This window comes from Allolucifera butyrica, assembly GCF_900476375.1.
Classification (GTDB): Bacteria; Bacillota; Negativicutes; order Sporomusales; family UPPP01; genus Lucifera; species Lucifera butyrica.
Map to the genome: position 1 here is coordinate 1 of NZ_UPPP01000057.1, position 55,914 is coordinate 55,914.

Here is a 55,914-nt window from a genome sequence, read left to right on the forward strand (position 1 = left end):
TCTCTAACAGTTGTATAGCCGCCTTTATAGCCTCGTGCTTTGAGTTCTTGGAATAGGGTCGTGGCATTGTAAAAGACTTCCGGCGCACGGCCTTGTAGAAACGGGAAATATTCGTCCAGAATACCCGGTTTATTCCTGGTACGCTGGTATCCGCTCCTTTGCTGGGTACGTAGCACCTTGCGAATGGTATTTCTACTCACCCCTAGGTCGCGGCTAATTTGTTTAATTCTCTTACCTGCCTTTGCCATTGCACGAACTTCGGACCACTGGTCTTGCGAAAGCATTTGTTCTTCACTCCCATGACCTTGCTCATGGGGAAATGTTTTCTGGTTGTCCATATTTTTCCCTCCTTTTTTGGGAGGGGTCAATTTTCAATTGCCATATAGGGTCATTTTATCAGCGCCAATAACACTATGTCGTAGCCAATAGTCAATGGTCCCCATTTCTTTATCATTCTTAGTTCTCCGCTTTCTATTAAATCTTTAAATGCCTTATAAATAGAATTAGGATACTTAGGAAAAAAACTACCCGTTATGTCGCCTAAAAAGCCCCCAGTTGGATTACTGGGTAAACCTCCGGTAGGATTACTAGGAAAGCCACCAGTTGGGTCGCTTGGAGTACCACCCGTTGGATCACCAGGCAGATCCATCGCCGCAGCCAATACCATATTTTGATTACTTGCACCCTGTGCTTGAGTGCTGTTTGTTACCATCGAAGCATTATTAAGAATGCTTTGCATGGTATAGGTTGCACTAGACGCATTTGTTTCTCCTAAAGAAACTACGTATGCTGGGCTAAATGTAGAAGTGGTAGAATTAGTTTCATTTGCCAAGGATGAGTTTGTTGTTGATGTTTTTACCGTTACTGATTGACTAGATAAAGGTGTACCCAATTCCCCCATACTGGAGCTTGTTAAACTGTTAATCATGAAATAACCTCCTTGTTTTTTGCCAATAGACTCCTTTCTATTGGGCTCGCTCGAATCACATCAAAAGCAAATTCTTTTTAACTTCCAAGATATGTTTTCTCTGTTAAACATTATATATCATAAATAAAAATTAGCAATATAAAAAAACAACATTTTCAATGTATTGTTTTACATTTTTATACATACAAGCAAAAAAGCCAGTCATTTCTGACCAGCTATAAAACAATTAAGTTTTATTTCTTTTCCACAAACCAACGTCCCTCGTCGCAAAACAGGAAAAATTCCCGCCGACCTATCCGGCAAGTGTAACGCATACCACAGCCCCCGCCCTTTAAAGATGCCGCCTGCCGGGCATCCAGGACCCGGTCAATCTCGAATACCCGCCCGTCTTCCCATTTCAGGGATAATGGCCGGATTTTTCCCTCGATGTCATGGACTGCAATAACTTCTACGAATACCTTGCCCATTTTTTCACGCCCTCGCAGAACATATGTTTGTATCTCAATTATAAGAGCTGCACGGGTAGGAGATCAAGGAGTGTGTTATAGGTAAATGTTGGAAAAAAGCCTGGATAGTGAATAAACGTAATCCGGGCAAAATTATTTACTTTGTAAGTTCCATAACCTCAAAACTGATGATTTTTTCAAACATCAGATATTCTTTCCGGTTTTTAAATTCTCCGACATTGTAAGTCTTATCGAAGCTGTAGTATGCGTTACCGGTACCAACGGTACGATTGCACCACTCGATGAATTTATTAATTTCATTGTCAGACAGCTCGTACTCTCGCTCGCTTGAGTCTAACATGGTAATTCGCAAAAGACCGTGCCCACTTGGCGCTATCGGAGTTGCAGAAGCTTCATTCGAATTGGCACTTTCATTACCATTACTGTCTACTACAGTTACAACATAGTAATAGGTAGTACCATTAGTTACCGTGTTATCAACATAGCTTGTAGTGGTAACATTGCTTGCTACAGTAGTATATGGGCCACCGGAGGTTGCTGCACGTTTTACGTTATAGCTGGTTGCTCCATCAACAGCGTCCCATGAAAGCGTTACTTGGGCATCACCGGCAATAGCAGTTAAGTTGGTTGGTGCTGTAGCCGCAAAGTTTGATGTCCATCGAGCAACATTTGAAACACGGAATTCATCAATATAACCTTGAAACGTATTTTGGTTTTTATCAAAATATTTTCCAATAGCAGGATTACCATTACTGGGGGCTAATGATGCTGAAGAAGTCAAAGTACCTTTGAGGGTACCGTTTTGAAAACCATAGAAAGTACTTCCTTTTCTTACTACAGCATAATGAGTCCATGAATTTAAAATTGCAGTTCCCAAAAGAAGTGTACCCACATCCCATGATGTATTATCACCGGAAAAAACGCACGAAATTCCAGTCCCGTGAACATCAACATTACCTATCAGAAATGATGTATATGCTGTGGTATCTGCTCCATCTCTAACAAATACACTCCGATTATTTCCATCTCCAGTTTCTCTATATTCCCACCAATCTACAGTAAAATCTCCATTACCAAAATCAAAATCCGTACTATTCGATGTTGTTAAATATTGATTAGTTCCATTTAAAAATAACGATGCACCACCAAATTTTGACTGTGCAGTACTAGTAGCAGCACCATTCTGGGCTGTCCACACTTTCCCGCTCTCGTCAGTAATACCACCGTCAAAATGCAATAATGATACTGTGTATTGGTCCATTTGATACATAAAATTATACCTCCATTTTTTTATTAGCCGACAATAGCCAAGGAACTCTTTATTTAGTGTGTTTTTTCCTGTCTATCAGCTTTCACTTATATAAATTCATTCCAGCTTCTTATTTAAACGGGTAAACCTTTTTTACAAAAAATAAAAAAAGAGCCGGCCATCGCTGACCGGCTAAACCTAGGGGGAGAACTGCTATTTCATTATCGGAAACTGTATCCCGCCAACAATTGTTTTTTTGTCTCCATAGGCCCACCAGCTTATAGACCCTGTCAATGGACCATTTATCTCTAATGCCGGCCCGTTCCTTGACCATCCAACACCGGCATTCATGACCGGCTTCGGCGTTGTCACATTAATATGTATTTCGGACTGATCTGTAATAACCAGCTTCCCGTTTTCAAATTTCGTATTTTCCTGGACATTATCCGGAACTTCATAGTCCTTTCCGTTCACTTTCACATAAATTTTTCCTTGCCTATTATCGAACTGCACATCTGTCTTTTCCTGGACCTGTTTTATGGTTCCATCCGGCTGCTGAACGGTCGTGGTTTCCTTCGGTACATAAACAATTTCATGAGTAACGGTGTTTTGCCCCTGAATATACACGGTTTTCAGATCATCCGCTTTCGCCGACGCGCCGGTAGTAGTGACGTTGATCGTGGGAACCGTACTTTTTTGTGCCTGCTCTAAGATGTGCTGCTTCCACTGCTGGTATTCCCGATAGCCAAAAACAAGCAGGGCCAGCACTAATGCCAGCCCCACAAGATATTTCCAATGCTCTCTTATGAAAGCGATGAATTTTTCTTTCATTATATTACTCCAAACACTTTTAACAGAATAGCCGCTCCGGCAACATACTTCACAACCGGCAAGATATAAGTATTCACAACAGTAACCGCTTCTTTAATTTTGGCTTTTACTTTCGCCTGTGCTTCCGCTTTTTTCGCGGCAATAGCGGCCTTTACTACACTATAAAACTCGTTCCATTCTTCTTCCGAGAGTGAAATGAGTTGGTCCGCTGTAAGCTTGGACAAATCCACTCCATCAACCGTTTTGTTTCCATCAGACATTTTGCATTCCTCCAGTTTTATTTCCATATTAAAACCACCGCCAAATTCAGCGGTGGCCCTAAAACTTACCCGTAATATTCGTCTCCGTCAAAATCTTGGCCATTAATGCTAAAAGAGTCCGTGTACTGCCACATCCTGGCCTGCGAGAAATCGTTACTGCTTCCCCACTGAGCATTCCAATACGGTACATAATTGGCCAATTGGGAAGTGTCAATTACACCCGTCAGCCATGAGTAGGAAGCGTAAATCCCAACATGCTGATATCCGGCTTCATTCAGCGCACAGATAAAGGCAGAACACATATCCGTGATAGTTTGATTGTCTGGCATCCCATTCCGTTCCTTATAGCCGTCCGCATCCTCCATGTCATACCAAATACCTAATTCCGGATTGACCCCATAATCCTGCATAATCCCCTGAACATACTGTGCTTCGTCCTTGGCTTCATCGACAGTCAGAGCGTAACTGTAAAAATACACGCCAATTTTCAGGCCGGCCTCCAAGGCCCCATTCACGTTGTTGGCAAAGTTTCCGTCAAGATGACGAAGACCATAACCCAGCCGGATTATAGCAAATTCGCAGCCAGCATCCACTACAGATTGCCAATCAACAGTACCATTATTTTCGCTTATATCAATACCCTTCATATTTTAACCCCCTTCTCTTCTCTAAGTTGAATTAACTTATCCCTGATAAACTGCGGGATATACTCGCCATACCCCGCCCTATCAATGTTTTCGCAAATGCTCATGCCTTCCATGCCGGCATATCCGAAAATGGCCATACTCCGAAATATATGCTGCAGTCCCATGGAAACGTCCAGCATATTAGCAAACGCCACCACTGCCAAAATCGTTATCTTTCGGCCAAGACCATTAAAACCGCGCTGACTACTTAGCGTTCCCGTCTTCCAGGCAGCTACCATCCCCGTTCCGTAATCAACGCAGATGAGCACCAACAGTGCTTTAATTGGCGCATCCATTCCTCCGACAAGAAAAGAAAAAACTGCGCCTATGGCTGAAAATATACCCATAATACGGAGCTCCGTTTGTGTATATTCAATCACGTCCACCCCTCCTCTCAATAAGATACATTCAAAAAATACTAAAATTTAAACTATCTAAGACCTAAAAATAACCGCCATACCGCGGCAAGGTTCTCTTGGCACGTACCACCTCAATAATTTACCTTAACCCGATATCCACCCGTCAACCACTTAATTTTTAACGCGGTATTGCTAAACCGTGCCTCATAGTCAGCCCCATTAACTGCTACCTTCCATTCCCCTTGCCCATCATACTGATATTTCAAATTATCGCAGAAAGCAGTATCTGTACTTGATGCCAGGCTTAGGACATACCCAAACCGGACCTTGGTATAACCCATATCGATCAGCCAGGACTGCCACGGCGCCGAATCAAATTGCTCCTGGGTCATTCCTTGCGTGACTAGCCGAGTCACCCCTTCAGCGGAAGGGATAAACCGGCCATCGGCAATCATACCATCTGCGGAATTCACAGTATCAACGACTTGAACCCACTCTGAACCATTAAATGCCCACCAGGTTTTCCCTTGAATCCGGCTGGCTACATACCGGATCTTTCCTTCGCCGGCTTCCATGGTTACGCCGTCATTAACGTGAATCCAATCTATGACGCTGCAATTGGCTAGATCCAGATCTTCCGCCGCATAAATCAATTGGTCCGGCGGCACACAAGTCAACTGCAGCGTACCGGGCGCCGCTGCAGCATCCTCCTTGTAACAAAGAATCTTGTACTTGCCCAGTTGACCGAAAGCCGACTGCAGCGGCAGCGTATCCATTCCGTCACTAAGAAAAAAGGACTTTTTTTGCGCCTCTGAAAGAGCGAACCAACCTGACGAAACGGACTCCCAAGCAGTTATATATTTTTTGGCGCTATCATCCGTTGTCAGGAACAGAAACTTCGTTGAAGCCGCGACAACTACTAAGATTCCCGGAATTGCCGCAACTTCAGTCAAGCCAGAAATTAGCACTGAAGTAGAACGATTCGTTGTAGTTCCGTCCCCCATCTGGCCTTTAGCGTTATACCCACAAGCTTTTACTGTTCCATCCTCCATAAGAAAGATAGTATGATAACCGCCGGCAGCAACCTGTTTTACTTGACTTACGCCCGAAACTACTATCGGAGTGGAACGATTTGTTGTAGTTCCATCCCCTAGTTGGCCATAGTAATTATATCCACAAGCTTTTACCTTTCCTTCCTCCATTAAAAAGACCGTATGAATGACTCCGGCCGCAATCTGCTTTACTCCAGTCAGTCCCAGAATCGTCACGGGAGTAGACTGATTCGTCGTGGTTCCATCTCCAAACTGGCCAAAACCGTTGTTTCCGCAGGCTTTTACTGTTCCGTCTTTCATAAGAAAAACAGAATAATTAGCGCCGATAGCAATTTGCTTTACCCCTGTTACTCCGGAAACAATCACTGGGATATACCGATCTGATATGCTCCCATCGCCAAGTTGTCCATTACTATTCAAACCACAAGCTTTTACTGTTCCGTCTTCCATTAAAAACATAGTATGCGTTTCTCCCGCAACAATCTGCTTTACGCCAACTAATCCGGAAATTATCACCCGAGTAGAACGGTTCGTTGTGGTTCCGTCCCCCAGTTGCCCATTACTGTTATACCCGCAGCTTTGTACGGTTCCATCCTCCATTAGAAACACGGTGTGATAGGTTCCAGCCGCGATCTGCTTTACGCCAGTCAAACCCGGAATAATTGCCGGAGTAATATGACTTGTCGTGGTTCCATCTCCAAGCTGGCCAAAACCATTGTTTCCGCAGGCTTTTACTGTTCCGTCTTTCATTAAAAAGACCGTATGAATAACTCCGGCCGCAATCTGTTTTACTCCGGTTACCTCTAAAATAGCAACTGGTCTAGAACGGTCTGTTGTTGTTCCATCTCCTAACTGCCCCCCATTATTCAAACCACAAGCTTTTGCCGTTCCGTCGTTTAAAATAAAAAAAGAGGAATTAACATTTGCCCCCACTAAATCACCTCCGTTTTCTCAACCGTTTTCCACTTCGTCGGGTCAACCCAATCGGATTCGCTATACTGCCCGGTTCCGTCCAAGGTACCTTTTATACTCAATGCTTCTTGATAGATTGTTTTCAGCCGCATCTGACTGCTGACACCCGTCCCGCTGCCGACAAACTCAACATACCGCGAATCATAAACAAAGGAAGCAGCTGCCTCACTATCAAACTCGCAAACCGTCTGAACCTGGTCTACTATCCCTGCCTCTAATTTCAAAACGGTGGGCGCCAACCGGTTAAACTGGGGGTTGGGTGGAATAGATAAACTTTTTTCCGTATTCGCAACAACGTCCGCAGCACTATTCCACTGATAGCTGTAGACGTTGCTATTGGAACCGGTTGCCATCCCGTCGGCAAAAGACCCCATGTACTGCCAAACCTTCCCCGGCTGATAGCTATAGTAACTCCTGCGCCCGCCCTGGCTTTCGTCCGCAGTAACAATATAGTTGTAGCCAATTTGAAGATCCGTAGCGGCCAATAAATCCGCCTTTGTGGCAAACTCTCCCCCAAACGTCCCCTGGACGCCGGCGGAGTCCTGCCATTGCACATCTCCGTCAGCAGTGGACTTTTTCACCAGGACCTGTCCGGTTGTACCGCCGGCCGGCACAGGAATTCGCTGGTTCAATTCCCCGATTCCAGACTGCAGTTCCTGAATCTTCTGGTTTGCCGCAGATAACCCGGCCTCCATATCCGTTAGATCCACGGCCGATCCGAGCCGGCGCAAGATCCAGGTGACGGACCCGTCGTTGACGGAAGTTCCTTCGGCGACAGGCGCCACCAAGGCTACGGTATCCGATGTGCCAGCAGTGGTGCATTCCAAAAAACCCCAAGACGGCAGCTGATCCGTACGAACCAGGTCTCCTTTGCTGTAAGCGGCGCCAGGCTGCCAAAGCGCCCAATGGGCCTTGCTCTCGGTATGATTCGGCCCCAATGCCTTTTGATCGACAGCTTCAAAGGCTTCATTAATTTTGGTGCGGGAAACTAAATCCGTTCCTGCCAATAAAGGAATGGCCAAATTTTGTGTTTGCATATCTACTCTCCAATCTCGGTTTCTTCCATCGCTGTCCCGTTCCAGCGGTAATAGGCCTTACCGCCGGATGCGGTCGCCACAAACCAGGAGACGATGGTGTACCCTTCTTCCATGGTAATGACCTGGCAGGCCTTTTCACCGGTTACGACCAGCAGCCGGCCGTCCGGAATTAGCCAATTGCCGTCCTGGCAGGCCACGGTGCCTTGCTCTTGGTTTGTTGTCTTTGTCCCCAGAAGCAACACGGGCATTTCCGTATACAAGATTTGCTTTTCCTCCGTCAGCGGCCCAGCCGGAATCAAGATTCGGTCGGCTGTTCCCCATTCGGCCAACCGCTCCAACGCTTCCGCTTCGCTTTCGCAGCCATCGGCCAGCGTCGGAATGTTCCAGGTAAAGGTGCGTTGTTGGGGCTGGTAGGACTCCAACCCGTTCACCCGGGTATAAAGCTCCAGCCGCGTTGTATCCAGTAAATTGCGGCTGTCCCGGCAGCGCTGCGCCCAGGAATATACCCAGCCGGCGTCGAGGATGCTGTGTTCCGCCGCCAGCGTACCGCCCACATAAACCCGGATGAGATAGTCCGCTTTATCCGGTGTCGTAAATGCCGCCCCGGTCCAGTATTCCTGGGCGTCGTTTTGGGACACGCAGCCAAAAGAAAAGAGCTTGTTCCTGGGTGCCCAGGCCAGCTCTACATCACCGATTAATGTGTCGGTATGAATTACATTTTCCACTAGATGAGCACTCAGCCGGAGGCGTCCCGGTGGATTGGGCCGTTCCGGCCGGCGCCGGGTACTGAGTGACTTTACCTTGGTATAGTCGAAGGTCTCTTCTGCGTCTACCGTGGACGTCGTAATATTGTACGCTTCTTGCGTGGTCTCACCGGCGGCGATGACCGGCCCGCCGGTGGTTACGTTGGCGTAGCTGCCGGAGTCCAGGAAAAAGACGTTGTCGCCGGCCCCATGCGCCGCCGGTACCGTGTCATGGACGCCGCGCAAGATGCCCTGCACCCGCCAATTCCCGTTGGGCAGTTGCACCAAGCTGCTCCAGGCCATTATTTCTTCGCCAATAACCAACACCTTGCCACCCCGCCGGGCCGACACTAGATCCGGCGCCCCGCCGGCGAGCACACCTGATTTCAACTGGTCAAGTCCACCCAAATCGGCAATCTCAAATCCGGCCATGTCCTCGGCGTCAGTGAATTCTTCATAGTCATAAACCAAACGGCCAGCCGCCGTCCAGCGGGTCATGCTGCTGGTGCTTTCCCAGCTGGCGCCGCTCCGCTGCCGCCATACCGTCCAGCGCTGCGTCTTGGGGTCGGGCCGGGCCGCCATGGCGAACACATAGCTATCAGGAGATGGCATCAGTTCCCAGGGCAGCTCTAAATACCGGAAGTCCTGTACCCTCGTGGGATAGACCGGTTCTTTCGTCCAGCCCGGAGAGCCGGGAAATCCGAATTCCGTCTTTTCCAGGCCAAACACATCTTCCAGCGCCTCCAGCTTGACCGTTCCCCCAGTGAAATCACCAATGTCCACGTCCGTGATTCGAAGCAGCATATTCTTGATGCCGTAAGGCGCCCAGTTCAAACAGACTACCTCTCCCGTCCGGAGGCTGGATAGCTGCCGGTTGCCCTCGATACTGACCGACGCCAGCGGATAACCCTGCTGCTTGCTCTCCCGCTTGGCCGCCCACAGCGCATTTTCCGCCGTTGTAAAATAGGGATAGTCGTAGGTCTTGGTCGTCTTAGCGCCAGCGTTGATTTCCACGTTGGCTGGATCGTTCTCGGTGATATTACTCTGCTCATACTGGGCCGACCGGTCCGTATAGGTCACGCAAATTTCCCCCACCGTTTCCCGCCAATCCAGGCGGGTCAAGGTGATGGAGGAACAATTTTTCTCGTTCAAGACGGGCACCGTGGCCGCATCATAGTCGTCCCGGATTAATTTAAAGGTTAACTTACCTGTTCGCGGATCCACGTACCGCACCATATTCACATGGTCGCAAAGGGAATCCACGACCGAACGGGCTTCGCTCTTGTCACTGAGCGTTACGGTTACACCCAGCTTTTCGTCCTGCAATTTTTGCCCGATCGCCAGCAGGGAATCCAAATCCAATAAATCCGGGCTTTCGCATAAGCCCCACTCCCTGTTGACGTGCAATTCGTAAAGGATTTCGGCCGGGTTGGCGTCGTCGCCGATGGGCCCCAGGCCCAGCCGGTCCGGACAAAACTGAATATCCAGCCATGTCTCCGGTATGGTGGCCTGCTTGCCCACATAAGCCGTCGGCACGACCAATGACACAAAGGGCCGGTACGCCGGCGTCAGTCCTCGCAGTTCCTCGTCAATGTTGTCAGCCTGCATTTGCTGCTGCATCCATGAATCGGCAGGCTGGTTGTCGCCGCCTAAGTAAACCCGGATATCGCCGATAAAGCCGCCGTTTTCATCCGGACCGCCAAACAATTCATCATTATTCACAGTAAAGACAAAGGGTGCATCATGATGAACCTCCCGCGCTTCGTTCCCTTCCCATACTTTGGTCTGTCCCAGATAAATGCCCCGCAGCCGTAAGTTCGGACCCGACCAGCAGGCCAGCATCTGGTACCCCAAATAATACTTGAACCCCTTTTGCATAGTTGTTTTCAAGTTTCGGCCATTGATGAGCCACATCAAAAGCCACTGGGCCAACAGCATAAGATATTTCGGTCCTTCTTTTTCCTTCGTCGGAATCGGGTCAGGTCTGTTCTCCGTTGTGGTTCCCTTTACAGGACCGCCGCTATTGCCGCCTGACCAATCATGAGTATGTTTCGTCGCAGTATCCCCCGTTTTCGGTTTGGTCATCCATTCCAACAGAGTGGTTAAAATGACCGGCCAGGCCGAAAAATTGGCGTGCGCCGCATAGGTCTCCGTGTAGATGTCGGCCCGGAAGTCTCCATAGTAAATTACTAGTGGAGATTTTATTAAGGCCCGCCCCATAACCACCGGTACCGGCGTGCCGGTCTTCGTTTCGGCAATGCTCAGTTCTTCCGGTTCGCTATCCGATTCGGAACTGCTGTTGCTCCCTTTATTTAAAAACCAGGACAACAGGGTCGTGACGCTCCAGCCCACATACGGATTCATTGCCATAGCTTCACCTTCTTACATTTCAATGTTACCAACAAATCCGTTGGTATCGCGCTGCACCACCTGCGAATCCACCCAGTAAGCACCCTTGCCGACATTGGTCTTTTCCGGATTGGCCGGCGGCACATAGAGACAGCCCGTAAAATTAAGCGTGTTCCGGAATCGCGTCGCGCAGGTCTTGAACAAATGGTCGCAGCCCGGCGCAACCACAATCTCGTTGCGGGGCGTGCTAAGAAACGGATACTTGACTTTAACTCGGTCATCAACATGCTCGGCAATTTGCCGGATGCCGCCGTCAAAACGGAGAAAGCCGCCGGTAAAATAGCCGTCTGGATACTGGGCGAAGGTCGTGGAATAGACATCCAACCCCACTACCCGGTCCACAAACGCGGCTACCACCCAATCCTCTTCTTTGAGCCGGCACTTGGAATCGAAGATCATGCTATTACAGGTAAACTGCCGCGCCCCGTTGGGAATTTCTTTGGACAGCCAATCTTCCAGCTTTACCGTCAGACTGCACTCGGAAGCCTCAAAGGACGCCTGGCTGACACGACCGTAAAAAGCAACGTCGAAGTTACTTAGATCCTGCGCATGAAGCCGGTAGATCTTGCAATAGACCGGCTTTTCCGGCGGTGGTCCCTGATAAAGCTTGGCGACGGCGTTATCCTTGGAAACCTTTATCGTCACGCTCACGGAATCGCTGCTGCTAGCCGGTTTGATGGTTTCCCGTTCAATGTAATCGGCGAAGTATTTTTCCGTTCGCTGCAGCCCATTCTCGGTAAAAATGATGGAAACATCCTGATTGGCTGACGTATATTGATAGTTCATACCGGCATGGGTAAATTGATAACACTCCACAGGCCGGCCGTTCTGCACCGAGTTTTCATAAAGAGTAATGTTGCTGTCCGCCATTACTCGGTCACCTCCGCTAGATTGAATGTCATCGTTGCTACATCTACCGTGTCGTAGTCGGTTGTTAGGGTATCGTTATCCAAACGGTACCGGCAAAGATAGGAAAGCATTAACACCTCCTCCGACTCGAGCGGCGAAGACAAGGGGGAATCCAAATAGAGTTTGCCCCGCTCCCCTGTAGAGTCGATACCATACCCCGCAATACTAAGCAGTTGGCCGCTCCCGTCTTTTTTAAAGACCACCAGGTTCTTCCGGCGCTGACCGGCTGAATAATACTTCCAATATAAAGGCCATTTGGCCAGAAGAAAGTTTTGACCCGCCGGCGCGGCCGCTGCCAATTCGACGTCGCTCAGCCAGGTTGGCGCCCAGAAGGATTTAAGCCGGCCCTGACAGCGACAAAAAAACCGCTGCAGATTGTTGATCTCCACGCGGCTGGTGAGTACATATTCAATTTCCTTCGTTTCTGTCGGGTCCGTGCTTTTCAGGTCGTAAAGAAACACGCCGCTGTTATTATCCAGTCGGTTGGCGTTACGCTGAAAATTCGCCGTGATTTCTTTGGTCCACGGCGGCGGTGTCAGGAAGAGTTCGCTTCCTTGATACTGCGTCGGTAAATCCTTGCCCCAAATTTGCGATACCGGTTCATCATGAAATTCGTCGAGAGCCTGGGGAAAGTCCGGCGCCAACTGGCCGGGAAGCAGTTCCACGTTAATCTGCATGGTTGTAAGCAGCGAATGCTCATTAGTATATTTGTCTTCCTGCTGCAGTACGCCCCAAGCCAAGGGACAGACGACAGTCTTCCCCGCAGCCCAAGCATCCGCCATCTCCTCCTTTAGTCCCAGTACCCCATCGCTGGCTATGGTTTGTAACGCATATGGCATGCCGCCTACCGTATCATTCGTCCATAGCATGACACCGCTGCAGCCACGGTAAGCCCAAAGTTGATCAGTATCCAGATGGACTGTCTGCCCGCCCGGCTCCGCCTTCCTTTTCAATCGGGCTGCTCCATGCCAAAGAGGAAACTGCAGTTTTTGCGTCTGTTGCGTATATGTCAGGGCACGTAAATATTGGCTCTGCCAGTTTTTCACGCCGATATATTCGTAAGATACATACCGCCGGGGTTGGAGCCGCAACGCCGCCCGCTGCTCCGTTCCGTCCCAGGCGGTATGGATTTGCGTCAAAAATTCAATACGTTCCGATAAATTCATAGTTACCCCCACCACGGCGAAAGATCAAAAATTTTATCAGCCGACTCGCTGGGTTGAGCCTGCCCCAGCCACTGAAAGAGTTTATAGAGCAGCCACGGTTCGAACACTGCATCCGATCCGTTCAATAACTTGGCGGCAAACAGCCGGATCATCAGCGTTGATTCTATCATTGCTAAGAGGCTCTGCCGCTTAACGGCCGCTTTGGAACCGCAAATCCCGCGATTCCCGGATTGCAGGTTGTTTGGATAGCCGCCCGCGGTCACCAACTCTTTGGCCTTGGCCAGCAGGCAATCAGAAAGAACCGCGATTCCGCTATAGTCATCCTGGGTTAAGCCGGCATCGCCGCCGACTCCGGTTGGCCAACCAACGAGGAAGGAATAAACCGCATGAAAAAGAGTGACCAGATAATGATCCGCCTCACCCCACGCATACGAAACCAGCTTGCAATTCTGCTTTTTATCTTGCTTAGCAGCAATAAGAAAGACAGACCATTGCAGGTACGCCGGCGTCTTAATCAAGAATTGAGCGCTGGTCAATACATCCCAGGATACGCCAAGGGCGCTAATACTCCCGATATCACGGTACAGCGTAATCGCGTTATTCGCATCCGTCACGGCAAATGTTTTTTGATCTACATCCCAAGTATAGGTCCAGCCCTCTTGCAATGCCGAATAGTTCAGAGTCGTCTCCTCTCCCCATGGAATCCGCAAATACCCTAACAGCGTATTCGTTAGTTCATTCCCCCGGATCGTAGCGGGAATCGTCATTCCCATAACCGTCGCTAAGTCCTGGGCATATACCGAATAAAAAGGATGGGGCGGCGTCGTAAACATTGGATTTTTAACAGACATTCCCTCAATTGCAAGAAACATCGCTGCATTTCTCACCGGTTCACCCCACCTTATTGCTGCACTGAAAATCCGTCATAACCATAGAGTCCGCCCCGGCGCGTAAAAGGAAAGACTTGATGCAGTTTGCCGGACTGGGGATAATCGATTTCATAGGTTTGCCCCGGCGCCATATTGCGAGTGGAAACAAAATAGATACCCGGCACATAGCCGCATTGGCTAAAATTGCGCAGGCCGTCCGGGTCCCGCTGCACATAGAGCGCCATGGGCAAGTTGACCGAAATACAGTTTAGGGTATTCACGTTGCGCCCGGGATCGGTCGTCGCCTGGGACTGCAGATAGGCATAATGCGGAATCTTGGGGTCCCAGGTTTCAGTTAGGGTATCCTGCTTTTTAACCGGCAGCCCCAGGATTTTGCCGGTATAGCCATACTTCAGATCCGCCAAATCGGCGCCGGCGCTCGCCCACAATATGGCCGGCAAACGCTGCGGCGCGGCATCAATATCCGCCCGGAGAAACGTACTGGCGTATTTGCTCATGCCGAATAGCGGATTGCTTTCTGCTTCGATGGTGGTAGCGTCAAATGTTTTTGATGCGGTGAACATATAGTAGCTGTTGCGGCTGCCGCTATAAATTGTGCCGCCCGTCCAAGAACCAATTTTTTGTACATTGGCCACGGCCAAATGCTGAAATACGCCGGCCGCTACCTCCAGGGAAACAAGCAAGAGAATATTGGGGTCCGAAATGGCATTCAGGTACAGATTCCAGCCACTGTCAGGCTTGACGGGAATTCCCGCGCCCATTATCTGTCCGGACGTATGCACTGTAGCACCCGTCTGATCAAACCATTTGCCGCTGACCGGAATGGCCGTGTATGCGGTGGAACAAACTAAGCCAATACCATAAGCGTTATCCGTATTGACTTGGGTGGGAAAAATTGCTTTCCCATTGGCGGACCGGAAATGAGCAATCACATCTCCATGCTGAATCACCAGGCGCAAACCGTCACTGGTCGCCATCCCATCCAGAGGTAAGTCCTCTGTCAAATTTTCCAGCACCGTCCATCCCTGCGCTACGGCAAAATCCCGAATCTTCGTTAATACATCATTCGGCCCGCCGACGTTTTTAAATAATTGATAGGCCATACTAATCCTCCAATCTGACCAGGCAGTTCATCTGCCGGGAAAGTCGTTCAATTTCGTTTTCCTGCGCTAATAGACTATCCGGATCGATAAGATTGGTCCTTCCGTTCGCGATATACCAACGGCGGTCTTCCCAAGCGTTGGGCAACATGAGATGAAGTTTGCCGTCAATCCTTATTTCCCCGTATTGTGTTACCCGGAAACTGGGCCAGTATACGCGCCAGGCCCGGCCAAAGAGGTTATGGACCGAGCCGGCGTCTTCCACAAACTCCAATGGTTCCATTTGATAGGTTAGCTTATTCTTATTAGTCCGGTAGACATGCCCCGTTCCCCCGAGGTCGCTGCAAGCCGGCCGTAAAAAATGGCCAATTTTGGCAGCCCGCGTAGGCTCACTGCGGGTAAAGGAATGACCCGTGACCGTCCCGCTGGAATTGGTATTATTGACAACCGTCGCTCCCTGAACCCAATTCGCAAAGGACTGCCACTCTCCATCCGGCAGCATCAGGCGAACCTGGGATAAGGCCGCTCTTTCATCGGCCGGTGCGCCGGCAAACATAGGCACCCCATGTGTAAGCGCCCAATTCGACGGCCGGTAATCAAAGCGGACACCGGAAACCGCGGTGGAATACGTGATACTGCTGCCGGTATTGAGCACGACGTCTTCGCCGCCCATGACCGCACCGGAAGTCCCGCCGATGACTACGGCTGGAAACGCATATTGGGTCTTAGCCTGATACGGTTCCAAAAAGCCAAGATACGCCATATCCCAGTACTCCCGGTTCTTAACCACTACAATTAGGCGGTGGGCGTCCTTTGTGAGCCAGTATTCAATGTACCCCTCAATTGGGCCGGAATAATCCATGCTAATGGCCGGATACCCAGTTCCAGGAAACAAGGGCGGCGAAAATTTCATTTTCGTGTGCGTATTTCTACTGCTCACATAATAGATCGGCTGCAGCTCAATCTCGTTGAAGTCCATACCTCCTGGCTGTTCGTGCCAGTCTAATCCCTCAGCATATTGCTTGAATACGCCGAAAAACAAGGCTTGCGCGGAGGCAGTAAAGATATCCGGCGGAGAGGAAAAGGAATAGGTCACATTGCTGCTGGCTGAGCTGTATGTCTTAATTGTTATGACTTGTCCGGCGGCGTCAAAAGCTTGCCCCGGTAGATTCAGTCCATCGGCCGCCCACACAAACCGGGAGGCGAGAACTTGCTTTTGCAAGAACCAGTCACTGTAGGTTTTTCCTTTTTGAATAGCCTGGGGCATGAGGCCGATATAGAAATGTTCTCCCTCTTCCCAACCGTGGGTCTTTAAAATGGTACCACGGGGCCAGGGTTCGCTGCGCATAAGTTCCCAGGCATCGACGCCGTGAACTGTTGTATCCGTTGCCCATTCTATGATTTGGGCGATAAGCTCGTCAAATCCGGCCGCATAGCCGTGTGTATATGGCATAGTCCGCTCCCCCTACGCCCATTCGATGGCAAAATATTGGTCATTGTCGCGTCGGAAGACATTACTGAAGACCTTATACACTTTATCGTTGTAGACAATGCTGTCCTTAGCCGACAAATCTTCCCGGTTGCCCACCCAATATACCCCGTCAAACTGCCCTAGGATTCCTACGGGATAGCTCTCGTATAACAAAAACGGGTACATGATGACATTCTCAATAGTCAGCGTCTTGTCATACACCGTGAGGGTACGGACCGGTTCGGTATTGGTCGGCCACACGCACAGTTTTTCAAAGTGCAGCGCCTTGTCCACATTGCTGCGGTTCAGTCCGGAGCGCCAAGAGCCGTCGGGCCGGCGCACCCGCAGTGACGTGGTATCCTCCTGAGAGTTGTCTGCAGCGTGTGTTCCGTAGGCGCCCAATCCGGCGTATACATCGCTGCCCGGGTTGGTAAAGGCACTGTGTCCCGGCGTGTTGTTGGTCCAGGCACTACCTTCAATATAGCTGCCGCCGACTACCAAAGGATACGGATACTGCCGCTCTACGGCCACCGGTTTCATGAGGCCAAGATAAGCGCTCTCATATTGGCTCGACAGTTCAACAACCAGAATGACCCGGCTGGTGTTGGCGCTGACCCAGTAGGTAAGAAAAGTATTGGATACGAGCGCCAGGGTTGGCAGTTTGGCATGATAAATGGATCCCGGCTGCTCCTCCCAGGTAAGGCCGGAATCGTACCCGGCAAAGCCATTTAAGACAAGGTCTTGCTGTCCGCTCACGGCCCCGGGTTTAATTTTGAAGCCAATATATATGGCGTCCTGCCCATCGCCGACGCCTTTCAAGATTACTTCGTCTACTATGTCGCTGGTACTTGCCGGCCGCATGCGCTGCCAGGCGTTGCCGGCACCGAACGCGGCCGGATCCGTAAGAAAAACGGTCAAGCCTTGCAGGAGCTCCTGCAGGTTATTGGCCGTTCCGTTGTAAGTTGCCATGGTACCACCCTTTCTTGGCAAATACTGAATTTAGGCATAAAAAAACGTCCTGTATCAGGACGTTTTTTCCAATTCCCGTGCTATAATGTTAAAGGGACGAGCGGCTACTCGTCCCAAAACCGAATACAGGAGGTGATTTCCATGCGCTTTAAGACGAAATGGTTTAAGATCAGCGTCTCAAGCGGTTTTCTCTGGATGATTTATTTGATCATCCAAGAACTACGGAGGTAACTCCCGTATTCCTAAGTCAAACGCTCCTGCCCCCGCAGGGGCGTTTGATGTTTTATCCTATGTTCATTATACCCTGTTTATACAATTTGTAAAAGTATTTTTTTACCATACAACCTTACCCCCGAATCTTCAATATCTGCCGTACCGTACCAACATTGTTTTTCATCCAATTAACCATGACTTTTTCCCCGGCCTGGCTGTTCAGGTAGCGCCCTACTTCATTGGGATCATTCACGTTAATGATCTTCAAGGGAATACTGGTGCTGTTATTATTGACTAAAGATGCCGCTAATTCTTGAGGACTTTGTACTGTCTTAGTACTCCCGGTCAAAGAACCGCCGGCAGCAAATGCAGGCAGCATCCTCTTGGGCACAAGCCCCCGATTTAAACGATCAAGATATGCTACACCATATTTTCGAACGGCCGCCCCGCGCATTACGAATTCGCCATTCGCAATCCGAATGAACTTGCGTGCATTGCCAACCCACGCGAGAATGCTATCGCTAGTACTGGTACCGGGCCCGGAGATTTTGCCACTATTAATCCGACCGCCATCGGCATAATGATCTTTGGAATTTACGGTTGTCTTAGTGCCGGACCCTAACCCAGACGCAAGTCCTCCAAATAAATTGGCAAAGCCATTGTAAAGGCGGCTCGCCAACTCTTTCGCATAGAGCCGTTGCAGTTCGCTCAACATGGATGAAATGAGATTCCGGAACGCATCGCCCAGATTTTTGCACTCATTAATCCCAGTTGTAAAAAACTCCTCTAAACTGTTTCGCGCCATATCATTTAGTTTTTCTTTGAGCGGATCCAGCTGATTCGTAACTCCCTCGATGTCCTGTTTTAGCTTTACAAACCCATTATATTGATCTGGCGATAAATAGGGCTTCAATTTATCCATAGCAGGGATCAGTTCATTTAATATAGTCTGGGCAGTTTGTTTCTGAATCTCTAACTTTTTCTGATCATACGAAAGGTCTGTCATACCGGTTTGTGCTTTTTCTAAATCCAGGGCAGCTAACCGGGTTTGTTCTTCATTTTGGATACGCGTAACCAGGTCATTTAATTTCGTAAAATGGTCTTGCATCTCTTCCGGAATCATATTGTGGATCTGCTCCGTAAATTTGGGATCATTCAGTACTTTTACTAGTGCGTCAAATTTGTCCTTGATGCCTTTTGTATAACCATCAAACTCCACAAGTAAATTCTGTAGTTTAGTTCTATATACGCCGGGAGCAATATTGCCGCCGGAAAGTTGCATCCCTAGTTCAGCGATATCATCTTCCAGTTTTGTTTTATAGTTTTCGTATTCCATCGACAGTTGCTCAAAATCGGCCTGTGCCTGTTTTATGTCGTAAAGCTTCGTAACCGTTTCTACCGCATCAGTTTGATCATTCGCCTTTAGCTGAGTAATCAGCTGCTGTTTGTCCTTTTCATTTCGTATTCTGGCAGCTTCAGCCGTTTTTCCTTGCGCTTCCAGAAGTTGGGCTTGCATATCAGTGATTTTCTCCAAAAGATCTTTTTGGGCCTGCGCTTCTTCAAACCCAAGCTGCTGTAGAGTTTGCGCCAGTTCATTTCGCTTTTGGGCAATTTCCGTTTCCTTTTCTACTATTTGAGCTTTTAAATTAACCGAAGCTTCCGCACCATCCAGGTTATTATTGGTTGCCAGCTTCTGCAGATTATCTCGTTGGGTTTCCAGTAGCTTAATTTCCACTTCCACCTGGGCCACTTTATTCAAATCGGTTTGTTTGTAATAGTCGGCTTCGCTGATGGCGGGTAATTCATCACTGACAAGATTATCCTTCGTCGCTTGCCTGCGTTGATCCAGCTTTAATTGGTCGCTTTTCACCCCATCAAGATAGGCTTGCAGTTCCTGCTTTTCCGTCGCTTCCGCCAAAGCAATTTTTGCTTTCGCGATGGACTCCGCCTCATCTTTCGGATTCTTGAGAGACAGATCACCCTGCCCCCCTGTTTGCAATCCGGCACCGTTCATATCCAAATCAAGATGGGGACCCCAATTCTCACGAGCTTCCGGCGTGTCCGAAGCCGGTCCATCCACTTCATCCAGGATGGCAATCCCAAACTCCTTACCAAGACTAATTAATTGCTGTCTAAATAAGGGATCTTTCATTCCTTGAACATCGATGTCCGCCTTTTGTCCATTTATATGTCCTCCCCAATCTCGGTAACCGCTGGTTACCGTCACCTCTCGGTCAGGAAACATATAGTTAATCGCGGCAATGAACTTCTCTAACTTAAGAATGACTTCTTGGCTCATGCCTCCCATATTTACATCGGAATTGACATTATAGATAGGCTGACTAAGCTTTCCTTCCAATTGTTCAGGAATAGGACGCATACTATCTTCTTTTTCCTTGAAATAGTTGTGCTTGGCCTTACCCGCTTTCGTTAGATTTTCATACAACTTAAAAGCTTGATCAGCAGCATACCCAATTGCTGCCGCTAATATACCCCACCCGGTCGTAACCAATAGCGATTTAATCACCGTGCCCGTAGTGATTAGAGTCGCCTTGAACGCTCCGCTCGTTGCCACCAACATCCGGAAAATAGAAAGTTCATATTGTATTTGTTGAATAATATCTACTAAAATTGGCCGTAATTTACTAATAGCCATCCACGCCAAAAGAGTGAAAGTAACTTGCGCCGCATTATCAAGAATGAGTTTAATTACGGCTAATACCGCCGACGCAGGCCCGGAAGCTAGACTTCCTAATGTAACGGCGAAATTCGCCCCATCGTGTAAAAGCCCCACGATGTAGGTGCTAACTTGCTTAAAATCGCTAATCAGTTCCGGATTCAGTTTCACCGTTTTTAGCGTTTCTCCCGTTTCCGTCACATGCGTCTCTGTGACCAGCAACTGAGCCGTAATCGCATCCAAGCCTTCCTTTAGCAGTTCCGTAAAGGGTTCTGAGCCTTGGCTGCTGACCTGCTGAAACACGGTCTTCAGTCGATCCATCTTGCCTTTCAGAGTGTCCGGATATACTTTCACGATTTCAGCAAAACCACTTAACTTGTCCTGTAAATACTTGAATAGTCCGCCGGCACTTTGTTTCGCCTTCTCAATATCGGCATTAGTGATCCCCAGGGACCGCGCCACCTGGGAATTCTGGTCAATGTTTCCGCTAACCATGCTACGCAGTTCCTGGACAATCTGCATGCCTTCATTGCCAACGCCGGCCATCATTGTTTTTACTGCTTTGGTCCCTGTAATCGTAAAATCCACGATTTCTTGCATGGTCATCTTTTGCGTTAATCCGGCGCCAACAATTGCCTGGAATGTTTCACTCAATTCACTTAAGGGCAAACCAATTCGACCGCTTGCCTCCGCTAATTCATCCAGTGACTTCCCGCTAATAGCTAATGCCTGAGGAAGCTGTAATGCCTGTCCATTCAACAGGGTCATGCTCATGAGTACGCCGGCAACACCGAGTTTACTGATTTCCATTTGCTTAGAAAAGTCAATGCCCGGTGCAATCAAAGCCTTGGCTGCCTCTTTTATCTTATTCAGTACCATTGTAATGCCGCCAGCAACAATGGTAATATTGGCTAATTTCTGTCCTAATGACACTGCACTGCCAGCTGCTTGACTTAGAGCACTGCTACCGCCCGTTCCGGCCTTTTCAATGCTGCTTCCCGTCTGCACTGCGGTCCCGGCGATTTGTTTCAGGGCAGCGATCGCCTGCGCGTTTTCCGCAGAAATCGTTAATTTAATTGTAGCCACGCTTACCCCTCCACAATTCTGGTCATGTATTTTTCCAGTCCTTTTTCATCGCCCCATACGGCCACTCGAACGTCCTGCATATAGTCGATCCTGGATAATACCGCATCGGTATAGAAAAAGAGCATCTGATCCAGCGTATAGTTCATGATCTCGCTAAACAAATGCCCTTCCCGTTTTAAGGTTTTGACGATGTGTCCCCAGGTAACTGCGTCTTGCTCCGGATCTGCGCCAGAATCGGCCGCAGCGTTTTCGTAAAAAAAACAAGATGCCGTTCGATAATGGTAAAGAGAATTACGCAGGCTTCTTCAATGTTCGGCCCTTTTTCTTCATCTAAAAAGAATTCTTTCGGCCGACTGCAATAAATGCCCATGATTTCAATGACTTCGTCAAAATGAGAAGTGACAAATTCATTAACCTTATTTACAACTAAATCATCAATTTCTAACGTAGCTGTACCTGCTATCGATTCAACTTCACCGACAGTAACCCCGTTCCGGGCTTCTAACAGCGAGAAAATCCCAACACCAATCGAATTAATCAAAGCAATGACCCGCGGCAACTTGGCAAAGGGAAACGGGCGAATCACGACGATTTCCCCGCTGGCCAAAGTAACCGGGTTATCCGGAATGAGAATCTCCAAATCCTTGTCGCTCATAATCGATCTCCTTCAAAAATAAGTTAAGGGCGACGCAATCATGCTCGCCCTCCTGTGTTAATTCAGCTTAATTAAACGGTGTAGCGGTTCATTCGGGTGATTTTCGCGGTCATCCAGAACAGTAACGGTAATATCAAACCCGGCAAAATCTTCCCCGATTAGTGCCACGTCACCGTTTGGTGTAACCGATACATGCCAGAACTCCCCATTATAAGCGGGTCCTTTGGTTGGGTCACCCAAAAACAGCATAAATCCTTCCACAGAACCAACCGTGGCCGCCGCTACTTTAGGAAATGCGCCGGCCGCTTTTGTGTAGCTAACCAACACATCTGTAGCATCCGGAATACGGGAAGTCTCGGGAATAGAAATCAGCCCGCCGCGGCAAAGTACGCTGTTTGTTTTAAAATCAGTCCCAGCTGTATATTCGGTCATCGCCGGCGTAACTGAAATTTTCCACGTATCTCCTACGACAAAGCTCTGGGAACCGCTTAGCGACAACTTCACACTGATTCCTTTTTCAAGCGATTGAGCATTTCCGGATGCAGTAACATCTGAACTTAGCACTCCGGATAATCCTTTCTTCCATTGATATTTGCAACCGGTAATCGTCCCGGCATTCGTGGGAGCGGCAGTAATCACGATGTAATAACCTTCCGCGGTGGCGCCGGTATAGGTGCCGCTCGACGTCACCGTACCATCACTGGTTACATTCCCGACCGGCGCCACAGCCGCAATAACAGCCGGCGTTGGATTGATAGGCTTTACGACAATATCAGAGATATTATAGGCATCGACTTGAATCATACGCCCCTTATAGGCTTTTTGCTTTTGGTCAGCTACGCTACCGGCTTCCTGGATAATAACACCTTCCTCACCCAATAGAGCCAGCGCCAGATTCGCCGGGTCAAATTCCTCCAGCGTCAAGTCCGCGCTCGATTTAATTTCCCGAATCGCCTCGGCATAGGTTGTCCGCGCCGCATTCATGGATGATTTTTTCTCAACCTTATCCACTTCCGTCTTTAGATTGAATTTCGGCACATTGCCGAAATGACGAAGACCGGTACGATTGCCGCCGGCATCGAACCGGTCGAAGAAAACCTGGCCTGCGCCAAGTAAAAGATTTTTTGCACTCGGAGTTCCCATCTTCTCACTTCCTCCATTCCATTGTAATGATCATGCGGCAGCCAAAGGACGGCCGGGTAATGGTTCCCTGGGAGGCAATTCCCGGACAATCGATTTTAACCGCCAGACCTACCTCCTCTAAAAGCAAGTCGGACCACTCTTCCAAACTGTTTAAAATCGCAAGCTGCGCCTCATACTGCTGTTGATACACTTCATCCGGCGTTACCTGGTCGGAACGTACCCAAATATCCAGCCAAAGGGTAAGATTGCCTTGGTTGGCTTTATGGATCGAGACTCCTGCTTCCTCATCCCATTGCACCTCAATACACGGATATGACTTGGCACTTCCCTTACTTCCAGGGTAAATGCTCCAAGGAGCCGCGAATTCCGGCTTTGCCGCCAGAAAGGCGCTTACATGCTTGGCGATTGGCCACCAGTACAGCATGTCAGCACCGCCCCAAAGGGATAGAGACCGGAAACTTCCGGCCGGCGCTGCCGCCGCCAAGCAAGGTTTGCATCGTAACCTGGGCTTCCAATTCATCCACCCGCGCTTTATAGACCCTGCGCTTAATTTCATAGGCATCGGCCCCATTTTCACCGCCGCTGCCGTTCTGGAGCGATGCATTTTGCGCGCTCACCATGAGGGCGTAGCACAGGGCGAGGGTCTTTACCTGATACGGCGCAGGCTTGGGAATCCTGGCCGGATTCACGCCAAGACGAATGGCAATATCATCAATATAGCCAGTACTTTCCTTGATGTCTTCCTCCTTAATAAGGCTTTTTAAAAGTTCATCACGAACTTCTACTGGATCAAAATAAGCCATAGTTAAGCACCTCCTGTCATCTGATTCAGTTGGTTGGCTAAATCATTCATGGCACTGTCAAAAATAGCCTGGATTTCCATCTGCGCATCGTCTCCGGCAGCATAAAGAAACTGGTCTTTCTTGATACCGGGATTGGTCACGCCAAATGCATATGTAAAACCGCCTTCATGAAAGCGGCCATAGGGATCGGGTCTCCACAAAGCCGTATTCGGCGACGTCGCAAAACGCAACATCTTTTTATTTTTAGGAAAGATATCAAACGCTTTGTGATACGGTCCATAAAGGCCGGATCCTTCATGCAGATAGCGAATGTACGGGGCCTTGTCCTCATCCAGGTAAACAACTCCTTCGCCTGCCTTTTTATCAAAGGTGTACCGAATCGCCTTGTCGGCATTTCCCTTAATCGTTCGGAACTTATGCTTCACTCTCGCGATGCGCACCACGGCCCGGCACGCTTTTCCCATCGCTGCTTGCATAACCTTTTGTGATATCGCGGGAGATTTTTCCGCCATAATCAAAAGCGCTTTATAGTCAAGGCTGAATTGGACTTGGCCTCCTTCTCTCCGGTCTGACAGTTGAATTACCCCGTCCGCCATATTACGCCACGCTCAGGATCCGCACACTGTCAATGGCCTCAAAAGAAGGCAGGCAAATGGCGGAAACAATGGTTAAGACGTTGACCGGGTGCGGCTCGGCGTAAGTCGTCACCGCGGTGCCCGTGTTCACGATGGAAACCTTGGCCTGGGACGCATTCGTCAGAAGATCCGCTTCTTCCGGCGTAGTACCAAAATAGGTATTGCCCAAATCGCCGTCCGGAATCAGGGTAAAGACATTGTCCGGGAAAAATTGCTGCGAGGCGCCATTGACTTCCAGTAAAAATTTCTTGTTATACACCACAACTTTCAGCTTCAACTTGTTTAAGAAATATTGTTCAAGCACCGCGTCGGTCATAATGATGTTCTGGCCGTTTTGAACGTTCATGTCCTTCTTGATTTTTTCATTTTGCAAGAGATACCCCCAGGTTTTCCGGGTGCAAATCGCACTGGTAGGCCGGTTGCCGGTTTCGTCCTCGGCTGTGTCCATCTCCGTCAGGATATCTTCTACGGGATTGGAATTCACCGTATCGGACCACTTGCTCGTACCACTCAAGGACCGCTTTTGAGAGGACTTCATCTTATAGTCATAATCATAAGCCACGCCGCTGGCGGCAATCTTGATTTTCCCGCCGGCCAAAAGCTGCATGCGCATCCGCTCGGCATCCACATCAACTCCTTTAATGAGGTTGCCGGCATCATCAAAGATTTTCTGGATGATTGGGTTCATAATATCCTTGTTGGCTGCTTCCATGGCCATCAGGATTTGCTGCCGGTCTTTTTCCCCAATCCGCATACTTTCCCGGAAGAACGGCATTTCGGTTTCAATGCGGGATACGCCAATCCGGTCCCGTACCGGGGCCTTGACGTCAAATTCCGCCGGTGCCAGAGCGACCGGCAATCCCTGGCTGCCTTTAATCCAGGACAGCGTTAATCCTAGTTTCTTTTTGGCCGGAAACAGCACTTCCCCCAGGTAGGGGATTCGGTTGGAAGCCGTCTCGGTGTAGTAAACGCCAATTTCCCGGGCGTTAATTAAATCAAAAATAGTTCTCATTGATTTTCATCCTCTCATTATTCAATGTTCATTACTTTAGGAAAACAATGCGGCCTGCCAAAGCCGTAACGGCTGCGGCGTCCGGCGTCTCCGGCAGCTTGTCTGTTTTTAAAAACCCGTGAATCAGCATCGCGCCGCCGTGGGAACCGTAGGTAACATCTACGTCATTAAGCAGAACCCCTTCCGCGTCAGCCGTATTGGCATGAGCGACCTTGATGTTATCCGGGTCCGCCAACGCCTTGCCGCCCACCCCGGCGATAATGGTACCGGCCGGTACAATCTTTTTACCGTCCTCATCTGCCGTAATCCCCGTATCATCGACAATCACCGGAACGGCTGCATAATGGTCCGGGAATCGAAGTATATTTTTGGTCCCTAAATAATCCGTTTGCACAAATTTCATGGCTCTTTACTCTCCTTTGCCAAAATAAAATTCTCTGCCTTTTTGCAGTGATTGGGTTTGCTGCGTGCTGACCTGTTTGGCCAGCTCTTTGCCGAAACTGCCGGCCTGTCCTCCTGTAGAACTGCCGCCACCGCTGCCGCCGCCGGGGTTTTGGTAATTCTGCATAAATTCCGGATTGGCGTCCAAATAACTTTTCACGCCATCCTGCACCTTGATTTCCTCCCCATCTTCCTTAACAAAAACGACCGAATCATCATCGGTGACTTTGAGTCGATCGGAAAGGATTTTTAGGAGTTGATCCGGTTTGATGGCCTTATTTTCCGTAAGCGCCGCCAAGAGAACGCGATTCTTTTCGCTGGTTTGCCGTTTCGCTGTTTCCTCCTCAGCCTTTTTCTCGGCTGCCGTTTGCGCCTCGATTGATTTTTTGAGTTCCCGCTGCAGCTTGGCAAGATCTTTCTGGAGCTGGGCGATCTCAGGAGCCGGTTTCCCATCTCCTTTGCCACTGGTAATGCCTTTGATGTATTCCTCCAGAGCTGCATCCAGGTCCTCGGCCGTATCATCAATCCCGGTATGGTCGTAAAACTTAGTCAGATGCCCCGTGACAGTTTTCAGCTTGTCCTCGGTTTCTTTGAGGGTCTGGGTTAGGGTTTTATATTGATTGCTTTTCTTGGCGACTTCACCGTCCTTAACTGCGAGAATAGTCTTGATCGCCTCTACGAATTTTTGCCCCTCCGGCAGCAGGCCCAGGGCTTTGAGTAGTTCCTCTAAATTCAAGTTGTTTAGCCTCCTTCTAATTTGGGATAAAAGAAAAACGCCTGGTCGGCGTTTACTATTTTTGCATTCGAATCACCTCCACTTCAGCAGTTTCCTGATATCAATCAAAGCCTGCCATGTCTTTCGGCTTTAGCCGGCTGGACGGATTGTTAAATCCATCCCAACCGCGCAGCAGGGTTTGCCAGTTGGCCCCCTTCTCATATTCCCTGACGCCTTGCACGCCAAACAACGTTTCCTTTTGCGCATTTCTGAGGCCGTCAATATACTCGCGGACCCCGTCCGGATTAAACGATACAGATGGATCCACCTCATCATAGTAAACCAGTTCTAAGCTGCACATACAGTGCGGGTGCCGCGGAATCAACGGAACTTTGTTTTTTGGATAAATCCCCGGGCCATAACCGACATCGGCATTCGCACATACGTCACATTGATCAAACAGCACATACTTATGCCGGTTACTGAGGACCCAGTGATAACCCCAAACCAGCTCATCGTTTTGTGTTTCCAAAACAAACCCGTCAAACCAGGCCCGGGCGTTCTCCGTCCGGGCAATCCGGTCCGCGTGATACCTGGCTTTTTCCTGTACAGCTACCCATGCAGCCCGATCCAACGCTTCCGTATTGAGCTTTCCGGCGGCATTGACAATCTTCTCGGCTTCTTTCATCAAATTTTTATAGGTGAGCATCAAATCGCCATTCGGTGTCCCGGCTCGGTTTCTGACAGTCATTTTATCCATGTTAGCTTTCGCGCTGCCAAGAGCTTTCTCAAATTCTTTCCTCGACGCTGTGTCCCCGGATGCCACCGCTCGGGCCGCTGTATGCAGTTTTTTCAGATATTCAGGCAAGTCGGCCGGAGGAATTACATTCTTCCCTGATTTATACCCGTCATAGAGTTGCCTGGATAACGCTTCCAGTCCCTTTTGCCGGTTCAGCGACGTCTGAATGGTATTTACAATCGTTTCCCGCATGGCTTTCCCCGTACCATATAACCGAGTGGAAAGTTTCATTTGGTCACCGGACCAGGGAACCTCGGTTAGCGTCTGGGTGATTGCTTCTTTAATAGAAGCCTTTACACGAATCGATGTAGGGATGCCGTACCCGGCTAAAGCCATTCGATAGATCGAATTCACGATACTTTCTGCAATCATCGCAGGATATTCTAGCTGTTTCAGCGCCGTTTCCACGGCAGCAGCGACCGGTACGCCTTTGTCCAGTAGTTCGCGGATTGCCTTAACCAGCAAAGCGCCTTCGGCATCCATGGTTTTGCCGTATTCAGCCAAAACCGTTAACAACGTTTTGACATAATCGTCACGCTTGGCCATCCACTAGTTCTCCCCCGGATTTATTTTAAAGGCGGCTGCTTGTTGCACTGCTTCGGTTTGCTGCTCAATATCCTCCATTACCGCGTCAAACCGGTCTTCCGGCAGGTCCCCCAGAAAGGTTTCCGCCGCTTTGCGTTTAACTTCCTTCTGAAATTTGCCGCCGATATTAAGGTCCATCGCCTTTGTAACCTCGTCCAGAGCGGCGCCAATATCCACAATCCCGAAATCGTCCGGATAAACGCAGCGGTAATGAAGGGTTGAGTTCGTCCATTTTTCAAATAGATACGCAATCCGCAGTTCCGCATTCTGGCAGTTCTCGGCCAGATCCGCCAAACACTGGTTGGTTTGCTCGAAATCCCATTGTTTGGCAACCCCGGATACTTTCTGCTGTAACCCCACCACACTAGTAAGGTTGGCAATCCGATAGATTTCATCGACTAGACGACTCAGTTCATTCTGAATCAGCGCCGCCTGATCCGCTGACGGAGAAATAAAAGACGGAGCGGTGCCGGCGGTCCCGTCATATCCCAGAGCCGTTTCCGTACCAGTCACCATGTCCTTTAACCGGTCAAAATCAGCCGAATCAGTTATCGGATAGCAAAGCATGGCAAAGGCTTGATTCCGTAATGGTTCCCGCAGTTCACTGCACAAATTAAAAATCGCGAGATTAATTCTCGCGATGGCCAGCATATCACTGACGGGCGACATATCTCCGTCGTCGGCTTCGGTACCGAAAAGCGGAATGACGGGCACAACGCCTAAGTTGTGCTCTGTTTCCGTTGTTCCGCCCCCCGCTTCTTTTTTCCAAGATGTTTCGGTCCAGGTCCAGCGTTCCGCCAGCTTTTGCGTTACGGCAGTCCCACTGGCCTGCCGTGAATAAATCTCATAGGTGATGGAAGTAAGGATTCCGTCTTTATTACATTCATAGGCTTTGACCTGCCTCGCTTGCACTAAATACACGTAGGGAAACGCGCGCTGTGCAATAACCTCAGCTTGATTCACCGGCTGGTCTGGCGCATTATCGACCACCAGGAACGCTACGCCATGCAGCTTCGCTTTCTTCAGCGTCTTTTTCATAAACCGCTGGATAGTGGTTCCTTTTCGGTCTACGTCTTTCTGAAATAGGGAGAAGAGTTCGTTCTCCCGCTCCCGGCCGTCCCAATCTCGTACAGCCTGTTTGCGAAAAACCGGATCAACCAGCGAGTTGACTACCGTTTTCACATAGTTTGCATAATAGGATAGGGCCTTGCGCCGGCTGTATTTCGTCGGAGTCTCCTGAACATGGGGCACTAAGTAACTGCCGTCCAAAAAACCGCCGCCGCCGGTATAGGCGTGATCCAAAAACTCATAGTTGTCATTGATGGGTACAAACGGAATAATGTTTGGTGCGCTGTCTTTATTCTCGGCCACACTTTCACCTCCCCCTAGTAAATATCCATTCGTCCGGCAAAAATCTTGGACTGCGGTTCCCATAATGCCAAAACTAAAGCGTCGGCCCGGTCCGGAGACGTAAGTCCACGCTTTTTCATGTCTTCTTTTCGTTCCAGCTCAATTTCTCCGTCGGAGTTAACCCGATATTTGCGATTACTGATCTGGCTGATTTGACGATCGTCATACCAGAGAACAATATCATCATGCCTAAGTTTTTCCCGGAGGATTCCCCACATTAAGCCAGTACTGTTGGAAAAGCGAACCGGGTCATCCGATTTCAACAAACCGCCTTTGCCCCCAAAGTGCCCTTCATGGACGGTAACGTGCTTCCATCTACGCTCTTTAATTATTTCTTTTAATCGGTCATGCACTCCGACTCCAAGGCCGTCGCAGTCCACCTTGATTTTTGTCGGCCGGTTCTGATATTTTTCATTGTATCTCTCCACCATTTGGACCGTGCGGCCGGTCAATTCCATAGTATCATTATGGTTGTAGATTTCCGGCTTCTGCTGATATTTTTTATCAAAGACCGGACAGATGACCGATTCATCGTCGCCGTATCTAGATACGTCAATCCCGATGTCAATCATCCGTGGTAATACAACCAACAGCACCTTTTCACTATTGCGTTCCACCCAATCCAGGGGAACAAAACTGTCCGGCATGGCTTTGGGAAATTCCCCGGCTACCCGGACCCGAAATACATCGGAATCCTCCCCGTACATATTGATGATCATTTGTACAAACTGCTTCGATACCCGGGGTGAATTCCGGCCATCAATATGAAAGACACTGTACATTCCCCGGTTTTTATTATGACTATCGAAGAACCATCCGGCCAACTGTGTGGGGTTGCCGCAGGCCAGCAACCCTGCACCTTCGGTGGAGAGTGCGCCTAGAACCGGCTCAAAAATCTTATCCGCTACACCGGACGCTTCATCAATCACATAAAAAACATGGTCCGCATGAAAGCCTTGCAAGGCATCTGGCTTGGTTGCAGTTCGGGGAACAGCGAACCACTCTTCCCGGTGCGCCTTATGATAGAAGCGTTCATCGGTCCATTCAAAGAGGCCACCGTCGGCAGATTGCCGGTTCCACTTATTGAGTTCCGCCCAAAGGATATCGTGCAACTGGTGCTGTGTCGGCGCTGTACAAGGCACCTTGGGAAATGGACGGGAATACATGACCCACTTGATGATCCAGGATTCTACTGCTGATTTACCAATCCCGTGACCACTCCGAACAGAAGTAAGCTGTTTTTTGGCGCAGCTTTCAAGGATTGGCCCTTGATTCTCGTCAGGTGTTGCGCCAACTACTTCCTTTACATATTCAATCGGATGATCTGCATAAAAACGAATTGCGCGGGGCTCCAATAAAATAGGCTCAACAGTGATCATCGGTTCGCCCACGCTTCCTGTACCCGTTTGGCATGATCTTGAGCAGCAGCAGTCCCTTCACTGCCTTTATTGGCTGTTTCAATGCTATGCTTTAAGGCAATTAAGCGAGTTTTCTTCTCCTGTACCCGGGTTAATGCTTCTTCCAACTTTAAAATATCGTCTATGGCCCGGCATTCCGTTTCTGTAATTTCAGTCACTACCAACTTAGGTTCCGGAATCACGACCACTTTAGTTTGTCCGGTCTTTTCGTCATATACCTCAATCGGATTTTTCTCAACCCGCAATTCGTGCAGCACCTTACGCTGTTTTTCGGTCAGACCGTCCATTCGTTTCCGGATCCGCTCCATCATGCGGCGCTCCCGTAAGGAAATCAGCTTAAGGTCATCTTCAACCTGAGCTAATGTATCCGTATTGATGGTATTGCAAAGAGCTTGCTCCTCTTCGGTTAGGCAATCCCACCAGATGGTTTCAAATTCACCGGTCGTTACGGCATTTTTATTCCCGGGAGGAGCGCCTCCATGGTTACCGAGAGCATTCTTATTGCCTTTTGGCGCGCCGTGACCCACTGCATTTTTGTTACCTTTGGGAGCACCGCCTTTATTTTTAATGGTAACGTTACTATTCATTTGATTGGTAACGTTACTATTCGGAATGGTAACGGCGTTACCATTCAACCGTTCCTCCCACTGGTCAACGTTCTTCCATTTTCGAACTTGTACATCGGATATTCCAAGTTCCGCAGCAATGTCAATTAGCGGTTTTTTACCGCCGCTATCTTTCCATAGCTCAAACGCTTTATCCCTGTTCGGACTTCTTGCTTTTGGCATCTACACTCGTCACCACCTCCCGGGTATTCTTTTAAAAACTAAAGCTCATCGCGCTGGAGTTCCAAATCCAGTTCGACGAGCTTCTTTAAATCATCAATCGTTTTGATTTCTATAAGTCCCTTTTGAAAGTCACCCACCCATTTTGCAATACCAGCCTGGACAACTTTTCGGTATTTGGCCTTAGATTCTGCAATTCCCTCAATTAATGCGATTTCGTGCGTAATTAAAAGATCCTGCCGATTTTTACCAGAACATCCGTTCGTTTTACACATTGCATAGCACCCCGCTAATCCCTTAAAATGGATTGCGAGACAGTATCTCCTACGATCCGCGGCCGCGGTCCTTCTACTGTCTCCTGGCCGGGGGTGCCCGGAATGGGACGGATGTTAGCGCATCCGTCCTTTAATAGAAAAAATGTAGGTGATATTTAAATGCTTAAAGAAGTAGATAGGACATTTTTAAAAGAGGCATTTTATCTACAATTTTGGGAAAAGCCAATAACTTCTATTGCATTATACAATGCAGGAGAAGATCCATCGTCTATCTCTAATCATCTTTCTAACACTCTGTTCCGACCCTCAATGGATATGTCAGGGCATATTCAAAGAATTATAACCGCAAGATTAATAGCTGAACTTGTTAATAGTCTTGAAAATTTCGGTTCATTTTGTTACGCAGTTAAAAATCGGCACAAAAAAAGCATCTTTAGTCACTATGCATTAAATAAGTTAAAACATAATGACTTTTTTAATGAAATCAAAACACACTCAGATTCTTTAATAGACCTTTCAACCATGATTGGAATTCCAACGTTAATGGAACTTGAGAATAAAATGACGGCTGAAGCTTATCTGCATGTTAGTAAACTATATAGTGAGTTAGCCAAGCTTATCAATCAAGCTACAACTTTATATAAAGCTAATTGGAGTAAAGACGAAAGCTCATCGCCATATGAATTTTATGTCGCATATCACATTACAGATAGAGAATTTTCATACCCTAGCAATCAAGATGACCTTGTAAAAATGTACAATAAAATTAAACATCGTTTTCTACTATTTAGCACAAAAGAAGAAGTTATAAACTTTAAAAAAGTAGTTGAAAAAGAGAATATTAATGGATTAAATGTACAATTCGTTCCATTACTAATAACGCAAGAGTTTGTAGATAGTATTTTAACAACTATAAATAATATTGCCTTTTGTATGCGCGCAATAGCTAGTATTTTAATATATTTAGACTCTAATCAAATAGATTTATAATCTAAAATTTTACCATTAAATACTTATAGATATCTAACGGCTTTTTGCCCCGTAAACTCCTTCCACCTTCGAACAATCACATCACAATACACTGGATCCAGTTCCATCGTACAACAAACACGCCCAGTCTGCTCCGCCGCCATCAGCGTACTTCCGGATCCACCAAAAAAGTCGGCCACAATCTCACCTGGCCGACTTGAATTTTGTATCGCCCGGGCACAAAGACCAATCGGCTTCATCGTCGGATGTTCACCGTTCCGTAGCGGCTTCTCAAATCGCCAAACCGTAGATAGACTATCATCGCCGGATTGCAGAACTTCATAGGATGGTACCCGAACGGTTATTGTTTGAAGCCCCGTCGTAAATGTCAGTAGCGAACTTTCGCCATCTTGCTGTACTAACAAGGAGGCGAAATCCTCAATTACCGTCCCTTTCTTTCGTCCCCCATACCATTGGTGCGCGGCCCCAGGCTTCCACCCGTACAAAATCGGCTCATGCTGCCATTGATAATCCTGTCGGCCGAGAACAAACTGATTCTTTGCCCAGATTAGGCACTGCTTAAGCAACCAGCCGGAATCCTGCAGGGCTCCCCGGAAGTTGGAGCCTTCCGAATCAGCATGACAGACATAGATGGCGCCACCCGGCGCAGCAGCCGTAAACATTGATGTAAAAGCATCCAGTAAAAACTGATTGAACCGTTCCGCCGGCATATTATCATTCTTGATCGTCAGCTGTTCATCGGTTCCGCCCTGATAATTCACGTTATAAGGTGGGTCCGTGAATACCATTGCCGCCAAATTGCCAGCCATCAACTTTTCTACATCGGTAATCACAGTAGCATCGCCGCACATAAGCCGGTGACGGCCGAGCTGCCAAATGTCCCCGGGCTTTGTAATCGGTTCTTTAATCTCCGCCGCAGCTGCAGCAGGGTCGAAATTATCTTCTTTGACTTCGACCACATTGAAATCAGCCAGTAAATTGTCAATTTGTTTCTCAGTGAAGCCGGTCAAACCTACGTCAAAATCACCGATATTTATTTCCGACAGCAAACTGGCCAATAGGTTCTCATCAAGCTGTGAAAGTTCGGCAATACGATTATCGCCAATCAGGTCCGCCCATTCTTCGGCCTCAGTGGCGTAATCCTGCCGATCAATCGGCACCATCGATACATTCAACAGCTGCGCCGCTAAAAGCCGGCCATGGCCACGTACAACAAAACCAGAGCGGTTGCTCACGGTGATCGGAGCACGCCAGCCCTGGTTTTTAATAATTTTGGCCAAAAGCTCTATTTGTTTTTTAGGATGTGTGTTTGGATTGTGCGGATTCGGAACTAGCGTTGCTATATCCGCTAGTTCGTCATGTGCGCAATATACTGGAATTTTATCTGCTAACATGCTGCCTCCTTAACTGGATTAAATAAAGTATCACCAAAATAGCTTGCCATCACCTGATTGTTAACGAAGCAATAAGCATAGTCTATAATCTGAATACTTTCTTCCCACGTCCAGGATTCTCCCTGATTTGTCAATGTTCCGTCTTCGCGATTTGCAAGGAACTTTTTAACATTCTTTTCAAATCCCTTTTGAGTTCTCGATCTTAGTATTTTAGGATCTATACCTTCAGGATACCCGTCCCATCTTATACTTCCTAAATATTTCGCATCCCGTCCAGTTCCTACAAAGAAATCGGCTTTAGTACTCATCGTCTAATCCCCTTTACTTGTTTTAGCGTTGTTGTATTAATCACTTACTGTCGCCTAAAAGTCAAGGGGGTAGCAGGATTTAATCTCCGTTCTAATAGCAACTAAACCATCAAGAATCCCACATATAGGATTCTTGATGGTTCTCTTTTTAGAATACGAAAAAAGAGCCCGAAGGCTCTCCAAATTCTACGTTATTTCATTTCAATTGATTGATAACTTCTTCTGCTAATCCATCAATAAATATACTACCGTCAACTTTTAAATCATCAAGTTCATCCTTTGTATATCCTAATTTTTTCGGATCAATTTCTTTAAATATGCAAATAACCTTTCCATTATTTTTTAAAAAATCAATTGTTACTTTTTCATATTTCTTACTTACAGCGAAGGAAAATGGGAAAAACTCTTTATTATTAGCAGTAATTATGAACCTAAACTTATCGCTTTCTTCAATTTCGAGTTTGGGTATACCAATCTGCTCATTTGCCAGATTGATACCTTTAATTTCGTTAACTCCTGAAACCAATAAAAGTTGCCTACCCATTTCTTGGATTAAATTAGATTTATAATCCATTTAGCCCTTCACTCCTTTTACCATTTTTATACCCTTGTTCGGCAAAAAGAAATGCATTCCTGCAGTATGATAAAAACAGAAGGTTTTTGTATTCTAGAGTAACTTAAAATTCGACAGTCAGTTTCGAATATTTATTAAATTTGCAGGTTAATAAAAAATTTTGTTGAATTATTTACTATTAATTACATTTTTTTAGAAGGTGATTGCTATGTCCATTAGTAGATTTAAAACTGCATTACAAATAAAGTTTGGATTACCTCCTGGACACCCTACCAACGAAGAACTTAATAAAATATTTACTGATATTAATAGAATCCCACTGTCCAGTCGTACTGAAGCCGCTTGGGGTCAAATTGTAGAGAAACACGTTGCGGGATTTCGAACTTATAAATATGCAGGTCTTGATATGAGTGACTTAAATGTTATGTATTCCCAAATCATTAATTTATTAGGTAAGTGAAAATGAATTATTCTGATTATGAAAATGAAATACAAAACCAAAAAACATTATTAATGCAAGAACTAAGACCCATCATAAATAATTTAATGGAAAACCAAACTATTGAAAACCCACAAGAAGTCTTAAATGTTGCTCATGCCCAAGCAGTAAAATTATTCACTATAATGGAACGTTCACTAGATGAATGCACTATTGATAATCAGGATTTAATAACTCGCAAAATTGAGGACTGTATTAATTATTGTGAAACAATATTATACCATTGGAAAATGATAACTGCTTTCTGCTCTTCCTTTAACTTGCAACAACCAAAACCATCAACAAACGCATATTCAACCATTCAAAGCGTTATCAAGGCTTCCAATTCAAGGAAAGCGAAAGAAATAGAAGAAAGCTTCCAATCTTTGGGGCTTCCGACATATGGTTTCTTATATCGCAAAAAACATTCCCTGTGGAAAAGACCCGCATTTAGTACCCAGCAAAAAATTGGATCAGTAATTGGATTAATATTTCTTATTTCAGGTTTAATTTTATCCTTTACTTTTCCCATATTAACAGGAACACAATATTGGTATATTAGAATTATAGGTGCGATTGGCGCTGCTATAGTTTTATATTATTTTGTCCCTGGCTACATTAAAGTCAATTTTTCCATTTCCAAAAGAATTACCATAAGTGCGCTTGGTGGTCTTGCTATTTTTATAATTCTTTATTTAATTAATCCAGCCTCTCCACCTAACATGCCATAGCGAACGAACCTTAAGTTAAATTTATAATTATTAGTCGATATTCTACTAATTTTCGGCAACATAGTTTTATTATTTCACAGACTTTCAAATACGGTAACGTTATGTTAAAGTTAACAAAAATCTCAGCTTGACAATCCTTTCAATGATGCTCGCAAAGAAAATAAATATTCTCTACTAACTGGGTCGCCTCTACAGACGGCCTTTTTCATATTTATTTCACAATATCATTTTATCACGGCCAAAGTCAAAAAAGTGTGCAAGAAAAGTGCAATCATATAGCTTGCAAGGCTTCAAATCCAAATAATGACACCGTAAATTTACGAATAGCCTTATCTTTTAAATAAAATATAGATCTTCGACTATACCCCAACTTGCTAGCAATATCTTCCCTATCCAGCTTCTCCACGTACCACATAACCAAAATATCCTTATACCGCTCACAGCCATGGTCCTGGCAAATAGAATCCAGGACTCGGTCCACCTTCTCAATTTCCTCCAGCGTCCGATCTTTCATCTCCTGCCACTTTTGTAATTGGTATATCTGATTTAACGTATTATTGGGACGCGCTGCGTGAATCCCTGTTGGCTCCAATCGTATCGCCGAAGCATCCGCCGGGGCAGTTTTCATTACAAGACGCTCAATCATGTAATTCGAATGTTCAATGCTTTGTTTCAGCTCCCGGTAATATCGTAAATAGTTCTCCGCTTCTCTAATGCAATCCAAGCTTACCCCTCCCCGCTTCATTACATGCGAATAGGACGGTGATTGGCCGCCCTTCTATCTTAAAAACTCTATGGGAATTACATCTTCTTTGACAAAAAGTGGGTGTTTAGGAAATCCTTTTTTAGTTATTTCCAAAGCATATATTACACTCAAATTTTTTAAAAGCGCCTCCACTTTCTTGTTTCTTTTTAAAATTTTTCCTTTTTCTCCCCAAGCTGCTACAACCATATTAGATTTTTCTACCGCCTCAATAATATGACGATCATTTTCATCACCAACTGGATTATTAGCCTTTAAGAGTACACTTGGGTCCGTTGACCTATACGCAAATAGATTTACAACTTCTAAACGACCGTAACCCCACGCCTTAGCAAACCCAATACATCGAGTAATCGTAGGATCATTATAAGTAGCATCCGCTGTACTTGGATTAAGCATGATGAATGTAACAATTCCGGACCCTGTATCAAAATCACGCCATAATCTATAACGGTATTTTCTCGAATCGTCAATACATGCGCCATTATCCCCCATATTCTCACTCCTTAAAACACCAATAATTTCAATTTAAAATTCTCATTCTATTTCCATTGTCCCTGCCTATCTAAAATGGAATTTCCTCTTGCGGAAGTCCCGGCTCCAGATTCTTATTCACCTGGTCTCGCACGATCTTCCACGCATGCTGATATGCGTCATCAATCTTAGTTATATCGTTAACCTCAACCTCAAATTCTGCATTTGCCCGGACATTGTTAAATCCGGGTAGGCTTTTGGTTTGGCCGTAGGATACTTTGAGTTTCATATTCTGCCCCCTATGCATAAATTCAGCCAATTTTACCATACTATGGTTGGGAGCCGAACCAGAGTCATGGATGCAATTGTCATGTCACTCCAAACCATATTATCGGTTCCCATCAAGAAGATTTCTCCTCTCCCATACCCGGTTAATCCCGGGTCTTTTTTATGCCTGAACATCCTCCCAATTCCACATCCTCTGCCGCCCCTTTACCGGGACTGGTTTAATCTGCCGGACATCGTCCAAAATCCAAGACTACCGGCCCGCTTCTCAAGTGCCCCTTATTTAAGTTGTTTTGGCCCACATCGCAAGTGAGATACCATTATTTCCCAGGAAATAACTTTCCCCTTCACTCCTCCACAAACTCAATCTCCGGGTACTTCTTCCGAAACAGCTTCTTTTTCAGCCGGTACTCCTTCGTCCTGTATCCTTTCGTATCAATCACCACGACCCGTCCATCCCGATACCAAACCCGAAAATCAGCCCGATAGACCATCGGCCGTACCCATTTGCCCTGGTCAAAATACCCTTCCTGGAGTAAGAACGCCGGCTGCAGCTCAAATTTCACAACTTCCCCCACAAGCTTTAAAATCTTGAGCTCGCCATATTTTGCGGCCTCTTTCTCGCTGTCAAACAGAATCCCGTCAACCTCAGTCCGGTTATTATTATACTTGGCCCGCTTCTGTTCTTTCAGCAGCAGCTCTTTCAAGTGCGGATTCCGCCGGCGCGTGTCTTCAGAAAGGCTGTTCCATGTAAGCTGAATCATGATCCCAACGCCCACTCTGGCTTTTTCTTGCAATCGCACTGAACAGCTACCGTCTTGGTATCCATCCCGTTATTAAATGGCACCTGTTCAATGTACCACCCCTGCCCTCCGCACTTTGGACATGATTGTCCATCTGAAAAGTTATCAACAGGGAAGTCCTCGCGCGCGCTATTATTTTTTATATTTTCGTTTAGGTTTTGTTTAGGTTTATGTTTATATAATGTGCCCCTTACGTTGTCCCCTGTGTGTGCCTGTCGTTGCCCCTCCTGCTGTCCCTTTTGTTGCCCTTCCTGTTGTCCCTTTTGAACAAACGGAACAAGTAAATATTTGCCAGCTTGGTTAACTCTATCGGATTTTTTGTATTTTATCCGGCCAAAGTTGATAAGAACACTGCGGGCATGGTCAAATTCTTTTCGGCTGAGGCTACATTTAGCCTGTAGCAGTCCGTTTGGAACAGTGAATTCCTGTATCCATCCAGCCTTATTGCAAATGGCCATCAATTCGTACCATAAGGCAATTGCGCTGGCAGGTAACGGGTTCACTTCCTTCCATTCAGAGAAGGCCAATATTTCCGCAAGATAGTTCACAAGATCAACTCATTTCAGCAAAATCTCTTTCGTCCTTTTGATAACTCATCCTACTTCACCCGCCGCAATGAACTTTCAGTCGGCTCAAATAACCGCGGCTGCCGCATATTATCCCAATCCCCATTGGCTTCAATTAGGTTGGTGATGAGCCGGTGCTTATCTTGCCAATCCGTCCCAAGACTATAGAACACTTCGGGCCACTCTTCGATTGCGTAAGCCTTTAACTCCCCATCGGTGTCAATCTTCCGCAGTTCTCGATAAAGCACCAGCAGAACCTGGCTCCATGTCATATCTTCCAGATTCTTTTTATAAAACTCGACCATATAGCAAAACGTCCGGTTGGTCATCTGCTTCACCAGGTCTTGCCACTTATCCGGTACTTTGCGAATTTCCGCAAACTTCACCTTGTCCCGGTTCTTGCCGTTTCCGTCCACATTATCAATAAAAAGAATAGCCTCAACCGGCACATGCTTAATCTCCGGAAACTTCTGCACCAGCTTTTTCGCCGGGTCCCGGTAGACTTCATTAATCATGTACTTTCCAGACCATTCATCCACAACAATTAACCGACTTTCTTCTGCCATTTGCCTCACCCCTCTGCATAATCGGTATCAAATTAGGGCAGACTAGGCATTGTGTCAAAGTCTGCCCTCCTTCGCTTAACTAGCTAACTCACTTAAAAATTGACTGGGAGGAACCGGCATCATCGAACCTCGCCAATCCTGGGCCCGCTCCGGCCAGGTAATGAATAACCGGTTCTTAGCCCGGGTCACGGCTACATAGAACAAGCGCCGCTCTTCCTCCATGTCCCCGCGCTTGGACGGGAACACATTCTGATTCATCCCGGCTACAATTACGGTATCAAATTCGAGCCCTTTGCTGGCATGGACGGTCATTAACTTGACCGCTTCTTTTTCTTCTACCAATTTTTCCTGGACATCCCGATAACGAAGGAATTTTAAAAACGCCTGAATCGAGTGATTTTCACCCAACTCATTCTTGGACTCTTCCCATTTCGAAATAGAGTTTCTCGCCTGTTCGATATCCGGCGAATCGTAATACCTTTTCGGGTTTATGAGGTTATTTAATGCGACAAAGCAATCCGCAGGCAAGTAAATAGCATCCGACTCCAGTTTCCTGTCAACCGCTGCTACGGCTTCTAGAAACGAATGGCTAAAGTGGTTCGGATCATCCCGATAGGTCTGCATGGCATCCCATAGGGACACATCGTTAGTCAAGGCATGAAACTCAAGTTCATTCATCTGCAGCAGCCGGATATCGAATAGGCGCAGGCACTTTTTCAAGGCTGTGTTATCTCGCCGGTTATATAAGAAGTACATCCATTGCAGTAGCGGCCGCACTGCCGGCGAGTCAAAGGAGTCCTCCCTGCCGGCAATCCGTTGAAACGGAATCGCCCTTTGCTGCAAACCTCTTAGGATAGTATCCACCTGATTATTGGTCCTGGCCAACACGACAATCTGCTGTAAGGGAACGCCGCACTCCCCGTTCACCTTGGTAATGAGCCGAGCAATGGCTGCCGCTTCCACGTTGGAGTCTTGATAGCTTTCTATTTGGACCTCCACCCCGTTCTTATGCGCAATGAGCGTCTTTTCCGTCTGCCGGATATTATGCTTGATTAACCGGTTTGCCGCGGCAACAATTTGGTCCGTCGACCGGTAGTTCTCCTCCAGTTTAATGACTTCACAGCCCGGGTTATGGACGGCAAAGTCCAGGATAAAGTTCACATTGGCTCCCCGCCATCCATAAATGGCTTGGAAGTCGTCGCCTACTACATAGAGGTTGGGCGCTTTTAGTAGATCCAGCATGTATGCCTGTTCGGCATTCGTGTCCTGAAATTCATCTACAAACACATGGGTAAAGGTTTGGCGATACTCGTTCAATACATCCGGATGAAGTTCCCACAGCCGGATAACTACATCAATTAACCGGTCCAAATCCACCGCGTTATTTTGTTTGCAGCGGTATCCGTATTCAACGAGGACCTTGCATTCTTCCGGATATAGAATCTCCTCTTTCCGATAATCCCCGCATTTTTCATGACGGTCCAAAACCTTCTTTAAGGTTGTCCGGCTTCCAAAGTCTTTGATAATTCGCTGCAGGATTTCTTCCCGGTCCTCCTGGTCGTATATCGTAAAGTTTTCTTCAATGCCAAGCTTATGGCCCCACCGGCGCAGAACCGATACGGCAAAAGCATGAAAGGTATTACAGAAAAGTTTTTTCCCTTCTTCCTCGCCGATCAATCGAATAACCCGTTCTTTCATTTCTTTTCCGGCTAATCGGGTGAAAGTAAGGGCCAGCATATTGGTGGTACCAACCCGTTGATTCAGATGCAGATTGGCGATTCGACGCGTTAAAACCGTAGTTTTGCCGCTGCCTGCGCCAGCCAAGGTGAGGATGACCGGGGCCGTTGATGTGACCGCCCGCAGTTGATTTTCATTGAGGCCATCAAGAAGGTTATTCATCTTAGCCCTCCTCAGCTTGGCAATCTTCGCAAAGCCTGGGGTACCCAACCGATTCCCCAATATAACAGCCGCACTGCTCACACAACGTACCGTCCAACATCATGTCCGCTATATCACCCATTTTTCTTCTTCCCTTCTGCATTCTTTTTGGATTTATCAAAGCACTCATCACAAAGCGCGACTCCATGTTTTATTTCCAGCCTCGTTTCGCTTCGCAGTATTGGCTGTTCTTTGCCGCAATCATAGCACTTAGGCACTTTTCTTCACCTCCGCATCATCGATAACCATAGAATCGGTATCCAACATTTCCGCTACCGGGCTTAAATCCCAGACTTTCCACCCATCCGCAGTAAACGGAAATTCAATCGCGCCGGCTAAAAGAATATTGTCGAGCTTGTCCTTTATCTTGGAGAGACCATCGATCAGCATTTGAAAGTTTTTATGGTCCAAATGATTTAAGTTATCCATCACTAAAACATGAAGTTTCGGCTGGGCCCGGTCAATCACGGTCACCATCATGGCCGCCAGGAATACGGTCTGTTGGCCAGTGCTGAGAGCGTCAAAGTTTACGCGATGTCCTTTCTCATTTATCCAGCCAAATTGAAAGATTTCTTTCCCCGTATCGCTTTCGGTCTGGAAGAAAGGACATTGGGCAAAACCCATAAGCGATAAATTCGCAGTAATATCGTTGCAAATCGGGTCCAGCAGTTCCTTTACAAGCTCTCCTTTGATGCCCTTGAGTCCCAACGTTTCCTGAATGAGCTTTAGGCAAACACTGTTATATTCAGCCTTCCGGTTAGTAATCGCCGATTGCTGCAGCATCAGAATAGCTTGCTTGGCTTTTTCTTTTTCCCCAATCGTCTTTTTCAAGACATCCATCCGGGTTTTAATGCCGTTAGCCCTGGATTGCGATAGTTCCACGCTGGTAACCGGCTGCAGTGGCGTCGCCAAGAGTTTATTCAATTCATCCTGGTACAGCTTTAATTTGTTTTGCCGGTCGGAAGCGGCAGCCAGTATTGCATTTTTCTGTTTCATCAACTCGGAAATGGACTGATTGATGGAGGTATTCCGGGCGTTCACTTCTTGGATTTGTTTCATTAATGCGGTTTGCTGGTCCCCGACAGCTTTCAGGTCAGCATCTAGCTTTTTTATCTGGCCAGCATACCCGGCCGCTTCAGCTTTAAAGGCGGCAACCGTCTCCGTCGCCTTTTCTTTTTGCTTGGCAACATAGTCGCCAAAGCCGGAAAAATCTTTGGGGCAGGCAATCATGGGATTGATCATGCAGCGCCCTTTCATGGTTCCGGTGGTGCCTAACGCTCCCTCCAGGGCGGCTACTTGACCGGCAATCTCTTTGATCTTCAGCCCCACGTTCTGCTGTTTATCTACCAAGGCGTTCCTCTCATCCTGCATCGTATCTCTTTTAGCCTGTAACTGCTGCATTTCTCCTTCAACAGCAGGCGGCTGCAGGATTTGTCCCTGGTGCTCGGCAATCTGCCGGTCAATCCCGGAGGTATCCGCATTGACCACATTGGCGTTCAGATCGGCAATCAACTGCTGCAGTTCCGTCGTCCTCTGCTGCTGTTTGGCGTTCGCCTTCACTTTTTGCTCATCCGCCGCCAGGATTTTTTCTACTTCAATTAACTGGCGCTGTAAATCCTCAAGCTCTGTTTTAAAACCAAGAATGTTCCGATCCGTTTCGTCCATCGAATTCTTAAGGTCGGCAAACTGTCGCACCGCGCCCTGGGCGTCCGCCTTTTTCCGGTCCCAGAGTTGCTTTTCCGCTCCCACCCAATCGAGCATCGCCTGGAGGCCGTCTTGCACTCCGAACCCAACCGGGTATTTCTCGATAGTCTGAGTAATTAGCTCTTGCATGGTCTCGTACTGTTCCGCATTATTTTCCTGTAGTTCCACGGTCAAGAGCTTGTCCACCAAATACCGGTGGATCTTCTCGCGGTCCCAGGTTTCCGAAGCGATGGGACTTAGACTATAAATAAAATCTCGCCGCTGCGTATCTGTCTTTTGCAAAAACTCATTGAAATCCAGCATGACTGGAAAGTTCCCGATTTCGGAGCTGACCCGGGCCTTTTTAGCCGTGTCGTTTCGTTCCCCCCGCCCGGGTGCAACCACCAGGGTCTCCTTAATGCTGATGGTTGTCTCGCCGGTTTTGTTATTTTTCTTCTCTTCTTTACCAAAGGTGCGGGTAAACTGAAAGTCCCCGGTTTTTAACCCCACCGTCATGGTGTCGCCCGTAGCGTATTTGAACGTGCCGGCCGCTGTTTTTTCTTCTCCCGGGATGTACCCGAGCATGGAAAGCCCCAGGGCTTGCACCCTGGTGGTCTTCCCGCTGCCGTTACGGCCAATAAACAAGTCCTTCCCGGATAGTTCCTGGACATCCGCTTGTCCTTTGAAGTTGTGAAATTCAATGGAGTGAATCATTAGAAAAGGTCACCTCCCAAGACCGGCTGCTGAGAGGCTCCTTCTTCCGGGTGCGCCGTCGCAGCCTTTTCCTCGTCATCGGCTTCCACGGCAATATCATCCACAGAAGCCTCCGCCGTTACATTGATAATATCCACTCGTTGGCCGTTGACGGTGATTTCCTCTCCTCGTTCGGCTTTGGCCGCCAAATCCATCAGCGTATTAGGGTTATCGTCGTTCACGTAGCCGATAATGACTTCCTTCGCAACCCGTTTATAGTCCGGGCCCTGAAAATTCACATAGGCAATATGGGATAACGCCGGATGCTTCGCCATCGCCAGCCGCTCCGCAATGGTCTGGGCATTCCGTTCGGCAAAGTTTTTCTTATTAATAAAGGTATCAATCGCTTTTAGGATTTCGGCATGGGAGGTATTGGCCCAAACCCCCATATTGCCATCGATCTTATAAAAAATACCGGTCTTTTTCTCTTCTTCGGTCAGCATCGTTTCCAAACAAATCCGGCCAGCGCCGCTATTTTTAGTCACCTTTTTCATTAGGTCCTGAATAAAATACATGTTGATATCATAAAGCAGCGTTGCGGTCGTAATCACAAGGTTTCCGGTAGGGCCGCAGCCGATGGCCATCTTCTTGACCCACACTTTTCTCAGGGTCTGTGATTCCGGATCCACAACAGGGAAAGGATTAACGACAACCTGTCCCGTCGGCAACGTCAATTTCTCCGGCGTAATGATACTCAAATTGGCGATTTGATTCGCCCGGTAAAACCCTTTCCCGGTTGTCATCGCTTTCCCCTGAATCACTGCGATTTCCCCGTTTGCCTCACTTAGGGTAACAACGCTTTTTACGGCTTTAATGGCTCCAGTCGGCGTGCGCTTCACAAAAACCTGGCCGTCCCCCAGAACGGCCACCATTTGCTTTTTTAAAGCATCCACTTGTTTCTCCAGCGGAAGCTCATCCAAACGAACAACTTTATTTTCAGGCAATGCCATAATTCTCGTCCTCCTCATCCAATTTTAAAAACAAAATAACATCCAACCCTAGGGTGGTTCCTCTTCTTCCTCATCATCCGGCGCATGAGGATCACGATACGGACAAGCTGCAGTCCACCAGGGGCGTTGCGTAATATCCGGCAAGTCAGTCACGGCCTCATCACCCCAACAATGCCAGTTGCTCCCGGCATTCCCGACAGACGTTCTTTCCTCTAAAATTAATCACGTCGTCGGTATCCCCGCAGAACATGCATTTCGGTTCATATTTATGAAGAATAATCAGGTCGCCATCAACAAAAATCTCCAGCTCGTCTTGGTCGCTTATATCCAGCACCTTGCGTAATTCGGAAGGAATTACAATCCTCCCAAGTTGGTCCGTTTTACGAACAATTCCAGTCGATTTCATAAATTCTCTCTCCTTTACAGCCTCATGTAGCCGTGCTACAATGAGCGTGACGTAATATTTTTATTGACCGCTCCTTGTGGGCGGCTTTTTTTATGTTCGGAAACACATTACCGGTCATGCTGTTTTCAGCTCCTTCCCACATGGTTGCCGGCTATTACATGCCTTCTCATTGGCGCATAGTACGCAACAAATACTTTCCTTGCACTCCATCTCCGGCGATGCCGCTGCCGGTTTAGCCGGGGTAGTACACGATTGACAATTCATAAGTATCCCCCTTTCCTCTGTTTTTTGAATACCTGATATGGACTGTAACCTTAATCGATTTACCAGCGTAATTTGCAATAGATTGATAATAAACTGCGAGGAGGTAAATCTGTGGTTATTGATTTAGATGAAAAAAAGTTAAAACGGGAGATCATCCGTGAGCTTAGCGGGTACCCGGTATCAGAAGAAGACCAAGAAAAAATTGCAGAAAAAGTTATGAGCGTCATACTCAGATCATGTAAAGTAATTAAGAAATAAATTTTTGCTTCGTCTCTTTTGATGGCATTTTCAGCGTACTCCACTCGTGCCCGCACTTAGGGCATTTAAAGGTAATCAAGCGCCGGTACTCCGCAGTCTTTTGCCCGGCAGTATTGCAGTAGGGACAGTTTAGTGTAGGCCTTACATTACTCATGCCGCAGCCCCCCTTCCACGAAATTTTTCATAGATGACCTCCAAACAAACCATTGCCAAGCCAGCTGCAAACTGTGTATGTAAGCAAAGATAGGTTCTGCGTAATGACTGTAATCGCTCAATACTCAGCCGCTCAAAAAGCTCCCGGATGCCGATCCCAAGCTGATAACCAGACCGGTATTCCACACTGATCATCATTTTTTTGTGCAAAATCCGGAATGATTTCATCGTAATCACATTCATCTGACATCCCTCCAAATTGACGCTTATTACGTCAAGTGTTAAAATAAATGTAGCGAATTAAATCCAAATCTTTTTATTTAGCCGCTCTCAAGGCGGTCTTTTCTTTTTCTAGTTCTAACGCAATAGCTGCTCTGGTAAATTCATGGCACTTATTCAAAATGGAGTCGATGATCGGCAGCTCATCCCGGGTAATTCGCCCATCACGCAGCACTTGGACCAGATTGTGCTTTGTTAAAGCTACATCATCAATCGCGCCTAGCAACTGCATCCCGGCCAGCGTCGGAATCATTTCGATAAATTCATGGCCGCAATACCGGCCAATGCTGCAATGATTGGCGCAGTGCCACATGGCAAGCCGCTTACCGGCGTTATACAGTTCGCACATCTGCACCACTTTCTTGGGATGCGCTTCTTCTTGAAAGTACTCAATTTTTACAAGAGTTTCTCGCGCCATTTTAAGTTCTGAACTAGCATCCAATAGCGCCAATTTAGCTCCTTTTCGGCAGGCTCTGTACATCGTGTTCACCTCCCTTCCATGCGATAATTATTCCAAGAGGAGTAATGCGCCTCACCCCGCTTCGCCTATCCGTATAACCGGGTAGGCTTCTTTTTTACCACTTGCCACTAGCAAAGTACCGGTCCCATCCCATCCGCCAGCGAATATTTTTAATTTCTTGCAACTGCCGGCGTTTGCGATTCGGCCACCATGTCAAAAGCATCGATATAAACCGTCTCATGCACTTTTCACCCCCTTTCTCAGAACATACCGCCGGGCGATTTCCCGGACTTCCGCATTTTAGCGGTAACTTGTCCACATTTCGGGCGTCTCAGGTGGCCTACACATTGCCGGTCATCTGAGCATGTCGGTACCGGTTGAGTCCCGCCCGGAAGCACCGCCCAAACCCAGTGCTCATTCTTTTGAAACACATGCCCACACCTGGCGCAATACATTGGCTCCACCTCACGCTGCGGGTGTTGGCGGCTTAGGATCACTCTTAAGCAGCTCATGCTGATATTTAAGAAGAATCTTGTCAATCTCAGCCTTCTTTTCAGCGTTTGATGCGTTCGGGTCGTAAATTCTGGTAATAGTAATGTTTATAGGTCTCTGAGCCATAAAAATTTCTCCTCTCAAATGAAATATAAAAAATTAAAGCGTTAATCATCGGCAAACAGCTCGGCAACGGTTACGTTAAAGGCTGTCGCAAGTTTTATAATGTCGGTTACGCATGGTTCGGACTTGCTATTTTCCCAGTCGCTCAACGTCCTTTGTGGAATGCCCGTTTCACCTTCAATCATCTTTTGAGATTTGCCAAGCTTGAGCCGGAAAAAATGAATTCGTTTTCCAAAATCCACCTAAATTCACCTCACGGTACAGGAAATTTGACCTTCTTAGCGAAAATTCACTAATATAGATGTTAAGTACTTGCTAAGCACATGTTAATTGTTCGTCACTTCCACAGGCCGGAAAGAATTGATAAGCTTATGGACAAACACTTGATCGGCGGAGGTAAGAACTATGATTGAAGAAATAGATTTTGACGATAAAAATTTGAACTGCGAAATCGATTTTCCATCTATATGTCCTCATTGTTTGCAAGGGGGGCACCCAACCTATCTGAGCGCCAACTCTAGATTGTCTACAATTCCTGAAGAAAAAGGGAAAAGAATAATTGCTATTATTTTCTTATGCGCCACATGTGAATGTACGTATCTAGGCGAATATAAAGAAGTTTCTAAAAAGGTATATCAATGCGTCAATATTTATCCACATCCTAAGCCCAAACTCGACATTCCATTTGAAATAAAAGAACACTTCCCTGACTTCTACGAAATTTATAGGCAATCGGCAATTGCTGAAAGTTCTAATCTTGATAAAATAGCTGGGATGGGATATCGAAAAGCCGTAGAATTTCTCGTAAAAAGCTATCTCATTGATTTGTATCCAGATGAACGAGAAAATATCTTAAAAGAAGCTCTTGGTGCTTCGATAAAACGTATTGAATATAAAAATATTCAAATGATTGCTAAAGCGGCCACATGGCTTGGCAACGACCAAACTCATATCATTCAAAAGCATCCCGATTATGACGTTGAAGACATAAAAATTTTCACTCTCGCTTTATCGCATTTGATTCTTGCTGAAAAAGTTGTGGAGAAAGCTGCTTTTTTGGTTCGCGATTAGCTCGTTCACAAGGATCTATTTGCCCAATAAAAGTTCCATCTGTTTTAAAAAATTTTTCTACGCGCCTACCCGGGGATTCTTGTGTTCCCTGTCCCTTGCAAACGACAACTTGAATTACTTCTATTATTTTTACTTGATCAACGCGTTCATCAACTGGACGAATTTCTGCCATCAGTCTCACCTCCTCACGCTGCCGGTTTCGGGTCTGATTCATCGTTCACCGCCAGAAGTTCTTCTGCCGGGATGCCGAAGAATTCTTTCATCCTCTGCGCCACATCAAATGATGGTTTGCGCTTGCCATTTTCTAAAAGACTGACATATTGAAATGATAAATTCAATCTATAGGCAAGTTGACGCACTGTTAAGCCGCGAATAATCCTCTCATGTTTTAATTTGGTCATAATCACCACCTCAATTCGCTACGTCTACACAATGTAGACTTATTACCTTCATTTTAGTCTACATACCGTAGACTGTCAAGGGGCTGTTTAAAATGTTTAATAAAGAAATGTTTAGTCTTAAATTGAAAGAATTGCGATTATCAAGAAATCTTACCTTAGAACAATTAGGAAAAGAATTAGGTGTAATTAAGCAAACAATAGGGCATTGGGAATCAGGTATTCGTCTTCCTAATCTTGAGATGACAGTTTCTATCGCAGATTATTTTAACGTCAGTGTTGACTATTTACTTGGCCTCTCGGACACTCCGGAAAGGAATAAAAAAGATAAAACACACCTTATTGATTTTTGAGCTGATATTTAGCTTAGCAAACAGGCAACGATTTGGTTCTTCAATATTTCAAAAAGGATGATAAGTATTGAGAAAACTCATTGTTTTAGTGTTGCTATTACTTAACTTGACTGCTACAACTGTACTGGCTGCACCAGACGAACAAGAAATAGCTTCCTCTTTTCATGATTTAGTAACCAAACACATTAACGGATACAAAGAAGATCCGAGAGTAATGATCTACTTTATTCCCGGGAACATATCGCCAACTGTAAAAGAGGGTTGGAGAAAAAGTAAATGTGTCGTTACCGAGAATTACTCCTACGCAATCCAGAAACCAGCTTCAAAAACAGGTCAGTATACTGGTTTTCTCATCTATGAGATGTACATATTTGTGAGCCCAGCCCAACCAACAAAAGAATTGGCTGAAGCTACTGAGACTTTCAATAAAAATGTAACGCCCGGAGTTTATAAAATCTCCTTTTCTTATCAGGATGGAAAATGGGTTCCCCTAAAATATCAAGAGCAGGTTAGAGCAGAAAGAACTGTACCGCCAGTTTGGTTGACCATTACCCCAAATCCTTTGAGTACCCATTTCAAACGATTGATCATACGGGATTCTGGTAATTTGGATAACCTATGACTTTGTCTCTTTTCTTCAGGCTGCTGGGTTGGGACGTCGGTAGTTTGGGATTGGCATACTATTATTGCTGATAATGCCTTTTATTAAGGATGGACCTGCAGAATCGAATAAGACTACAAATGTTTAACTGGGTTAAATCATTTTACATTCAGAAAGGATGCTAATTAATGAAAAAGGTTATTATTCTTTTACTGTTCATACTCGCTTTGACCAACTCATTTGCATTTGCAGAAGTGAATAAAACATTATCAGATAACTATATTGGGTTGGAAAGAACATACGAATATACAATTAATGGAACAAACAAACATGCATATGTAACATTAAGCCGTCAGGGATTTTTTGACTCTCTTCTAGGAATTACCAAGACTAATACTTCCCATAGTTTGTACTTAAGCTTATTTACACCACCAAATACAAATCAAAGTGCCGTAACAGATATTACTTTCTCAACTAAAAATTTGCCCTGTTTTGTGACTTATAATGGCGAAACTCAGAAAACTTACCCTCTTAAGGTAAAATCAATTAGCACAAACTATGTAGGATTTAAAGTTGATAACTCCACCTTACTTCCAATGGTAAATGCCGAAAAAATAGGCGTTGTTTTAACACTAAAGGATGGCTCAACCCAGAAAATTGAGATTCCAGAAGATGTACTAAAAGACTGGAAATTTATAGTTACTTGTAACCTTCTAGATGAATACAAAAAAGGATTATAAATTTTTGCCGCTCTCCTCACCACATTCGGCAGTCTACGCCGCCGGTTTCGGATCTGGCCCATTGGTTGCTTTTTGAATATTAGTAGGTTCCTCCCCATGTACCGTTATGGTACTATTGGGATTTAAAAAAATTTCCAATGGTACTTTATAAAATTTAGATAATTTTTCAAGATGCTCAAGCTTTATATCCGTTTTCCCACTTTCTAAATCATAATATCCTTTTGCTGTTTCATATCCAATCCCTTTGGCAACATCATTTAGACTATATTTATTATCAATACGCAATTTCTTAATAGTTTTGAGAACTATTCCTGAAAGTCCCATCTTATCACCCCCATCTGTACCATTTTGGTAATCTATATTTATATTTTAATGTACCAATCCGGTAATGTCAATGATTTTATTACCTTTTCGGTACAATAGTTTTACCAGATTGGTAATAAAGTTATAATTGAAATAGGTGGTGATTTTATGATTTCTGAGCGACTAAAAGAATTACGTGAAAAAAGCGGCCTTAATCAATCTCAGGCTGCAGAAAAGTTAGGTATTTCACGGGTCAATTACAATAGATATGAAAATGGAGAACGTGAACCAGATAACGCCACCCTTTCCCGTCTAGCAAACTTTTTTGGTGTTACCACAGACTACCTTCTAGGTCTGATAGATTCCCCTACCGAGGCTGCCAAGACAACAATCCGCTCAGCTATTTCCGACGATCCGGAACTACTTGAATTTTGGAAAGAACTTGAAGAACGTGAAGATCTTAAACTCTTTTTTAGGCAAATAAAAAGCCTCTCCCCTCAAGCATTAAAGCGTATAATACGCTATATCAAAATAGTTGAGGAAGAAGAGGCTCAGGAAGATTTATAAGCGAGAAATATAAAAAACACGGCATAAACCGTGTTTTGTTATTTCTCTCTACATTTTTGATAAAATGATGATTTTTTTGAAGGAGAAAGTGGTAGTACATGAATCTTCGTAAAATTAACAATATGGTAAGTACTGGTGAACTATTATTTCATAAAGTTAAATTGATCGGAAATCCACACGGTTTCGTTTATAAATCTAGAAAAGGCAGAACTCACATATTTATTGATTCCAGCTTATCGCTGGAGGCTGAACGCGACACCCTCCTCCATGAGTGCTGTCATGTTTCCGAGCATATGAACGATAATTCCTATGCCATTGGGCTGGATGACCGGCACCATGAACGAGAGGAAGAAGCAGAAGAGTTTGTAAGGAAAAATAAACGGGTCAATTTTAAAGATCAGCTTTGGATCTGGGTCATTAGCAGTCCCTCGCTCCTGCTAAATTTGTTTGATGTCGGGAACGATTGGATTAATAATGGGATTTGAAATGCTACTCAATTTATTTAAATTCTTTAATTTGTTAAGATACATTTAATTCCCATAAACCTCGGATATTCCCACTTTCCTGAATACTTTTCTTGAATTTCTTCGGAAGGGACTGGTTCATAAATTTTTTCAATACTAAAACCTGCTTCAGTTAAACTGTTTACATACTTCTCAAGCGGTCTATGAATATGAGTAGTTACACCTCTTTCTTTTCTATCCAACGAAATCTTGAAATCAGCCTCTACAGGAATTTCTTTATGATAGTTAAACCATTGTTCTTTTGCATAATTCCAATATAAAGGCCAAAAACACGGATGTGTTATAGTAAAAACCAAATGGGCTCTCGGTTTTAAAATCTTAGCAATTATTTGTAGAACTTGGTCAAGATTTAGCACTGTCATAAGAGTCATACTTGCAACTACAGTTGAAAAGGACGCTTCAATAAATTTACTACTCAAGCTCTCAATATCAATATTAATATAATCAATATTAGAAAATGTTGTTGATGCATTTTGTGCTAATTCTACATTACGCTTACTAATATCAATACCAATAACATGCTTTGCCTTTTGAGCAATCATTCTTGTCAATGCTCCAGTACCACATCCCAGATCTATCACTTTTGATAAATCACAACCAGATAGCATTTCAAATATACATGGTGTTATAACATGCGTAAAACTCAGGTCTTGTCCATTTTCAATTTGGTTTAAACGTACTAATGCAATTTCATCCCACTCTTTTGTTATTTCTTTATAAGTTTTTCCAAATACTGGTCTCGCCATAAATTATCCTCTTTTAACTTTCTCATTATATTTTTTTAAAACTTCAACTAAGTCATTTGCAACTGAAAAAACCGGATGACTGCCTAACGAGAATTCTTCAATAATATGTTGATTATTAATCTTACGCCCAACTGCAACACGCGCATAATCTTTGTCCTTATCGACTATAGTAAATCTGCACGTCGGAGTATGCTCTAATTCCTCATAAGTATAAATTTCCGCGCCGGCATTTTTCAATTCTATGGATAAATCGGTATGCTTTGGTAAAACGATACATAATTCATTTCTTTTAGCTTTTAAAAATAATAATGGACGAATATTCGCTCCATCACTCCAACTCATATCCCGAGTACATATAGCAACTTTACCGCCCTTAGAAATCCAATTAAACATATATTGATTAACTTCCTCAATTGATTGATATACCTTAGGGTTCATGGCAACATATTGCCTATATATTACTATGGCAGCATAACTAGAAGGAAATAGCCATATTATCAACCACAGTATCTCAAAAGTATTTAGACCGCTAGTCACTGGTTTCATTGCCAAGATTAATCCAGCTAATGAGGCATACGAACCCACTACTCCAATTATTGATACGATCATGTTTCCTTTAGACATTTAATATCCTCTCCCAAACAGTCTTATGTACTATTTATCTTACTAGTTGATACTAATACCTGTACCGGCCCGATAGCCAACTATTTCCCCTATTTCCTTCTTTCGGCTTTATAGTCATATAATGCCGACATAGCTTTCATATGTCGCCCTTTGTGAAACTTCCATTTAGGACTGTCATCAAAAAGATTTATAAACATATCACCTGATTGTGAAAAGCCTAAAGCATGCAAGCTTAAAACTAAAACTATTTCGTATGTTCGAAAAGGTGCATTCATTCGTTTAAGTTCTTTTCCCGTCTCCAAACCAATTGAAGCCCCTTCATTACAACGTAATATATATTCTTTTATTTGTTCTTCTGAAGGATGCACATATTGACTAAGCTCTCCAAACAACTGCTTAACATCATTTATTAGAAGCTTACTTTGATTGTCAGTAATAAAAAAATTAATATCATCCACACAATCTATAGAAGACCGGGGAATACTTGTGCCTAAATATGCAATCTTTTCATGGTAAGTCTGCTTAGTAAGTGTCTGATCAACGAGCAGTGCTTTAACGGATGTTTCAAGAACATAGCGTAATTCTCTTTTCGCCGGATTAAGAACGCCTTCTTTAATCATGACACTAATTCCAACTGCTGACTCAAAGAAAAAATCAAACAAATTAAATGTAAGAGAATTTTCTCTTCCGCCTCCACGTATTGAACAAATTGAGATACCCCTTGCCGTTTTAATAAAATCGACTAATATACTATCACAAAATTTTTTTTCTTGAGTATACTGTTGGCCTTGTCTCAATTCTTCATGTTTAGCGATTTTGCCTTTATAACTATCTTCCAACTTAATCGCCCCTTAAACTCGCTCTTTTCTTAATCTAAATTGATAACTGCTCCAAAAAACTAAAGTTTTAAAATAATAACCAAGGGGATATTTATACGCACGCCATACTGGTTTTTTCTCACTGACATAGGCAGCCGAACGGGAGTAAATATCTCCACACTCTTAAGATTCTTTTTTACTTGCGGCTACCTCTTTAAGCGACTCATGCAATAATAGCCAATCTTTAATTGGAGCTATAAACTTATTCCACGACGATGACTTTGCAGCAAGATCAACAATTGATGTTAAACCAACACAGCGGCGATCAGAGTAACCAAGTCTATCAACTAGTGAATCAACAAAATTATGCTTATCTTCAACACATTCAATTTCTAAAGCAGCTTGCTTAATAACGTTTCCATTCTCATCAGGTAACGTTTTTATTAATTCTACAACATACTTTTCTGGATTAAAACCTTGTGGAAGATTAAATTGAATTAATTGCCTCATAGCTTGATTTCGCATTTGCTCAGCCTGTCTCGTATTTCCCGTTAATACCTGATTTATTTTTTCCTTTTTCTCATTATCACTTTTATAAACATCACCATCAAGAATTATAATTGTGTTCTCAATGGATTCACCTTTAAGTAAAATTCCAGCTATTAAAGTAAAGCTATTAATACATGCCCCATATTCTTTGACACTTACCAATATTGAATATCCACTCTCTAAGCATATCCAATCAACAATAGCCTTTGCGAAATCATCTTCTACGAAAATTTCTAGAGGACGGTTAGTTTCGCCAGTTAATCTGAAAATAGCATCAGGTTTAGTTTCATTAAAACAAAGTGATTTACTAGGAGTTTGACAAATATGTCGAATATTAATGAAAGAATCCATATTTGTAACTGATTGTGCATGAGTGGTAAAAACAACCTGTAAACTCTTGTCAACTGCTCTTCGTTTTATAACTTTAAGTAATCTTTTAAGTGCATCTGTATGCAGCAAAAGATCTATTTCGTCTATTAAAATTAGAGAATACTTTGGAGAACGAAACACTTCAGATAATATGTAAAAAATGCGCTGTTCACCAGCTCCCATACTTAAGTCAGAATATTTATCTAATTTATGTTCTACACCAATATATCTTGATCTTTTAGTCTGAATTTCATTATACGAACTATATTCTCTATTCATAACCTTGCCTGCATTTTCTTTTACAAGAATTGAAATATCATCTTTCAAAGCTAAAGTTGATGCAAACTCAATTCGGCTCTGCTTTTTTTCTCTTTCAATTTTCGGAACACAAGTATCAATACCAATATAGA

At 45.7% G+C, this 55,914-nt stretch carries 68 protein-coding genes (1 of these 68 only partly in view); 11 read left to right on the forward strand and 57 right to left on the reverse strand.

Features of this window, described 5'->3' with window-relative positions; all coding sequences use genetic code 11:
* From LUCIF_RS03750 to LUCIF_RS03900, 32 genes are all read right to left on the reverse strand, one after another.
* A partial coding sequence (locus tag LUCIF_RS03750; protein ID WP_165865874.1) for a helix-turn-helix domain-containing protein occupies positions 1-338 on the reverse strand: 338 nt, incomplete at its 3' end.
* Positions 339-388: 50 nt separating this feature from the next.
* Entirely contained in the window at positions 389-928 is a 540-nt protein-coding gene (locus LUCIF_RS03755; protein WP_122626542.1) for a hypothetical protein, read from the reverse strand.
* A 233-nt stretch (positions 929-1,161) separates the two neighbouring features.
* Entirely contained in the window at positions 1,162-1,395 is a 234-nt protein-coding gene (locus tag LUCIF_RS03760; RefSeq protein ID WP_122626543.1) for a hypothetical protein, read from the reverse strand.
* Between the two features lie 136 nt (positions 1,396-1,531).
* Positions 1,532-2,665, reverse strand: a complete 1,134-nt coding sequence (locus tag LUCIF_RS03765; RefSeq protein ID WP_122626544.1) for a LamG domain-containing protein — start codon at positions 2,663-2,665, stop codon at positions 1,532-1,534.
* Between the two features lie 192 nt (positions 2,666-2,857).
* Positions 2,858-3,475 carry a hypothetical protein gene (locus LUCIF_RS03770; protein WP_122626545.1) on the reverse strand — a complete coding sequence of 206 codons (618 nt, stop codon included), beginning with the start codon at positions 3,473-3,475 and terminating at the stop codon, positions 2,858-2,860.
* Positions 3,475-3,735, reverse strand: coding sequence for a hypothetical protein (locus LUCIF_RS03775; RefSeq protein WP_126720570.1), 261 nt, complete (start codon positions 3,733-3,735; stop codon positions 3,475-3,477). The genes LUCIF_RS03770 and LUCIF_RS03775 overlap by 1 nt, the downstream gene beginning before the upstream one ends.
* Before the next feature lie 65 nt (positions 3,736-3,800).
* Positions 3,801-4,382, reverse strand: a complete 582-nt coding sequence (locus LUCIF_RS03780) for a GH25 family lysozyme (RefSeq protein WP_122626547.1) — start codon at positions 4,380-4,382, stop codon at positions 3,801-3,803.
* A complete protein-coding gene (locus LUCIF_RS03785; protein WP_207856935.1) occupies positions 4,379-4,801 on the reverse strand; it encodes a phage holin family protein in 423 nt (140 codons plus the stop codon). The genes LUCIF_RS03780 and LUCIF_RS03785 overlap by 4 nt, the downstream gene beginning before the upstream one ends.
* A gap of 110 nt (positions 4,802-4,911) precedes the next feature.
* On the reverse strand, positions 4,912-6,765 hold the full coding sequence (locus tag LUCIF_RS03790) for an RCC1 domain-containing protein (protein ID WP_122626548.1): 1,854 nt from the start codon (positions 6,763-6,765) through the stop codon (positions 4,912-4,914).
* A complete protein-coding gene (locus tag LUCIF_RS03795) occupies positions 6,765-7,841 on the reverse strand; it encodes a hypothetical protein (RefSeq protein WP_122626549.1) in 1,077 nt (358 codons plus the stop codon). The genes LUCIF_RS03790 and LUCIF_RS03795 overlap by 1 nt, the downstream gene beginning before the upstream one ends.
* 2 nt (positions 7,842-7,843) lie before the next feature.
* Positions 7,844-10,954 carry a phage tail protein gene (locus LUCIF_RS03800; protein ID WP_122626550.1) on the reverse strand — a complete coding sequence of 1,037 codons (3,111 nt, stop codon included), beginning with the start codon at positions 10,952-10,954 and terminating at the stop codon, positions 7,844-7,846.
* A gap of 12 nt (positions 10,955-10,966) precedes the next feature.
* Entirely contained in the window at positions 10,967-11,863 is an 897-nt protein-coding gene (locus tag LUCIF_RS03805; protein ID WP_122626551.1) for a phage BR0599 family protein, read from the reverse strand.
* Positions 11,863-13,068 carry a hypothetical protein gene (locus tag LUCIF_RS03810; protein WP_122626552.1) on the reverse strand — a complete coding sequence of 402 codons (1,206 nt, stop codon included), beginning with the start codon at positions 13,066-13,068 and terminating at the stop codon, positions 11,863-11,865. Before LUCIF_RS03810 ends, LUCIF_RS03805 begins: the two co-directional genes overlap by 1 nt.
* Positions 13,069-13,070: 2 nt before the next feature.
* Positions 13,071-13,955 (reverse strand): hypothetical protein, encoded by an 885-nt coding sequence (locus LUCIF_RS03815; RefSeq protein ID WP_122626553.1) that lies wholly within the window; start codon positions 13,953-13,955, stop codon positions 13,071-13,073.
* Between the two features lie 14 nt (positions 13,956-13,969).
* Positions 13,970-15,061 (reverse strand): hypothetical protein, encoded by a 1,092-nt coding sequence (locus LUCIF_RS03820; protein ID WP_122626554.1) that lies wholly within the window; start codon positions 15,059-15,061, stop codon positions 13,970-13,972.
* Position 15,062: 1 nt separating this feature from the next.
* Positions 15,063-16,511, reverse strand: coding sequence for a hypothetical protein (locus tag LUCIF_RS03825; RefSeq protein ID WP_122626555.1), 1,449 nt, complete (start codon positions 16,509-16,511; stop codon positions 15,063-15,065).
* A gap of 12 nt (positions 16,512-16,523) precedes the next feature.
* Positions 16,524-17,498, reverse strand: a complete 975-nt coding sequence (locus tag LUCIF_RS03830) for a hypothetical protein (RefSeq protein WP_122626556.1) — start codon at positions 17,496-17,498, stop codon at positions 16,524-16,526.
* A gap of 346 nt (positions 17,499-17,844) precedes the next feature.
* A complete protein-coding gene (locus LUCIF_RS03835) occupies positions 17,845-21,474 on the reverse strand; it encodes a hypothetical protein (RefSeq protein WP_122626557.1) in 3,630 nt (1,209 codons plus the stop codon).
* A gap of 2 nt (positions 21,475-21,476) precedes the next feature.
* On the reverse strand, positions 21,477-21,620 hold the full coding sequence (locus LUCIF_RS25935) for a hypothetical protein (RefSeq protein WP_165865875.1): 144 nt from the start codon (positions 21,618-21,620) through the stop codon (positions 21,477-21,479).
* A 29-nt stretch (positions 21,621-21,649) separates the two neighbouring features.
* Positions 21,650-22,129: an FAD-dependent oxidoreductase gene (locus tag LUCIF_RS03840; RefSeq protein ID WP_122626558.1), complete on the reverse strand. Its 480-nt coding sequence runs from the start codon at positions 22,127-22,129 to the stop codon at positions 21,650-21,652.
* A 57-nt stretch (positions 22,130-22,186) separates the two neighbouring features.
* Positions 22,187-23,272 (reverse strand): phage tail tube protein, encoded by a 1,086-nt coding sequence (locus tag LUCIF_RS03845; protein WP_122626559.1) that lies wholly within the window; start codon positions 23,270-23,272, stop codon positions 22,187-22,189.
* Positions 23,273-23,276: 4 nt separating this feature from the next.
* The gene (locus tag LUCIF_RS03850; RefSeq protein WP_122626560.1) at positions 23,277-23,696 is read right to left on the reverse strand and encodes a hypothetical protein; all 420 of its coding nucleotides are present in this window, start codon (positions 23,694-23,696) and stop codon (positions 23,277-23,279) included.
* A gap of 1 nt (position 23,697) precedes the next feature.
* Positions 23,698-24,075 carry a hypothetical protein gene (locus tag LUCIF_RS03855; RefSeq protein WP_122626561.1) on the reverse strand — a complete coding sequence of 126 codons (378 nt, stop codon included), beginning with the start codon at positions 24,073-24,075 and terminating at the stop codon, positions 23,698-23,700.
* Between the two features lie 2 nt (positions 24,076-24,077).
* Positions 24,078-24,671 (reverse strand): hypothetical protein, encoded by a 594-nt coding sequence (locus tag LUCIF_RS03860; protein ID WP_122626562.1) that lies wholly within the window; start codon positions 24,669-24,671, stop codon positions 24,078-24,080.
* A gap of 1 nt (position 24,672) precedes the next feature.
* Positions 24,673-25,722, reverse strand: a complete 1,050-nt coding sequence (locus tag LUCIF_RS03865; protein ID WP_122626563.1) for a major capsid protein — start codon at positions 25,720-25,722, stop codon at positions 24,673-24,675.
* Positions 25,723-25,753: 31 nt separating this feature from the next.
* Entirely contained in the window at positions 25,754-26,125 is a 372-nt protein-coding gene (locus tag LUCIF_RS03870) for a hypothetical protein (protein WP_122626564.1), read from the reverse strand.
* 6 nt (positions 26,126-26,131) lie between these two features.
* Positions 26,132-26,899: a hypothetical protein gene (locus tag LUCIF_RS03875; RefSeq protein ID WP_122626565.1), complete on the reverse strand. Its 768-nt coding sequence runs from the start codon at positions 26,897-26,899 to the stop codon at positions 26,132-26,134.
* Positions 26,900-26,999: 100 nt separating this feature from the next.
* Positions 27,000-28,223: a hypothetical protein gene (locus LUCIF_RS03880; RefSeq protein ID WP_122626566.1), complete on the reverse strand. Its 1,224-nt coding sequence runs from the start codon at positions 28,221-28,223 to the stop codon at positions 27,000-27,002.
* A 3-nt stretch (positions 28,224-28,226) separates the two neighbouring features.
* On the reverse strand, positions 28,227-29,633 hold the full coding sequence (locus LUCIF_RS03885) for a phage portal protein (protein WP_122626567.1): 1,407 nt from the start codon (positions 29,631-29,633) through the stop codon (positions 28,227-28,229).
* Between the two features lie 14 nt (positions 29,634-29,647).
* Positions 29,648-31,063 (reverse strand): terminase B, encoded by a 1,416-nt coding sequence (locus LUCIF_RS03890; RefSeq protein WP_207856937.1) that lies wholly within the window; start codon positions 31,061-31,063, stop codon positions 29,648-29,650.
* Positions 31,048-31,878, reverse strand: a complete 831-nt coding sequence (gene terS / locus LUCIF_RS03895) for a phage terminase small subunit (protein ID WP_122626569.1) — start codon at positions 31,876-31,878, stop codon at positions 31,048-31,050. Before terS ends, LUCIF_RS03890 begins: the two co-directional genes overlap by 16 nt.
* A gap of 38 nt (positions 31,879-31,916) precedes the next feature.
* Positions 31,917-32,150 (reverse strand): hypothetical protein, encoded by a 234-nt coding sequence (locus LUCIF_RS03900; RefSeq protein WP_122626570.1) that lies wholly within the window; start codon positions 32,148-32,150, stop codon positions 31,917-31,919.
* 159 nt (positions 32,151-32,309) lie between these two features.
* On the opposite strand from LUCIF_RS03900, the gene LUCIF_RS03905 reads away from it, so the two are divergent.
* Positions 32,310-33,140, forward strand: a complete 831-nt coding sequence (locus tag LUCIF_RS03905; protein WP_122626571.1) for a hypothetical protein — start codon at positions 32,310-32,312, stop codon at positions 33,138-33,140.
* A 23-nt stretch (positions 33,141-33,163) separates the two neighbouring features.
* On the opposite strand, the gene LUCIF_RS03910 is transcribed toward LUCIF_RS03905, so the two are convergent.
* From LUCIF_RS03910 to LUCIF_RS03920, 3 genes are all read right to left on the reverse strand, one after another.
* A complete protein-coding gene (locus LUCIF_RS03910; RefSeq protein WP_442404587.1) occupies positions 33,164-34,420 on the reverse strand; it encodes a DNA modification methylase in 1,257 nt (418 codons plus the stop codon).
* 107 nt (positions 34,421-34,527) lie between these two features.
* The gene (locus LUCIF_RS03915; RefSeq protein WP_122626573.1) at positions 34,528-34,842 is read right to left on the reverse strand and encodes a hypothetical protein; all 315 of its coding nucleotides are present in this window, start codon (positions 34,840-34,842) and stop codon (positions 34,528-34,530) included.
* Positions 34,843-35,038: 196 nt separating this feature from the next.
* On the reverse strand, positions 35,039-35,416 hold the full coding sequence (locus LUCIF_RS03920; protein ID WP_122626574.1) for a hypothetical protein: 378 nt from the start codon (positions 35,414-35,416) through the stop codon (positions 35,039-35,041).
* Between the two features lie 208 nt (positions 35,417-35,624).
* On the opposite strand from LUCIF_RS03920, the gene LUCIF_RS03925 reads away from it, so the two are divergent.
* Both LUCIF_RS03925 and LUCIF_RS03930 read left to right on the forward strand, forming a co-directional pair.
* Positions 35,625-35,876, forward strand: coding sequence for a hypothetical protein (locus LUCIF_RS03925; RefSeq protein WP_122626575.1), 252 nt, complete (start codon positions 35,625-35,627; stop codon positions 35,874-35,876).
* A 2-nt stretch (positions 35,877-35,878) separates the two neighbouring features.
* Positions 35,879-36,625, forward strand: a complete 747-nt coding sequence (locus LUCIF_RS03930) for a hypothetical protein (protein ID WP_122626576.1) — start codon at positions 35,879-35,881, stop codon at positions 36,623-36,625.
* Positions 36,626-36,896: 271 nt separating this feature from the next.
* Here LUCIF_RS03930 and LUCIF_RS03935 read toward each other — a convergent pair whose 3' ends face one another.
* The 10 genes from LUCIF_RS03935 to LUCIF_RS26950 form a co-directional block, all read right to left on the reverse strand.
* Complete coding sequence (locus LUCIF_RS03935; protein WP_122626577.1) at positions 36,897-37,349, reverse strand: hypothetical protein; 453 nt, start codon at positions 37,347-37,349, stop codon at positions 36,897-36,899.
* Positions 37,350-37,403: 54 nt separating this feature from the next.
* Positions 37,404-37,883 (reverse strand): DUF1643 domain-containing protein, encoded by a 480-nt coding sequence (locus tag LUCIF_RS03940; protein ID WP_122626578.1) that lies wholly within the window; start codon positions 37,881-37,883, stop codon positions 37,404-37,406.
* A 70-nt stretch (positions 37,884-37,953) separates the two neighbouring features.
* Positions 37,954-38,151, reverse strand: coding sequence for a hypothetical protein (locus tag LUCIF_RS03945; RefSeq protein WP_122626579.1), 198 nt, complete (start codon positions 38,149-38,151; stop codon positions 37,954-37,956).
* Between the two features lie 343 nt (positions 38,152-38,494).
* On the reverse strand, positions 38,495-38,911 hold the full coding sequence (locus tag LUCIF_RS03950) for a DUF1064 domain-containing protein (RefSeq protein WP_122626580.1): 417 nt from the start codon (positions 38,909-38,911) through the stop codon (positions 38,495-38,497).
* Complete coding sequence (locus LUCIF_RS03955) at positions 38,908-39,498, reverse strand: hypothetical protein (RefSeq protein WP_122626581.1); 591 nt, start codon at positions 39,496-39,498, stop codon at positions 38,908-38,910. The genes LUCIF_RS03950 and LUCIF_RS03955 overlap by 4 nt, the downstream gene beginning before the upstream one ends.
* Before the next feature lie 50 nt (positions 39,499-39,548).
* On the reverse strand, positions 39,549-40,082 hold the full coding sequence (locus tag LUCIF_RS03960) for a putative metallopeptidase (RefSeq protein ID WP_122626582.1): 534 nt from the start codon (positions 40,080-40,082) through the stop codon (positions 39,549-39,551).
* A gap of 75 nt (positions 40,083-40,157) precedes the next feature.
* Positions 40,158-41,981: an ATP-dependent helicase gene (locus LUCIF_RS03965; protein ID WP_122626583.1), complete on the reverse strand. Its 1,824-nt coding sequence runs from the start codon at positions 41,979-41,981 to the stop codon at positions 40,158-40,160.
* A gap of 249 nt (positions 41,982-42,230) precedes the next feature.
* The gene (locus tag LUCIF_RS03970) at positions 42,231-44,417 is read right to left on the reverse strand and encodes an ATP-binding protein (RefSeq protein WP_122626584.1); all 2,187 of its coding nucleotides are present in this window, start codon (positions 44,415-44,417) and stop codon (positions 42,231-42,233) included.
* Positions 44,417-45,406 (reverse strand): hypothetical protein, encoded by a 990-nt coding sequence (locus tag LUCIF_RS03975; protein ID WP_207856939.1) that lies wholly within the window; start codon positions 45,404-45,406, stop codon positions 44,417-44,419. The genes LUCIF_RS03970 and LUCIF_RS03975 overlap by 1 nt, the downstream gene beginning before the upstream one ends.
* A 160-nt stretch (positions 45,407-45,566) precedes the next feature.
* Entirely contained in the window at positions 45,567-45,812 is a 246-nt protein-coding gene (locus LUCIF_RS26950) for an AbrB/MazE/SpoVT family DNA-binding domain-containing protein (protein WP_122626585.1), read from the reverse strand.
* A gap of 92 nt (positions 45,813-45,904) precedes the next feature.
* On the opposite strand from LUCIF_RS26950, the gene LUCIF_RS25940 reads away from it, so the two are divergent.
* Entirely contained in the window at positions 45,905-46,048 is a 144-nt protein-coding gene (locus tag LUCIF_RS25940) for a hypothetical protein (RefSeq protein ID WP_165865876.1), read from the forward strand.
* A 139-nt stretch (positions 46,049-46,187) separates the two neighbouring features.
* On the forward strand, positions 46,188-46,334 hold the full coding sequence (locus LUCIF_RS25945; RefSeq protein ID WP_165865877.1) for a hypothetical protein: 147 nt from the start codon (positions 46,188-46,190) through the stop codon (positions 46,332-46,334).
* A gap of 150 nt (positions 46,335-46,484) precedes the next feature.
* Here LUCIF_RS25945 and LUCIF_RS03985 read toward each other — a convergent pair whose 3' ends face one another.
* From LUCIF_RS03985 to LUCIF_RS03995, 5 genes are all read right to left on the reverse strand, one after another.
* Entirely contained in the window at positions 46,485-46,730 is a 246-nt protein-coding gene (locus tag LUCIF_RS03985) for a hypothetical protein (RefSeq protein WP_122626586.1), read from the reverse strand.
* A 73-nt stretch (positions 46,731-46,803) separates the two neighbouring features.
* Complete coding sequence (locus LUCIF_RS03990; protein WP_122626587.1) at positions 46,804-47,247, reverse strand: hypothetical protein; 444 nt, start codon at positions 47,245-47,247, stop codon at positions 46,804-46,806.
* Positions 47,248-47,341: 94 nt separating this feature from the next.
* Positions 47,342-47,467, reverse strand: coding sequence for a hypothetical protein (locus tag LUCIF_RS26955; protein ID WP_279386944.1), 126 nt, complete (start codon positions 47,465-47,467; stop codon positions 47,342-47,344).
* Between the two features lie 224 nt (positions 47,468-47,691).
* Positions 47,692-47,844, reverse strand: coding sequence for a hypothetical protein (locus tag LUCIF_RS25950; RefSeq protein WP_165865878.1), 153 nt, complete (start codon positions 47,842-47,844; stop codon positions 47,692-47,694).
* 41 nt (positions 47,845-47,885) lie between these two features.
* Positions 47,886-48,083: a helix-turn-helix domain-containing protein gene (locus LUCIF_RS03995; protein ID WP_122626588.1), complete on the reverse strand. Its 198-nt coding sequence runs from the start codon at positions 48,081-48,083 to the stop codon at positions 47,886-47,888.
* 163 nt (positions 48,084-48,246) lie between these two features.
* Here LUCIF_RS03995 and LUCIF_RS04000 point away from each other — a divergent pair, with 163 nt between their 5' ends.
* Positions 48,247-48,912: a DUF4145 domain-containing protein gene (locus tag LUCIF_RS04000; protein WP_122626589.1), complete on the forward strand. Its 666-nt coding sequence runs from the start codon at positions 48,247-48,249 to the stop codon at positions 48,910-48,912.
* Here the strand turns inward: LUCIF_RS04000 and LUCIF_RS25795 are convergent.
* Positions 48,839-49,084, reverse strand: a complete 246-nt coding sequence (locus LUCIF_RS25795; protein WP_126720571.1) for a hypothetical protein — start codon at positions 49,082-49,084, stop codon at positions 48,839-48,841. The genes LUCIF_RS04000 and LUCIF_RS25795 overlap by 74 nt on opposite strands.
* Positions 49,085-49,097: 13 nt before the next feature.
* Complete coding sequence (locus tag LUCIF_RS04005; RefSeq protein WP_122626590.1) at positions 49,098-49,313, reverse strand: helix-turn-helix domain-containing protein; 216 nt, start codon at positions 49,311-49,313, stop codon at positions 49,098-49,100.
* A 92-nt stretch (positions 49,314-49,405) separates the two neighbouring features.
* On the opposite strand from LUCIF_RS04005, the gene LUCIF_RS04010 reads away from it, so the two are divergent.
* From LUCIF_RS04010 to LUCIF_RS04020, 3 genes are all read left to right on the forward strand, one after another.
* Complete coding sequence (locus LUCIF_RS04010; RefSeq protein ID WP_122626591.1) at positions 49,406-49,663, forward strand: helix-turn-helix domain-containing protein; 258 nt, start codon at positions 49,406-49,408, stop codon at positions 49,661-49,663.
* Between the two features lie 67 nt (positions 49,664-49,730).
* On the forward strand, positions 49,731-50,285 hold the full coding sequence (locus LUCIF_RS04015) for a hypothetical protein (protein ID WP_122626592.1): 555 nt from the start codon (positions 49,731-49,733) through the stop codon (positions 50,283-50,285).
* A 167-nt stretch (positions 50,286-50,452) separates the two neighbouring features.
* Positions 50,453-51,004, forward strand: coding sequence for a hypothetical protein (locus tag LUCIF_RS04020; protein WP_122626593.1), 552 nt, complete (start codon positions 50,453-50,455; stop codon positions 51,002-51,004).
* A gap of 33 nt (positions 51,005-51,037) precedes the next feature.
* On the opposite strand, the gene LUCIF_RS04025 is transcribed toward LUCIF_RS04020, so the two are convergent.
* Positions 51,038-51,328 carry a helix-turn-helix domain-containing protein gene (locus LUCIF_RS04025; protein ID WP_122626594.1) on the reverse strand — a complete coding sequence of 97 codons (291 nt, stop codon included), beginning with the start codon at positions 51,326-51,328 and terminating at the stop codon, positions 51,038-51,040.
* 147 nt (positions 51,329-51,475) lie between these two features.
* Here LUCIF_RS04025 and LUCIF_RS04030 point away from each other — a divergent pair, with 147 nt between their 5' ends.
* A complete protein-coding gene (locus tag LUCIF_RS04030; RefSeq protein WP_122626595.1) occupies positions 51,476-51,874 on the forward strand; it encodes a helix-turn-helix domain-containing protein in 399 nt (132 codons plus the stop codon).
* Between the two features lie 98 nt (positions 51,875-51,972).
* Positions 51,973-52,359 (forward strand): hypothetical protein, encoded by a 387-nt coding sequence (locus tag LUCIF_RS04035; RefSeq protein ID WP_122626596.1) that lies wholly within the window; start codon positions 51,973-51,975, stop codon positions 52,357-52,359.
* Between the two features lie 26 nt (positions 52,360-52,385).
* Here the strand turns inward: LUCIF_RS04035 and LUCIF_RS04040 are convergent, their stop codons facing one another.
* The 4 genes from LUCIF_RS04040 to LUCIF_RS04055 form a co-directional block, all read right to left on the reverse strand.
* A complete protein-coding gene (locus LUCIF_RS04040) occupies positions 52,386-53,144 on the reverse strand; it encodes a class I SAM-dependent methyltransferase (RefSeq protein WP_122626597.1) in 759 nt (252 codons plus the stop codon).
* Between the two features lie 3 nt (positions 53,145-53,147).
* Positions 53,148-53,768, reverse strand: coding sequence for a hypothetical protein (locus tag LUCIF_RS04045; protein ID WP_122626598.1), 621 nt, complete (start codon positions 53,766-53,768; stop codon positions 53,148-53,150).
* Positions 53,769-53,857: 89 nt separating this feature from the next.
* Positions 53,858-54,607, reverse strand: coding sequence for a hypothetical protein (locus LUCIF_RS04050; RefSeq protein ID WP_122626599.1), 750 nt, complete (start codon positions 54,605-54,607; stop codon positions 53,858-53,860).
* A 162-nt stretch (positions 54,608-54,769) separates the two neighbouring features.
* A protein-coding gene (locus LUCIF_RS04055; RefSeq protein ID WP_165865879.1) for an ATP-dependent nuclease crosses the window boundary here: on the reverse strand, positions 54,770-55,914 show its 3' portion. The gene runs 388 nt beyond the window's last position; the window shows 1,145 of its 1,533 coding nt (coding positions 389-1,533); its start codon lies off the right edge, out of view; the stop codon is at positions 54,770-54,772.

Bases quoted from the DNA above. Each gene is read 5' to 3' on its own strand.
- LUCIF_RS03780 (WP_122626547.1), bottom strand. From the start codon at position 4,382: ATGAAGGGTATTGATATAAGCGAAAATAATGGTACTGTTGATTGGCAA.
- LUCIF_RS04020 (WP_122626593.1), top strand. From the start codon at position 50,453: ATGAAAAAGGTTATTATTCTTTTACTGTTCATACTCGCTTTGACCAAC.
- LUCIF_RS03880 (WP_122626566.1), bottom strand. From the start codon at position 28,223: ATGGCCAAGCGTGACGATTATGTCAAAACGTTGTTAACGGTTTTGGCT.
- LUCIF_RS03985 (WP_122626586.1), bottom strand. From the start codon at position 46,730: ATGAATGTGATTACGATGAAATCATTCCGGATTTTGCACAAAAAAATG.
- LUCIF_RS04005 (WP_122626590.1), bottom strand. From the start codon at position 49,313: ATGACCAAATTAAAACATGAGAGGATTATTCGCGGCTTAACAGTGCGT.
- LUCIF_RS03845 (WP_122626559.1), bottom strand. From the start codon at position 23,272: ATGGGAACTCCGAGTGCAAAAAATCTTTTACTTGGCGCAGGCCAGGTT.
- LUCIF_RS03825 (WP_122626555.1), bottom strand. From the start codon at position 16,511: ATGCCATATACACACGGCTATGCGGCCGGATTTGACGAGCTTATCGCC.
- LUCIF_RS03990 (WP_122626587.1), bottom strand. From the start codon at position 47,247: ATGTACAGAGCCTGCCGAAAAGGAGCTAAATTGGCGCTATTGGATGCT.
- LUCIF_RS03965 (WP_122626583.1), bottom strand. From the start codon at position 41,981: ATGAATAACCTTCTTGATGGCCTCAATGAAAATCAACTGCGGGCGGTC.
- LUCIF_RS03820 (WP_122626554.1), bottom strand. From the start codon at position 15,061: ATGGCCTATCAATTATTTAAAAACGTCGGCGGGCCGAATGATGTATTA.
- LUCIF_RS03755 (WP_122626542.1), bottom strand. From the start codon at position 928: ATGATTAACAGTTTAACAAGCTCCAGTATGGGGGAATTGGGTACACCT.
- LUCIF_RS03830 (WP_122626556.1), bottom strand. From the start codon at position 17,498: ATGGCAACTTACAACGGAACGGCCAATAACCTGCAGGAGCTCCTGCAA.
- LUCIF_RS04030 (WP_122626595.1), top strand. From the start codon at position 51,476: ATGATTTCTGAGCGACTAAAAGAATTACGTGAAAAAAGCGGCCTTAAT.
- LUCIF_RS03855 (WP_122626561.1), bottom strand. From the start codon at position 24,075: ATGGCTTATTTTGATCCAGTAGAAGTTCGTGATGAACTTTTAAAAAGC.
- LUCIF_RS03950 (WP_122626580.1), bottom strand. From the start codon at position 38,911: ATGATTCAGCTTACATGGAACAGCCTTTCTGAAGACACGCGCCGGCGG.
- LUCIF_RS04025 (WP_122626594.1), bottom strand. From the start codon at position 51,328: ATGGGACTTTCAGGAATAGTTCTCAAAACTATTAAGAAATTGCGTATT.
- LUCIF_RS03865 (WP_122626563.1), bottom strand. From the start codon at position 25,722: ATGAGAACTATTTTTGATTTAATTAACGCCCGGGAAATTGGCGTTTAC.
- LUCIF_RS25950 (WP_165865878.1), bottom strand. From the start codon at position 47,844: ATGGCTCAGAGACCTATAAACATTACTATTACCAGAATTTACGACCCG.
- LUCIF_RS04035 (WP_122626596.1), top strand. From the start codon at position 51,973: ATGAATCTTCGTAAAATTAACAATATGGTAAGTACTGGTGAACTATTA.
- LUCIF_RS03760 (WP_122626543.1), bottom strand. From the start codon at position 1,395: ATGGGCAAGGTATTCGTAGAAGTTATTGCAGTCCATGACATCGAGGGA.
- LUCIF_RS03775 (WP_126720570.1), bottom strand. From the start codon at position 3,735: ATGTCTGATGGAAACAAAACGGTTGATGGAGTGGATTTGTCCAAGCTT.
- LUCIF_RS03800 (WP_122626550.1), bottom strand. From the start codon at position 10,954: ATGGCAATGAATCCGTATGTGGGCTGGAGCGTCACGACCCTGTTGTCC.
- LUCIF_RS04000 (WP_122626589.1), top strand. From the start codon at position 48,247: ATGATTGAAGAAATAGATTTTGACGATAAAAATTTGAACTGCGAAATC.
- LUCIF_RS26950 (WP_122626585.1), bottom strand. From the start codon at position 45,812: ATGAAATCGACTGGAATTGTTCGTAAAACGGACCAACTTGGGAGGATT.
- LUCIF_RS03975 (WP_207856939.1), bottom strand. From the start codon at position 45,406: ATGGCATTGCCTGAAAATAAAGTTGTTCGTTTGGATGAGCTTCCGCTG.
- LUCIF_RS25935 (WP_165865875.1), bottom strand. From the start codon at position 21,620: ATGAACTATACGCTGGATCAGATGCTCTTTTTCTATACCGATGCGGTA.
- LUCIF_RS03925 (WP_122626575.1), top strand. From the start codon at position 35,625: ATGTCCATTAGTAGATTTAAAACTGCATTACAAATAAAGTTTGGATTA.
- LUCIF_RS03795 (WP_122626549.1), bottom strand. From the start codon at position 7,841: ATGCAAACACAAAATTTGGCCATTCCTTTATTGGCAGGAACGGATTTA.
- terS (WP_122626569.1), bottom strand. From the start codon at position 31,878: ATGCCAAAAGCAAGAAGTCCGAACAGGGATAAAGCGTTTGAGCTATGG.
- LUCIF_RS03870 (WP_122626564.1), bottom strand. From the start codon at position 26,125: ATGAAATTTGTGCAAACGGATTATTTAGGGACCAAAAATATACTTCGA.
- LUCIF_RS03840 (WP_122626558.1), bottom strand. From the start codon at position 22,129: ATGAGCGACAAGGATTTGGAGATTCTCATTCCGGATAACCCGGTTACT.
- LUCIF_RS03860 (WP_122626562.1), bottom strand. From the start codon at position 24,671: ATGGCGGACGGGGTAATTCAACTGTCAGACCGGAGAGAAGGAGGCCAA.
- LUCIF_RS03915 (WP_122626573.1), bottom strand. From the start codon at position 34,842: ATGAGTACTAAAGCCGATTTCTTTGTAGGAACTGGACGGGATGCGAAA.
- LUCIF_RS26955 (WP_279386944.1), bottom strand. From the start codon at position 47,467: ATGAGACGGTTTATATCGATGCTTTTGACATGGTGGCCGAATCGCAAA.
- LUCIF_RS03810 (WP_122626552.1), bottom strand. From the start codon at position 13,068: ATGAATTTATCGGAACGTATTGAATTTTTGACGCAAATCCATACCGCC.
- LUCIF_RS25940 (WP_165865876.1), top strand. From the start codon at position 45,905: ATGTTCGGAAACACATTACCGGTCATGCTGTTTTCAGCTCCTTCCCAC.
- LUCIF_RS03905 (WP_122626571.1), top strand. From the start codon at position 32,310: ATGCTTAAAGAAGTAGATAGGACATTTTTAAAAGAGGCATTTTATCTA.
- LUCIF_RS03920 (WP_122626574.1), bottom strand. From the start codon at position 35,416: ATGGATTATAAATCTAATTTAATCCAAGAAATGGGTAGGCAACTTTTA.
- LUCIF_RS03945 (WP_122626579.1), bottom strand. From the start codon at position 38,151: ATGAAACTCAAAGTATCCTACGGCCAAACCAAAAGCCTACCCGGATTT.
- LUCIF_RS04010 (WP_122626591.1), top strand. From the start codon at position 49,406: ATGTTTAATAAAGAAATGTTTAGTCTTAAATTGAAAGAATTGCGATTA.
- LUCIF_RS03770 (WP_122626545.1), bottom strand. From the start codon at position 3,475: ATGAAAGAAAAATTCATCGCTTTCATAAGAGAGCATTGGAAATATCTT.
- LUCIF_RS25795 (WP_126720571.1), bottom strand. From the start codon at position 49,084: ATGGCAGAAATTCGTCCAGTTGATGAACGCGTTGATCAAGTAAAAATA.
- LUCIF_RS03940 (WP_122626578.1), bottom strand. From the start codon at position 37,883: ATGGGGGATAATGGCGCATGTATTGACGATTCGAGAAAATACCGTTAT.
- LUCIF_RS03930 (WP_122626576.1), top strand. From the start codon at position 35,879: ATGAATTATTCTGATTATGAAAATGAAATACAAAACCAAAAAACATTA.
- LUCIF_RS03900 (WP_122626570.1), bottom strand. From the start codon at position 32,150: ATGTGTAAAACGAACGGATGTTCTGGTAAAAATCGGCAGGATCTTTTA.
- LUCIF_RS03765 (WP_122626544.1), bottom strand. From the start codon at position 2,665: ATGTATCAAATGGACCAATACACAGTATCATTATTGCATTTTGACGGT.
- LUCIF_RS04045 (WP_122626598.1), bottom strand. From the start codon at position 53,768: ATGTCTAAAGGAAACATGATCGTATCAATAATTGGAGTAGTGGGTTCG.
- LUCIF_RS03960 (WP_122626582.1), bottom strand. From the start codon at position 40,082: ATGGCAGAAGAAAGTCGGTTAATTGTTGTGGATGAATGGTCTGGAAAG.
- LUCIF_RS03970 (WP_122626584.1), bottom strand. From the start codon at position 44,417: ATGATTCACTCCATTGAATTTCACAACTTCAAAGGACAAGCGGATGTC.
- LUCIF_RS03850 (WP_122626560.1), bottom strand. From the start codon at position 23,696: ATGCTGTACTGGTGGCCAATCGCCAAGCATGTAAGCGCCTTTCTGGCG.
- LUCIF_RS03805 (WP_122626551.1), bottom strand. From the start codon at position 11,863: ATGGCGGACAGCAACATTACTCTTTATGAAAACTCGGTGCAGAACGGC.
- LUCIF_RS04040 (WP_122626597.1), bottom strand. From the start codon at position 53,144: ATGGCGAGACCAGTATTTGGAAAAACTTATAAAGAAATAACAAAAGAG.